Origin of the sequence: Haloarcula sp. CGMCC 1.2071, from assembly GCF_037078445.1 — an archaeon.
Classification (GTDB): Archaea; Halobacteriota; Halobacteria; order Halobacteriales; family Haloarculaceae; genus Haloarcula; species Haloarcula amylolytica.
Genome location: NZ_JAYMGY010000006.1, coordinates 115,344 through 173,014 on the forward strand (window position 1 = coordinate 115,344; position 57,671 = coordinate 173,014).

The window sequence follows — 57,671 nt, forward strand, 5'->3', positions numbered from 1 at the left end:
ACCCGTACTCGCTGACCTTGCCGAGGTCGTTGCGTTCGAGGTCGACCAGCATCGCGTGTTCGGCCCGCTCCTTCTCGTCGCTATAGAGGTCTGCCTCTAGTTCCTCGTCCTCTACCGGCGTCTCGCCTCTGGGGCGCGTTCCGGCAATCGGTTCCGTGAGCAACTGGTCGCCATCGACGTCCAGCAACAGCTCCGGGCTGGCGCTAACGAGGTCGACGCCGGGGAACTCGAGCAGTGCCGAGTACGGGGCCGGGTTCACCCGGCGGACGGCGTCGAAGGTGTCGACCGGGTGGACGGCCGCCGGGGCGGTCAGCCGGTGTGACACGTTCGTCTGGAACGTGTCGCCGTCCCTGACGTACTGTTTTATCTGTCGGACGCGGTCGGCAAACGCCGCCTCGCCGCACTCGCTCTCGAAGGTGGCCTGACTCGCCGCGGTCGGCTGGGCCCGGACGTGTGTCTCACCGCGGATGGCGTCCTCGGCCAGTTCGCGGGCCATCTCACGGCCGCGGCCGTATGCCGCTCCAGGAGACCCGTCGACGATGGGACACGCTGTTACGTGTAGTTCCACCTCCCCGTCGTGTGGCTCCTCCCACGCGGCGACGCAGTCGAAGACGCCTAACTGGAGCCGTGGGAGGCCGTCCGAAACGGTCGTCTCCGGGATATCTTCGAGCTCCCGCGCCACGTCGTACGACAGCCAGCCGAACGCGCCACACGGGTACGGAACCGTACAGTCACCCCGCACCAGGTGTTCGCGGTCGAGTAGCTCGTCGATGGCCTCGATACTCGGACTCCCGCCGTCCTGTGCGGGCGTTGCCCCCGCAGAGACTTCGATTTGCTCGACCGGGTTGACGCCGAAGTACCCCCAGCCCGACTGCCCGCCGGTCGTTTCGAGATAGAAGCCGTCTGCGTTCCCGTCCCGTACACGGCGATACGCCTCGAACGGGTCAGGGACTGTGACGCGTGCTTCGACCGGCACGCGAGCGCAGTCCGCTGCGGTCCTCGCGGTTTCGATGAACGATTCTCTGTCGGTGCTGATCCGAATCTCACTCATAGTGCAGTTGCTCCCGGACGAGAGGCTCATGCCTCCCGGTATGGTTGTGTAGACCAACCACGGGTTCGGACAAAAACCTTCGGTCCCCCGACCTCTGTCGGAAATACTGTCGATTTGTCGACCGCTTGTGGTGGCTCACTGGACGAATAGCCGTCGGGACTTCAACGGTTGGACTATTCCGCATCTCCCACTATACCCGCAGGGTTTGAGACGGGTATCGAACGCTTGCCCGGCCCCGGCAGCCGACCGTCCAGCAGCGGTTCCCACTCCGGACACCTGACCGGGGACTCCCGGGACGATAGCGAACCTAGCAATAATGACTACAATCATCGACGGCAACGAGATCGGCGACCAGATCACAGCGGGCGTCGCGGCGTGCACGGACACGCTCGTCAGCGAGGGTGTCACACCAGGGCTGGCGACGGTGTTGATGAGCGACGACGGCGCGAGTGAGACGTACGTCTCAATGAAACAGCAGGCCTGTGAGGAGATCGGCATCGAGGGGTTCCATCACGAAATCAGCGCGGACGAACCGGCTGAGACGCTGTTTTCGACCATCGACGAACTGAACGCGGACCCGGCCGTCCACGGAATCCTCGTACAGATGCCGGTCCCCGTCCACGTTACCAAACGCGACGTATTGGAGCGCATCGATCCGATGAAAGACGTCGATGGGTTTCATCCCGAAAACGTCGGCCGGCTCGTCGCGGGGAACGCACGATACAAGCCCTGTACGCCCCACGGAATACAGAAGATACTGGCCGAAACTGGTGTCGAGACGGAAGGGAAAGACGCCGTTGTCGTCGGTCGCTCGGACATCGTCGGCAAACCGATGGCGAACCTGCTCATCCAGTACGGGCCGGGCGGGAACGCGACGACGACCGTCTGTCACTCCCGGACCGAGGACCTCGCCGAAAAGACCCGCAGCGCGGACATCGTGATCGCCGCCGCCGGGGTTCCGGAAATGATAGACGGGTCCATGCTCTCGGACGGCACCACGGTCATCGACGTGGGTATCAATCGGGTCGATGCTGACACCGACAAGGGATACGAACTCGTCGGCGATGTGGACTTCGAGAGCGCGAAAGCGATGGCGGACGCCATCACGCCGGTTCCGGGCGGCGTCGGCCCGCTCACCATCGCGATGCTGATGTACAACACTGTGAAAGCGGCCAGCCTGCAGTCCGGCGTCGATATTACGCTCCCGTAGGACAGGACTGGTACCCGTTCGCAGGGCTGTCTGCGGCCGTTGTTAGACGGTTTCGACTTCGCCACATTCCGGGCACGTAATCAGGAGTTCACCGGCCGGGTTCTGCCCCCCTTCGATGACGTTGTGACCGCTGGCACACTGTTCGTGCATGTACACCTCGTGACTATCGTGCTCACGCAGCCAGATATGGCCCTCTTCTGGTGCCGAAACGATGCCGTGACAGAAGTAGCACTCGCCGTTCATACAGACTCAATGACAATCCAGTATCAAATAGCTACCTCTCAGTGCGGGGTTCTACTCGGTCCTAATTCTACAGGGCCAGCGAGAACACAACATATAGGGAAAAAGATAACTGTTGTTTCAAAACTAAGGTGGTTCAGGCCAACCATTCGATATGGACTACTGTTACACGGGCGACACACACGAGAAACTGTTCGAGGCGTACCGGGCCGACGAAGCGCCGTTCCCTACCCAGACACAGATGGAGTTCCCGCGACGGGAACACCGACGGCCGGAAGTCGATATCCTCAAGCGACTGTTCTTCCCGACCTGCTGGAACGCCGCCGAACTGGTCCGGGACGAACTCGCCGTGCTGGACCGTCTCGACGCTCTTGGCGGCCTCTTCTTTGCCGGTATCAGACCGTACTCCGGATCTGACCCCGCCGAGACAGTCGACGCCGTCATCGATCAACTCCCAGCGGTTCGAACGCGACTCAAGAAAGACGTCGAGGCCGCGTTCAAGGGCGATCCGGCGGCGAAGACGTACATGGAAATCATCCGATCTTATCCGGGGTTCATGGCGATACTCGTACAACGGGTCGCACACACACTCTACGAGGCCGGTGCCTCTGAGTACGCTCGCGAACTCACCGAATACGCCAAGACTGAGACCGGTATCGACATCCATCCCGGCGCTGAAATCGGCGACTACTTTTTCATCGACCACGGGACCGGCGTTGTCATCGGCGAAACCACGACCGTCGGGGAATGGGTCCGTCTCTATCAGGACGTGACGCTCGGGGCGCTCCACTTCGAAGCCGACGAGAGCGACGAACACAGATTGAAAAAGGGGTACAAACGGCACCCGGATATCGGCGACCACGTCGTCATCGGCGCGGGCACGAAAGTCCTGGGCGCTATCACCGTTGGCGACCACGTCAGTATCGGGGCGAACTCCTGGGTCACCGACGACGTTCCGGACCAGACGAAAGTGTACGTCACAGACCACCCGACACAGGAACGGAAACGAACCAAGTAAAACGGCAACCGGTACCGCGCGGTTTCTGAAACCGCAAAGCTACCACTAGTCGGCCGGACAAACGGTTCTGGCTGGTGTCACCGGCCCGGAAATCGCCCACACTGCCGCTGTCAGTTCAGTCGCCAGAAGTATTTCGGCTCTTATACGTTAAGATAACAACTGTACCAGCATTAGTCTCTGTTTCAATCACGACCGCCGGGGCCTTCTAGTCGTCACCGGGAACGAACTCGACGACGCCGCTCAGATTTCGTGACCAGACGCCCTCACTTAGGTCGAGTCCGTCGTTCCACTTCCCGACGACGGTCGAAACTGCGAGGTCGCCGGTGACGTTGTTCATCGTCGCAATCCGCCCGAGAATGGGGTCGACGCCAGCGACGAACCCGACGACCTCCAGCGGGAGGCCGACCTGCGTGAGAATCACGGTGAGCATGACGATGCCCGCTCCCGGAACGCCGGCGGTTCCGATGCTGATGAGAACGGCCACGATCAAGACGAAGACCTGTTCTGTGAGCACCAGTGGCTGTCCGACGACGTTCGCGGCGAACATCACGGTGACTGCCTGCCGGATGGCGGCCCCGTCCATGTTCGCTGTTGCACCGACTGGGAGCGTGAATGAATACACCCGCTCGGCGATCTGCAGGTCTTCGTCCGCATTACGCATCGTGACGGGGAGCGTTCCGCTCGAGGACCGAGTCGCGAACGCGGTTACCATCGCGTCTTTCGCCCCGCTGAGGAACGCAATCGGTGACACGTCGGCAACCACGCCCATCAAGAGAACGAGATAGGTGAAGCCGATGTGAATGACGATTGCGATAGTGACTGCCAGCACGAGTTCGCCCAGTGAGGAGAACAGTCCGATACCTTCAGTGCCGATTCCGGACGCCATCAATGCGAATACACCAAGCACACCGAATTCGAGGACCCCACGAACGATGACAAACATCGCTTCAGCACCCACTTCGAAGGCCTCGAACACTGAATCGACACTATCCGCGAGCGCGTCTTGCTGGGCGCGGACGTACGTCAGCGCGATTCCGAACACGATGACGAAGAAAACCGTCGCCAGCAGATTCCCCTCCGCGAGCGCCGCGACGGGATTGTTCGGCACGATACCGAGAACGACATCCAGCAGCGACGGCGGCGCTTTCGATTGCGCTTCACCGCCGCCGAACTCGAGCCCCCGGCCCGGCTGAAGCACGTTTGCAACCGCGAGGCCAACGATACCTGCGAGGGTCGTCGTCAGGGCATAGAGCCCGACTGTCGCACCGCCGATCCTTCCAAGCTTCGCGGGGGAGAGCTGTCGAATCCCGGTCAGCAGTGTGAAGACGATGATCGGGATGACCAGCATATTGAGCAGCCGAAGGAAGAGGTCGCCCACTGGTCTGACGACAGCCATCTGCTCCCCGAACGCGATACCAGCACCTGCGCCCAGTACGAAGGCGACGAAGATACGCCAGATGAGTGGGATGGATCGATACCGGCTCCATAGCGTGCGAATGGGTTGTATCATAGTACACAGCAACGGGTAGTCTTATAAAAACCCGTCAGCCCCGCCAGTATGTGCACGCGGCTATGATGCGGGCTTCGCTTACAAGATTCCGTTTGCAGACGGATTTGTCGGTACATAGCAAGTCCTGTCGCCGATCCGCTGAAAAGATAGCAAAATAACGGCTGTAGTTCGCATGTTTTCAGAAATCCAAGGCCGCTATCACTCCTGCCTGACGGTCATTCTTACCGTTTCTCGCTCCGCTATCGCTTCTCCTGAAGTGGTAGGGTCCAATCAGTGACAGTCTTAGGACTCGTCTCTGGTCAGTCGGCCCGCGGATTGGTTCTCGGTTCGACGACCCGACGAAGTTCCGCTCGCAACGTCGCCCACTTCGCTACGATGAATCCCATGAGGATGCACGCGAACCCACCAACGGTCGCGAGTGTGACCTGCTGCCCCAGCACGAGCCAGCCGGCGAGTGCGGCGAACAGCGGAATCACGTACTCGATGAAGCTCATCTCGATAGGACCTAGCTGGTCAAGTAGCCGGAAGTACAGCAGGAAACCGCCGATACCGGCGACGACGGCCAAATACAGCAGCGCCGCAAACGCGGACAGCGTCCACGATGCGTCTGCAAACGACTGTCCGGGGAGCGCGAGCACGGTGACATGGAGGACAACGGCCCCGATAGCCATCAGCCAGGCCTGTGTGGCCAGAAACGACATCGACGGACTGGTGTCGTGCGTGACGACGGCTGGGATGGCAAACGCCAGCGCCGACGCAAACACGAGCGCGATCCCGATAGTGCTGCTGAGGAGATTCGCCGGGTCGGGGTCAGCGATGACGATGACGCCGACGAACCCGAGTACTACGCCGACACCGGTATTCGCGGTGAACGTGTCATCGCTGGACGCGAGCTTCGTCAGCGCGGGCGTCACGACGGGGACGAGACCGAGCAGGACGGCGGCGACAGCCCCGGTGACGTACTGCTGTCCGGTGAACAGGAATACGTGGTGGACCCCGATCATGAGCGCACCGCCGACGACGACGTACACGTAGTCATCGCGCGTTTGCGGTCGTTCTAGCGACCCTGTGACGGTCAACGCGGCGAACAGGAGGACGGAGGCGATGTCGAAGCGGGCGGCGGCGAACGGTACCGGCGGCAGGTCGGCGAGGCCGACGTCTGTCGCCATGAATGCAGTACCCCAGATTGCAGCCAGAAGGAGAAAGCAACCGGTCGTTCGATAGCGACTCATTCAGTTGCCGGTCACCTCCCGACGGTAAAAGGGCCGTCGAAGCCCGTTGCAAATTGCTAGATGTTGCCACTGCGTCAGCGAACACTTGACGCAGTGCTGACGGCAGGACTGCAGTTGTCTGTGCATACTCGACCGAGACCAGTACGTAACTTCGACAGCGGTCTAACTCTCACACCGCACGCTCCGTCACAGTCAGATCGCCTATCTGGATATCGTCTCCGCCATATGAATTGGAAAATCATCTCTCTGAAAACTTCCATCACGGAATGTACTGAGAATCTGTGTATATTTGCGAATAGCAGACTTCTATTGGCGAATACATAGCTAAATCGTGTGAATTTGACTCCGTACCTCTCCTATATTCGCACTTTCTACGATTGTATCCGCTGAGTCGATTGCTGTCTCGGGAATGCGTTCGTCCGGGTCGAACAACACCGCGGTATCTGCCTCGACGAACGCCTCCGTATCAGTGTGTGAGTCGCCGATATAGGTGATTGACGAAGGGTTCTGCGTGATTCGGATCTCTCTCAGTAGTTCTCCTTTCTGATCGGGACCGACACCGACATCGATACCCGAAATCCGGCCATCTTCGAACCGAAGCCAGTTTCCGCGAACGAACGCTGGCTCGTACTGCTCGAACTGCGTCGCGAGGTTTGCAACGCCGGCACTGAGAATGCCGAATCTGATATCCGTATGCTGGAGGTGGTCGAGGAGGTCGACGGCACCCGCTTTCGGCTTGACGGCCCGAGTCGCACGGGTGATATCTGTCCGGGTGATATCGTTCGCACGCCACACGTCGACCGCACCTCGACACCACTCCGCGAACGTAATCTGACCGGCCTCGAACCGCTCCATCAGTGTATCGGCCGCCGGTGTCGTTCCGTAGAGTGTGTGCAACAGCTCGAACCCACCGCGTTGTCGCGTGAGTGTCCCGTCGAGGTCGAAAACTACCAGATGCGACATACTACCGTTCTGCGATAACTTCTATCTCGACGTCGATGTCCACTGGCAGTTTAACCACCTCCACAGCGCTGCGAGCGGGATAGGGGGGTGACATGAGCTCACCGTACACTTCGTTCACCTCGTCGTAGTACCGCATATCGCTCACGAACACCGTCGCTTTCACCACATCGTCGAGCGAAGCACCACCGGCATCCAGAACGGCCGCTACGTTTCGGAGTGTGCGCCGAGTCTGTTCGCCGGGCGTGCCCTGGATTACCTCGCCGGTGTCCGGGTCGACCGGTCCCTGTCCGGAAACGTAAACCCGGTCACCGCTAGCGATGCCTTGTGAGTACGGTCCGATACTGTCGGGGGCGTCGGCAGTTGTTAGTTCTTCCATGGGTCGTGAGTCAATTTGTCGTCGGCTGGTCGTCCGCGTCGTAGACTTCGTTGATGAACGATGTCGGCAGGCTCGTCGTCAATCCGCCGTCGAGCACCAGGTTCTCACCGGTAACGAAACTCGACAGCCCGGAGGCGAGGAACAGGGTCGTATCAGCGACTTCCCTCGGTGTCCCGAACCGACCGAGCGGGTACTGGTCGAGCCAGCGCTCCCGTGCGCTCGTCTCACCGGTCCGTTCCTCCGTGTTCTCCATCTCCGCCCGCCTGTTCGCTGTTTCGATGGTCGCCGCCGAGATAACGTTCGAGCGGATCCCGTGCTGACCGTAATGGGCGGCGATGTTCCGGGACAGTGCCAGCAGTCCGCTTTTCGCCTCGGAGTAGCCGGAAAGCCCGATACCGAACAGGCCGTTGACCGATCCCATGTGGATCATCGACCCGCCGCCGGCTGCGACCATCGCCGGCAGTACCTCTTTGCTCAGGAGGAACTGGCTCTTCAGGTTCAGGTCGAGCATCGACTCGAAGGTGTCCTCGTCACACCGGTGCAACAGATTGGCGGACTCGTCTGCGCCGCCAGCGTTGTTCACGAGGACCCGGATGTCCCCGAACTCCTCGATGGTCGTGTCGACGAGGTCCCGTACCGCTGCCCGGTCTGTGACGTCACATTCGACCGGAACAACGCGGCCATCGTGTGTGTCGGTCAACTCCGTCGCAACCGCTTCGACGTCCTCGTAAGTGCGCGAGCAGACGACGACGTCGCCACCCGCTTCGGCGAACCGGGCCGCGATCTCGCGCCCGATACCCCGCGACGCTCCAGTCACAATGGCTGGCCGGTCCGCTAATGATAGCTCTACCATGACACCGACACCCACGTAACCTGCCCTCTTGAAAGTTGCTCTCCGCCGCTCATGTGATTCGATACTCCTCGACGGCGTCCACGTCGATACTGATGCCGAGACCGGGGCCCTCTGGGGCGGGAAGGCAGCCGTCGCTGACGTCGAACGGAGCCTCGATGACGTCTGCCTCCCAGCCGTAGTACGTCGAATCCGGGGGCAACGAAAAGCCCGGGATGCCGGTGAACGCGTGGAGGATCGCCGCGGTTCGAATCCCCAGGTCGAACGCACAGTGGTGCGTAAAGGGAACACCGGCGTCTTCGAGGATGGCGGCCTGCTGTCGAATACCACTGATGCCGCCGGCAGGAGTCAGGTCGATAACGCCGACGTCCATCGCGCCGGCTTCCACGAGCGATTGCAGATTATGCGAGATATACGTATCCTCGTTCGGCGCGATGGGCTGGCGGAGTCGTTGCCGGAGTCGGGCGAGCGACCTGTGTGAATCGACTCGAATCGGCTGCTCCATGTACTGCAGGTAGATTCCGGCATCTTCCAGCATCGCGCCGACCCGAACTGCCTGGTCGAGCGTCCAGCCCTGGTTCGGGTCGAGTCGGAACTCTAGCTGGCCGTCGACTTCATCGTGCATCGCTTTGATTCGCTCGACGTCCTGTCGCCAGTCCCGACCCGCCTTCGTTTTGAGGACAGTAAAGCCGGCTTCGAGCGCTTCTCGGGCCTTGATACGGGACTCCTCGGGTGAGAGGATACCAAGACAGAACGCAACGGGGACAGCCGTCGGTGCACTACTGTTGCCATCGACGCTTTGCCGGTGTTGCTGAGCCCCCTGTGTCGGTGCCGTCCACCCGCCGAGCAACTCGTACACCGGTCTGTCGAGGGCTTTGCCGACGATGTCCCAGCAGGCTGTTTCGACCGCCGCAAAGAACATATCCACGTTCGTGTACTCGACGAACACCTGCCGTCGGAGCCGCTCGATTTCGAACGGCGACTGGCCCTCGATCATCGGGCCAACGCCGTCTTCGATAATCGACTCGGTGGCCGCCGGTGACAGGAAGACACGCATCTCGCCCCAGCCGCTGATCCCCTCATCCGTGTCGACACGGACGAGCACCCGTTCCATCGAGTGTAGCTTCCCGTGATTGGTCACGTACGGCCCGATACCGAGATGTTCATCTAGGTCGGCCAGCGGTACATCTACAGTGACCGCTGACACGCCGGTTATCTCCATGCATACCTGTCGTTCGTGAACCGATATCAAAGTACCGTTTGCCCCTATCCGCGAACCGCGTCGACGGCGGTTCCGACCCACTCCAGTGACTGCTCCGGGAGCAGTCCGTAATTATAGAACGAGAGCCGCGGCACTCCCTTCGAGTTGAGGGTCTGTACGATATCGACAACGGTCGCCTCGTCGTGGATGGCTGGATGGCCCGGCAGGAGCCCGACGTGGAGTGGCACGTCATCGACAACTGTCTCGACGGCGTCGTATGCCTCTATGACCGCTTCGCTCGTCGACTCGTAAGCCGGAAGGCAGTAGTAATCGACGTGGTTCGAGAGTGCCTGCAGGTCGGCCCCGACTAGCCACTCGCGGCCGGGTTCCGGTGCGCCGACGTAGTAGCCAAGCGGCGTCGTTCCAGCGGCGTCAGCCAGTCTGGCGTACAGTGACGACAGCGTCTGTTCGCGGACGTCGACGTATGCGGCGACGGTTTCGTGCTCCGCGAGCCAGCCGTCCGGCGAACGGTCGTGTGCCACGTCCCCGGCGACGATATCGTCCAGCGTGCCGGCGACAGTCGCGCGTGCCCGTTCAGTATCGACGCCCGCGGCCTTCGCATTCTCGCGACAGTGCGGACAGAAGCACAGCCCGAACAGGAACTCTCCGAGTACCCCTAACCGTGCGTGAATCTTCTGGTGGTGCCAGCCAAAGCCCGTTCCGTAGAAGTAATCGAACGTTTCCAGTTCGATACGAGCGAACTCATCGCGGGACGCCAGATCCGAAACCAGTGCCGAGAGATACGTCTGGACCGCAGGCTGGGAGGGACACAGGCCGAAGATCAGGTCGTCACCGTGTGCAGATTCCAGCGTGTATTCCGGGTTGGCCATCCCGAGCCGGGAGTTGTGGCAGCCGACTGTCCACGAATTGAGCCTCAGGTCAGACAAACCGGCGGCGGCGTCTGCGACCCAGTCGCCGTCCATCTGTTCGTACGGAACTGGTTCGAGGTCGCCGTACTCCGGGCCGGGCTGGAAATACGAACTCGCGCGGGCAAACAGCGTCCGGCGCTCCGGATTGTGCGGCGTGAACGCCTGCACGGTGTGGTAGTTCGTCGCGAGATTCAGCTCGTCGATGCCGATGTCACGCAGTCGCCGTTCCACCTCGGACGGGCCTTCGTCCAGAAGGTCCCACGGGTACGCCCACATCGCGAATTCCATACGCGACCAACTATCGTGACGATAATAAAAGTAGAGGCAGCTACTCCTTGACCGCGCCAGCCGTCATCCCTGCGACGATATACTCCTCCAAGAAGGCGAATAAAATCAGGAGTGGGATAATGCCGATGACAGACACAGTGAGCATCATCCGCCAGTCGGTCTGCAGCGCGCCGACCATCGAGAAGACCCCGCGCGGGATGTTGTACTTCGCACTGTCAGTGAGGAAGGTGAGCACGAACAGCAGCCGGTTCCAGGCGTAGAGGAAGGTGTAGGTGACACTGGCGACCAGCGCTGGCTTCGTGAGCGGGAGCACAATCTTCGTGAGGATTTGCAGTTGACTCGCGCCGTCGATACGCGCAGATTCTTCGAGCGCGACGGGTATCGTCTTGAAGTACCCGTACAGCATCCAGACGTTGAACGGTAGCGTGAACGCCGCTGCCGGGACGATTACAGCGAGATAGGTGTTGAACAGCCCCATCTGGGTGATAACGTCGAAGAGACCGACGATTAACACGACCGGTGCGAACATCTGCACGACCAGCACGGAGAGGAGGAAGGTTCGCTTCCCGACGAAGTCGTTCCGGGCACACGAGTACGCGGCCGGTATCGCCAACAGAAGCGTCAACACCACCGTCCCAACCGAGATGATGAAGCTGTTCCCGACCCATAGCAGCACGTCGGTCTGTGTCCAGACCTGCAGATACGCCTGTATGCTGGGGTCGCTGGGGACCAGCGTCGCTGGCGCAGCGAATATCTCTGACTCCGGCTTGAGCGTGCTCGAGAACATCGCGTAGAACGGCAACATCATGAGCCCGAGCAGTCCGATCAGCACGCCATAGAGTCTGACTTTGCGGAGATTGCTCCGGTTGTGGCCTGCCATCGTCATAGCTCGTCACCCCCTCGCGTGTAGATGCGCAGGTAGATGATAGCGAAGACGAACAGGAACAGGAACCCGATGACACTGTAGGCGGCTCCGCGTCCGAGGTTCCCGTTCTGGAGGCCCACCTGGTAGATGTGGATGACGAGCGTCGCCGTCGAACTGATCGGGCCGCCGCCGGTCATCGTCCAGATGACGTCGAAACTGACGAACGTCCATATCGTCGACAGCAGCGTGGCAATCAGGACGACGCTCTTCAGTTGCGGGAGCGTGATGTACCGGAACTGATGCCACTTCTCGGCACCGTCGATGGCGGCTGCCTCGTACAGTTCCTGGGGTATCGACTGCAGGCCCGCGAGGAAGATAATCGCCATGAACGGTGTCCCGATCCAGATGTCGGCCACGACGACGCCGAGCCACGCGATGCTCGGGTTTCCGAGGATACCGATTCCCTGCTCGATGATGCCGAGTTTCAGCAGGATAGCGTTGAGATAGCCGAACTGCGGGTGCTCTATCCACCGGAACACCACAGCGGAGATAGCGTATGGAATCCCCCACGGAATGAGAAACGCCGTACGGAAGAACTTCCGACCGCGGATGTCTCCTTTGAGGTGAACGGCTATCAGCAGTCCAAGCAGTGTCTTGCCCGCGACGCCAACGACGACCCAGCGACCGGTCTGCCAGAGCAGGCGGTAGAAGATGTCGCTGTTGAATATCTCGACGTAGTGCTGGAGCCCGACGAACGTCTCGATGTTCGAGTCGGCGGGTGACTGGTACAGTGACAGCCGAAACGTCTCGATAATCGGATACCCGACGACGGCCAGCAGGAACACGGCCGCGGGAGCGATGAGAAGGTACGCCCGGCTGTTGCGCTGGACGTACGCCAATCCTCGTTCGAGACGTGAGTCGTCGGACGCCTCGGTGTATTCCTCTGCCAGGCTCATCCCTGTCTGTCACTCCATGGCATCTTCGAGATCACTCTGGGCATCGTTGAGCGCTTTCTGCGGTGACTTCCGGTCCGCCAGTGCCTCCTGAATGGCCTGGACCATCCGGTCGTTGAACTCGCTGAAGTTACTGAGCTTCGGCCGGGCACGAGCGTACTGCCCCGCCTCGACGAACGGTCCCCAGTTCTTCGAGTCTGAGAAGTGTGAGCGCTCACCGACGGCTTCGACGACGGGGAGGAACCCTTTCTGCTTCGAGTACTGGAACCGCCGCTCCTCGTCGAAGTAGAACCGGATCAGGTCCCGGGCGAGGTCCTTGTGCTCGCTCTGACTCAGGACGGCGAGCGTGTCGATAGTGAACAGGCTGTACCGGCCCTCAGGGCCACGCGGCACCTGGACGATGCCGTAGTCGAAGTCGACCTCACCGTTTTCCTTCGCGGCGGTGATGTTGAGTCCCGTGTAGACGTGCCCGATAACCATCCCGAGGTCACCGTTCTCGAACAGCTGCCGGATGTCCTGCCGAGTCGAGGAGAGCGGTGACGACTGTGTGACGTTGTGTTCGAGGTGGAGGTCGGTGTACAACGAGAGGGCCTCGACAGCGCCGCTGGAGTTCACGACCGGCAGTCCCTCGTCGTCGACGAGGTCCGCCCCGTGTGACCAGTGGTAGTGGTAGTACTGCGACCCGGTCTCGATTGCGTCAGCCCCTGCAAGCCCCAGTGCCGGCACGCTCGCATCGCTGTCACGGATCTGCGTTGCGGCATCCAGCATATCCTGCCACGAATCGAGCGACGGGTCTTCGGGGTCGAGCCCTGCCGTCTCGAAGACGTCTTTGTTGTAGTAGAGGCACTTGTTCGAGGCGGCCCACGGCACGCCGTAGTGGGAGCCGTTGTACATCGTTCCCTCGGCCACGCCGTCGTAGAACTGCTCACCGAACTCCCCGTCCATCATGTCGTCGAGCGGTTCGAGCGCGTCCTTGCCCACGAGCTGTGGAATCCAGCGCGCCGGCCACCGGCTGACGTCGGGCGCTTCGCCGCCGTCGACACGGTTGTTCACAGTTTGACGCGCGTTGTCCCACGTCACGCTGGTGAACTCTACGTCGACGTCGTGCTCGTCCTCGAAGGCCGCGTTGTTCTCCTCGAAGAACTGCTTGATGTTGTCTCCGACGCCCATCGTGAGGAACTGCACGCTCTGCGTACTGCCGTCACCGCCGCTCCCACTGTCGCCGTCACCGCCGCTCTCACCGTTGCCGTCACCACCGCCCCCACCGTCGCCGCTACACCCGGCGATGGCGATGGCACCGCCTGCGCCGAGTGCTTGGAGAAGCTGTCGGCGGTCGATACTGTCCTCGACAGACCTGTCGTTGTTATCGGGCTGCATCATTAATGTCACCTACTTCCATGTACATAATTCTTTGTGTTGTGTGGCTCATTGGTCAGGAATTGCTCTCGTGAATCGCGGTCATGAGGGCCGCGAGTTCGTCGCCGATGACCGAGCGGATTCGTTCGCCTGTCTCGGCAGTCGCCTGCTTCGGCGTCCCGATGGCACCGGACGTGGAATACTCGTCGAAGGAACGATAGACGGCGACGTTGCCCCCGTCGAGCAGGTCCTGTCCACCCCATCTGTAGTGTTCGTCCATCGGTTCCCCGTCGCGGACCTCCGGGTCGCCCACGAGGTCCGGTCGGAGCGCAAGCATGAGGGACGTCTCGAACTCGCCGCCGTGGGCCATCCCTCCCGTCTCGGTCGTTCGGAGTTCCTCGATTCGATCCGACGCCAGGTGGAAGTACGTCGTTCCGAGTACCTCCGCATCGGTGTCGACGCCCACGGTACTCACGACGGCGTCGATGAGTGAACTGTTCCCGCCGTGGCCATTGACGAACAGCACCGCATCGAATCCGTTCTGGATGCCAGCGTGTGCGATATCTTCAAGTGTTGCTCGCAAGTGCGCGAACTCGAGTGACAGAGTCCCACCGAACGACAGATGGTGTGGCGAGAACCCGCTCCAGACCGGCGGCGTCACGACGACAGGCACGTCGTCCAGACGCTCGATAGCAGTGTCGACCATCGCCTCGACCAGGAGTGTGTCGGTGACGACCGGGAGATGGTTTCCGTGCTGTTCGACGCTTCCGACGGGAATAACGAGAACAGAGCCCGGCTGTTCGCCGACACCTCGGACCTGACTCGCCGTCATTCCAGCCCACTCGCTCTCTTTCCGACCGATAGTATCGTACAACATATTACGCTGATTCTGTCCGCTGTAGCTGGTTCAGTTCCACTCGCTCGCCATCGGGACCGAACAGATGCATATCCTCCGTATGAAATCCTAACGCGATTTCGTCGCCCCGTTCCGGTCGGTACTCGCTATCGACCCGGGCTACGACTTCTTTCGACCCGTCTGCTGTCTCCAGATAGAGGAAATTGTCCGAACCCATGGGTTCTACGACGTCCACGACCGTATCGATGTACGACCCGGCGTCCTCGGCGACGAAATCCTCCGGACGGACGCCCAGCGTGTACTCCCCGTCCGGAATATCGACGTTGAGCGTAAACTCCACACCTGCTGAGTGGACCGTCGTACGTCCACCGCTATTTGTCACGCTCACCTCGAAGAAGTTCATCGATGGTGACCCGATGAACCCCGCGACAAATTTGTTGTTGGGCTCGTCGTAGCAGCGCTCCGGCGGTGCGACCTGCTGGAGTTCACCCTGATTGAGAATCACGATCCGGTCCGCCATCGTCATCGCTTCCGTCTGATCGTGCGTGACGTAAATCGTCGTCACGTCCAGCTCTTCCTGAATCCGCTGGATCTCCGTGCGCATCTGTGTCCGAAGCTTGGCGTCGAGGTTCGACAGCGGTTCGTCCATCAGAAACACGTCCGGATCGCGGACGATAGCCCGCCCAAGCGCGACGCGCTGTTGCTGGCCACCCGAGAGTTGTTTCGGTAGGTCGTCCATGAGGTCCGAAATCTCCAGCAGTTCGGCAGCCTCGGCCACGCGTTGCTCGATCTGATCGTCGTACTCGCCGGACAGCCGCAGCCCGAAGGACATGTTATCGCGTACGGTCATGTGCGGGTACAGCGCGTAACTCTGGAACACCATCGCAATGTTCCGGTCCTGTGGACGCACGTCGTTGACTACGTCCCCGCCGATAGCAATCTCACCGTCGGTGACCGTTTCGAGCCCGGCAATCATCCGAAGTGTGGTCGACTTGCCACACCCGGACGGTCCGACAACGACGACAAACTCCCCGTCCTCGACGGTCAGAGAGAGGTCCTCAACTGCAAGGACGTTGTCGTCGTATACCTTGCTGACGTTTGATAGTGTAACTTCGCTCATACCGAGTAGAAGAAGCATCGCAATCATCATTAATAAATGTTGGTAGTACCGGCACAGTCGGGCGGACCGATCACATCGAAACCGGCAGCGCCCGCGGAGCAACGCCCGGTATGACTGCGTAGCCGGCGGTTCTGAACCGAGGCCAAAACGTCACACCCGTACGTACGACCTCATTCCGTGATACAGAAGTTGGAGCAGAGAACTACTACTTCGCGGAAAATGGGATATCAGAGCAGTTCCAACTCCTTTCAACGAGATTGAAAGCCACTTGTTGCGCTCGTGTTGAACAGACGAATGTCACAAAGCGACGCCAGAGGGACTGTAACTGCTGAATTCGGGACTGGATCTTACGCCCCACATGTTCGTGTGGTATGTTGTCACTCTTCGCGTGTGGCGAGGTCGAGGAAAATAACATCCGTACTCCTGTTAGAATCCCTAATATCAGTGCATCGTACCAGTTTCCAACGTGAGTGGAAACATTTTGCCTCTCGGCGGAATCTATTTCACCCTGCAAAAAAAATCCCATCTATGTCCTCGCAAAACAACAAAACGATCAGTGCGGTCGAGACAACGCTGGATATTCTCGCCGCGCTCGAAAAACGTGAACCGGTCGGTCTCTCCGACCTCGCGTCTCATCTGGATATCCCCACGAGCACTGTGTTTATTCATCTCAACACACTCGTCCAGCGTGACTACGTCGTCAAGGAATCCGGGCAGTATCGCCGGTCTTTCCGCTTTCTGGAGCTCGGGGGCAGCGTTCGGCAGAGACTGGACATCGGTCGACTGCTTCGCAATAAAGTTGAAGAACTCAGCAGAGAGACCGGTGAGATTGCTGGTGCCGGCATCGAGGAGAACGGCCAGCGGGTCATCCTCTACAGGAGTTCAGGTGGAAAGGCTGCGGGCGACGAAATCCCTATCGGGAATCACACCGAGATGCACTGGACATCGCTGGGCAAAGTTATTCTGGCGCATCTTCCGGTCGAAAAACGAAACGAAATTGTTGCCGACCATGGGCTTCCGAAAGGGACTGATAACACGCTGTCATCCCGGTCCGATCTCGAAGCGGCCCTCGAGCGAATCCGTGACCAGGGCTATGCGATAGACGACGAGGAGCACCTCAGGGGCGTTCGCGGTGTCGCCGTTCCGATATTCAACGACGAACAGGAGGTCATGGTCTCCCTCGGTATCACTGGACCCAGAGATAGATTCACCTCTAGATATATGGCAAATCTGTTAGAGATACTTCGATATACGAAAAACGAAATCGAAGTTCGAAGTCAGTACTACGAATACAGTACTATAGACGGATAGACGGGTGGCCGACGTTGAAAGACGTCGAACACCCGGAGTTGGACCCGGCGTCGTCGCTCAGGTCGACGCCTGCGGGGGCTGCCGGAGCGACTGGCACGGCTGGATCGGTAACTGGGACTGGTTCGACTACAGTGCAGACCGCCGCCCGTATGGCTCCTGTTACTCTCGAACTGGGCGGGAAGTCGCCGCTCGTTGTCTTTCCCGATGTGGACGTAGAAACGGTAGTTGCCGCTGCCGCGGCATACGTCTACTACAGCACCAGTGAGATCTGTGACGCACTGTCGCGGGCCATCGTCCACGAAGACATCCACGACGAGTTCGTCGACCGACTGGTGCCCCGGGCTGGATCGTACACGCTCGGTAACCCCTCCTCGACTATGCCCGATGAAACACACTGTTCTGATGTGATAGCCAACCCTGGAGACGCAATACAAATACTGAATCACGTATCACCTCTTGTGAGTATAAACATATCTAGCACAGTTCTTCTGAATATGCTCCGAACGATTACTGGATTCAGACTAGTAGTTAATATAGCCGAAAAGATAGAACGAAAATTGGGAAATACCAGATCAGATCTCTATGCTTGTACCTATACTATAGGTGAGTGTCTATATACCCGATTGTTTTTCTGCTTCTGTTTGGGTGTCGTGCCGCAGGTTCCACGCTCGTGCTACGCCGCACTCGGCAACCACTCTGTTGTATCATCCACTTCAGGCCCCATGGTTTCAATACGCTCTGTGATCTCATTCGGAAACAGTGACGCTCAGTCGCCACCGCTCCTCACCAAGCAGTTTTTTCGGTGTTGTTCGGGAACTCCTCGCCAGACGTGCGCCACTCGAACTGACTGAGCTTCTCACTTCTATAGTAACAATTGAAACGATTCACACTGATCGCACTGCCGTCGTACGATCAGGTGTGCATTGATTTTCAATGGCTACTATAGCTCCGGTGCCAACTACGACAGTGCGATGACCGAACGCTCTTCCCCGCCAGAATGACACCTCAGGCTACTGATTCCGATATTTCGGATACCGCTGCCGAGACACCTGTTCGAACAGCCGACTCGACGTGGTGGCTCGTGGCGGGTGCGAGCCTGATCTCGATGGGATTGGCCGCATACGAGATCGTCCCCGCAAGCGTCACACCACTTATTCGAGACTCACTGCAGGTCGGGCCGACAGCCGCCGGCCTCCTCGTCGGGGTCATGTTCGGCACCGCTGTCGTCGTCAGCCTCCCTGCCGGGGCTGTGCTGGACCGGACTGATTCGAGGAGTGTGATAGCCCTTGCGGTGGGCATCTTAGTCATCGCAGGGATGTGGGGCTGGCAAGCCGGCCGCCGTGGCCAGTACGAGACAATCCTCGCATCTCGTGTACTGGGAGGCACTGCGTACGTCGTTGTCTGGAACGCCGGTATCGACATGGTGAGCCGGGCCGTCGACAGCTCCAACCGTGCGACAGCAGTCGGCATCTTCACTGCCAGTGGGCCGGTCGGCTTCGCACTCGGACAGGGAACGGGGCCGCTTATCGCCCAGCGGTTCGGCTGGCCGGCTGTCTTTCTGGCCTTCATTGGTCCTGTAATCGCGGGCCTGGCCGTCTTCTGGCCAGCGAGTCGCGGGCACGGCGGGAGCCGCGGCGATGCCCCGTCCCTGCAGGAATTCGGCGCAGTGCTCCGGAGCCCGAGCGTCTGGCTCGTTGGTATCCTCGGCTTCCTCGGCTACGCGCTATACCTGTTCGTAAATAGCTGGGGCTCGTCGTATCTCACGCAAGGCCTTGGCTTCTCTCTGGCTGTGAGCGGACTCGTCGTTGCCGTATTTCCCGCTGTTGGTGTCATATCTCGAATCAGTGGCGGGCTCATCTCGGATCGGGTCTTCGACGGAAGCCGGCGACCGGTCGTGTTGTGGTCGTTCGGACTCGCCGCTCCGCTTCTCCTCGGGTTTCCGCAGTTCCGCTCGCTGGCACTGCTCGTTGCTGTCCTCCTGTTGATCGGATTTGCGGTCCAGTTGACGCTCGGCCTCTCGTTCACGTACGTTCGAGAGCTTGTCGATCCGCGCGTCGCCGCAACGGCGGTCGCGTTCCAGACCAGTATCGGCCTGGCAGGGGCGTTTATTGCACCGATCGCCGGTGGAGCCGTAGTAAACAGAGTCGGGTTCGAGCCGGCGTTTCTACTGGCTGGCGTGGTCGCCATCGCCGGTATCATCGTCGCCTGGCAGGCCCCAGAGCCGGGACGGCAGTAGGAAAGAGCCCGGTCGGTTCCGTGTCCCACGAACAGTTCTGAGACCGCACCCCCGGCGGATCGGCTCAACTGATTTGATGCTGGCCTGTGAATTGGAAACGAATGCCAGCTGAATCGTTCACACTCGCGGCCGCGCAGGTAGAGCCTGTCTACCACGACAAGGAGGGAACGCTAGACAAGACATGCCGGTACATCGAGCAGGCGGGTCGGGACGGTGCAGACATCGTCGTCTTCCCGGAGACGTACTTCCCGGGATACCCATACTGGCGAGGCAGCGTCTCTATCTCCAGATGGACTGACCTGATGGTGGACCTCCAGAAGAACAGTCTCCACGTCGACGACGAGGCTATCGAGGTACTCGGTGAGGCAGTCGCGGAGGCGGACCTCACGCTCGTGTTGGGCACGAACGAAATCAGTGACCGGCAGGGAAGTGAGACGCTCTACAATTCGCTGTTTTACTTCGACAGTACGGGGGAGCTGATGGGTCGACACCGGAAACTGATGCCGACCCACGAGGAGCGTGCCATCTGGGGGCGCGGCGACCCATCCAGCCTGGCCACGTACGAGACGGCTGTCGGACGGCTCGGCGGCCTCATCTGCTACGAGAACCATATGACGCTCTCGAAGGCAGCGCTGACCGCAATGGGCGAGGAGATACACGCCGCCGTCTGGCCCGGCTTCTGGGAACAACACGGTCATCCAGGGGACAAGACCCGAGCGGAGACGAGCGAGGCCGTGGATACCTGCGATATCTATCCTGCCATGCGGGAGTACGCCTTCGAAACCCAGTCGTTCGTCGCCGCGTGCTCGGCGTACATGAGCGACGCTGTTCCAGACGGCTTCTCTGAGGACGAACTCGGGTTCAACGTCGCCGCAGGCGGGAGTATGCTCATCAACCCGGCAGGGATCGTCAAAGCCGGTCCGCTGGTTGGTGAGGAGGGACTCCTGACTGCCGAGTTCCAGGACGACGAACGGCGGGCGACGAAGGCGTACTTCGATGCGATGGGTCACTACACCCGCTGGGACGCAGTGAGCCTGTCTATCAACGACGAAACGTTGGCACCCTCACAGCCGCGAGAACCCAGCGAAAATGCAGTCGCCGGAACCGGTTCACTCTCGGCAGCACAGGCACAAGCGGTCGCCGACGAGTACGACGTTCCTGTCGAGGCTGTCGAAGCGGTCGCCGATAAACTGACCGACTAACCACGATTAGTTATAGTAGCCATTGAAGATCAACACACACCTGATCGCCCGATGGCAGTGCGATCAGTGTGTAAATCGTTCCAATTGTTACTATAGGTAACTCTCAAATAAACCACACATGCTACGCGGCTGAGTTACTTATTGTAACTGTCCGGAATCAGCACGACGCCGTGGAAGTCGAAGAGGTCGGAAACAGCCGCCTCGATACGACCGAAGTTCGGTGGTAGCGCGACTGCCGGTAGATAGAAATCGGCGTTTGAGAACTCGCTATCCGCGGTGGATTGGTTTTGTGGTTCACTCATATCAATATAATATACTGGGTACAGCCTTCTAAGCTCATTGTAGGATAATTACGGGTGTTTATTACGGGAAATTATAAACAATTGTTAATACAGATTCCGATATAGACGTATGCTGGTCGCCGAATTAAATGGGTCCATGACATATAACTTCTGAGTTATTTCTCGGTGCTTCGTCGCTTAGACTGCATCTATAGACTCGTTCTCATTGGCGAAAACACAGTCTCACGAACACGATAGGAGCTATTTGGGACGGCAGTCAGCTTTTTATTTTTGCCTTCGTGTGTGCACCTGTGCATGTAAACATTGACGTGGAGACCCCGCGTACATACAGCAGTTCACAGATGATAGTGCTCCGTTGTCGAACTGGTATTCGTCTTTGACGCTTCGATTGTAATCTCCGTACCACAGAATGTCAATAACGACGAAAATACACATCGAACACGAACGCCTCGCTCTGGTTCCAACGTTACAGAACCTCGAAGACATAGCGATACGTGTCATCACACAGGGGAATACTGATCCGGGCTCCACCGTGTTTCCGTTCCTCATCGAGTATCGTGACAGAGACCGACTCGAAGAGATGCTCGATGCCGACCCGACAGTCCAGAGCTACGAACTCGTCGACTGGACCGACCAGACCGGCATATACTACATCGAACACACCCCCGAAACGAAACTCATCAGCTCTGTCGTCACGGATGTCAACGGATTTCTCGTCCATACCGAAACGAAGGGCAACGGATGGCTCGTCCGACTCCTCCTCCCCGACCGAGAGGCACTCAACACGATCTGGGAGTATGCCAACGAGAACGACATCTCGCTCGATATCATCGAAATCTACGGAAACACGGACACCGGCGGCGAGTCGTCGTACGGCTTGACCGATGAGCAGCGGACCGCACTGACAACCGCATACGAAAACGGTTATTTCGGAGAACCCAGGGATATCTCCTTGAACGAAGTCGCCGACGAAATCGGACTGTCCTCGACAGCGATGAGCGGCCGGCTCCGGCGGGGAATGCGGAACCTCATTGCGGCAACAATAATCGACAGAAAGGAGTGAGTCCACAGATCCGCCACTGGGAGCGCTCGGAAAGCGCTTCCAATCGTTTTACCGGTTTACACCAACTCTCGTGATCTCGAACCGCATTTGAAACTGTATTCTGGTGTATGTACACAAAACCATCAAAAAGAGAGTCTTTGGGGCAGATACTGGACCTATCTAACCGTGGTGTTTACTCGGATCGCCCGCTCGAATCCTTTTGACGGTAGACCGGTCGCAATGCTGTCGCGTCTTTGTTGTATCCCAACCACACGCTCAACGCTGTTGCGGCGAAGACAAGATACACGGGGAACAGGAGAACGAGTGCGTATCCAGCTAACACCGGTGTCAGGACGTCTAACCAGTACAGCGTCGCGATCCCAGCGAGTCCACCGACCGCGCTCGCGATAATTCCCAGGCGAAACGCCTGAGCAGCGGCGGGACCGGGCGACAGGTGAATCGTATCCATACGGCATTTTATATGGCTGAACCCCATAAGTCGCGCGCGAGATACGCTATCAAGGTCCGGGCTAGCATTGGTGTAGCGACATCCCACTGATTCAGATCCAAACGGCAGGATTCCAGTTCCAGAATACGACTTGCTGTCACTTGAAACCGTGTCCCTAGCTCGGGCAGCGGAATTGATGCGTCGGTTTCGAGCGGTGGCCTCGCTCATCGGTGGGGCGGACTTATTACCAGCAGCCCGACAAAGGGGTACGTATGAAACTCTCGCTGATCGCCGCCGTCGCGGCTAACGGCGTGATCGGTGCCGGCGGCGACATTCCGTGGCAGTATCCCGAAGATCTGACACACTTCAAACAGACGACTATCGGTCATCCGGTGATTATGGGCCGGCGTACCTTTGAGAGCATCCGCCGTGATCTCGACGGCCCACTCCCGGAGCGATTGAACATTGTTCTGACTACGACGCCGCGTCACCTTCCTGACAGTGTCACGGCTGTCACCTCGACGACGGCGGCGTTGACCGAAGCGGCCAACAGCGGCGCATCTACGACGTACGTCATTGGCGGCGCTACTGCGTACGAGCAGTTTCTCCCACAGGCCGACGAACTAATCCTCACCGAACTAAGGGCAGCTTTCGACGGCGATACGGTCTTCCCGACGGTCGACTGGTCGCGCTGGTCCGAGACAGAACGAACGAACCACAACGACTTCGACATCGTCAAATACACCCGAGCCGGCAGTGACTCGGACTGATATCTGTCCGAACAGTCACACCAACCGCTCGGTCGTGTTCCGTGCCGGTCGTTTCGTACTACAGCTACCAGTTTCAGCCGAGTAACACGACACCGTATTCTGCTGAATATTCATGTACTGGGGCTGTTAAACAACGGTTCAGAGTATCATCAGTGCCCGCAAAGTCTCCCCCGCATATAAACCCCAGAAGCAAGTAACAATATCCTTTATTAGTATTTCACATCTTCTTTCATAGGCATGACCGGTAACGAGGAACATCCTAACCATCCCAGTGTCGACCAGTCAGATCGGACTGTCCCCCGTAACCTCCGCCAGACTGGTGACCCCAACATCGAGATGTTGGTGTCAACGCGCGTTCGAAAGTCCCCGTTCTTCCACAAGTCCTTCAACGAGGAGGGTGCCTGGCGGGCAACTGTCTACAACCGCCTCTATCATCCGCGCGGCCTCATCGAGCCCGAGGACGGCGGCGTGATGAAGGAGTACGACGCACTGACTAACACTGTCACCCTCTGGGACGTCGCCGTAGAGCGACAGATTCGGGTCAAAGGGCCCGACGCCGAGGCGCTGACGAACTACGTCGTCACCCGCGACGTGACAGGTATGGACGCCATGGACGGAAAGTACGTCATCCTCTGTAACGAGGACGGCGGGGTCCTCAACGACCCCGTTCTCCTGCGTCCCGAGGAAGACGAGTTCTGGTTCTCCATCTCGGACTCGACGCTGATGCAGTGGCTGCAGGGCGTCAACGTCGACAACGAGTTCGACGTCGAAATCGACGAAATCGACGTGGCTCCGATGCAGATTCAGGGCCCGAGGGCGCTCGACGTGATGGTCGACGTCGTCGGCGACAAGGTCAAAGACGTCCCGTACTACGGCCTGATGGACGCCGAAATCAACGGCTGTGATGTGTTGATCAGCCAGACCGGCTTCTCGGGCGAGAAAGGCTTCGAGGTCTACGTCAAAGACGCGATGGAAAACGCCGAACAGGTCTGGGACCCCGTCATGGAGTCCGTCAAAGACCACGACGGTCGCCAGATCGCACCGGGACACCACCGCCGGATCGCCGCCGGTATCATGTCCTGGGGCCAGGACCTCGACCACGAGACCTCGCCGTTCCAGGTCAACCTGGGCTACCACGTTCCCGACGACAAGGAGGCCGACTACATCGGCAAAGAGGTCCTCGAAGAGCAGAAAGACCAGATCGAGAACGGCAACTACCCGTTCGAGCACAAGCTCATCGGCCTGAAGATCGCCGGCGAGCCGATCCGTGACTACGCCCCCGACTTCTGGCTCATCTCTGACCCGGACACGGGCGAGGAATGCGGTTACCTCACCTCGCCGTGGTGGAATCCGGACCTCGAAACCAACATCGGGATGGGATTCGTCCCGGCTGAGAAGATTCAGGAAGTCACCGATACGCCGCTCAACGACGAGATCTACGACGAGGAACTGGATCTTGAGTTCCAGGTCCATCTCCCCGACGAGTACGCCGACGAACCCGGTGAGCCGGTGTTCGCGACCGCCGCGAAAGTGCCGTTCAAGGAGTCCGTCAACCCGAGCGCCCGTGAGCAGGCGAAGCTCAACGCCCGGAAAGAGGCCGAAAGCGACGACTGATCATCACTCCGTCTGTCCCAGCAGTCCGCACACCCATCTGTCGTCCGCTGCTGTTTTACCGCCCCGACTGCCGCGCCCGGTTTTCACTGATACCGTTGTAGCTCCGTCCCCCTCTCCTGCAGTTCCGAAGCGGTATAGATGCTGCCCCGAAAAGCTCACCTCACGGTTCTTGCTGGACTGCGTTGGGGATCTGTGGCCACAGTATGGCTCGCTGGCGGTCTCTGCCAGCGAGACGGTCGAAAACAGGTACTTGTAGCTGGGTGGCCCGAGTCCGGACAGTAAGTAGGTCGGTTTCAGGAATCGAGACGGTTGTGCCGCCATTTCTCCGTGTCGGGCGTCTGATTGAACGTGTAGATGTGGACGCCGCGGATGTTGTACTCGTCGTCTCCGACGTAGGGCGCGAGTCCGTCGATGAGTTCGTCGGGTTCGTAGGTCCCGCGGGAGCCGACCAGTTGCTTGACGAACCCGAGAATGCCCGTCGTCTTCCTGAGGAACTTGATCGAATCACCGACACCGACCTTTTGAGAGATTTGCATCAGGCGCTGGTAGTTCATCACGCCCGGGATACCGACTTCGACCGGGAGTTCGATACCGCGAGCACGGATGTCTTCGACCCACTCTAACACGGTCTCCGGGTCGTAACAGAGCTGGGTGACGATGTACGTCGCGTACGGCGCTTTCTGTGCCATCGACTCCGCCAGCGTCTCGTCGTCGATGAAGTCGTGGCCCTCGGGATAGCCTGTGATTCCTACTTCCGCGAATGAGTACTCGGTCTCTGCGAGCGCTTCGAGCAGGTCATGCGCCGACTCGTACTCACCGGCCGGTTCCTCGCGGTCACCTCCTGGGACGAAGATGTCCGTGATGCCTGCCTGCTCCAGTCGCTCGGCGATCGCTTCGAGTTGCGCCCGGTCTTCCACATACCGGGCCGCGATGTGTGGCACGACATCGAACCCCATCTCCGCGGCTTCCTCCGTCTTTTCGACGGTTTTCTCGATGCCGAGCTGGGGCGAGGTCGTGATCGCGATTGTCGCGTCGTCGGGGAGGTGGGTGATCTCCTCGTCGAAGCTCTCGAACGGCATCAGTTCGAACCGGGCGCTCGTCAGCAGCGTCCGGACACCCTGACTGTCTGAGACAGCGCGTGTTCCGAGGGCCATGAGTTGCCAGAAATAAGGCGTACCCGTACTTTTCTCTGTGGGTGGGGCATCGAACCTATTTATAAGAGATCGCTTCTGTCACGCGCTATGAGGCGCACACTGCCGGATCCGACTGGCCACAGTCCCGTAGGAGACAGCGTGGTCCGGTTCGTCTGCGAGCCGGCACAGGACGAGATCTAGCAGATTGAGTTCCTCCAGCAGATCCCGGGTCTGGCCACGGTCGAGACTCAGGCATCGCTGGACCTCGTACACCGTGTCCGAATCGACGACCGCGTTCGCGACGTCACGCAGTTGGACATCGGCTGGGAGTCCGATCCCGTCAGTGACCAGTTGCTCGTCTGGAAGTTCCCCGACCGAACTCTCGGAACCAACTGACTCGGCCGAAACGGGGTCGGCCACACTGACCTGTTCGTCCCCGGCATCGACTTCACCCTGGCTCGCGGCGTTGTCAGACTGCCCTGATTTGGCCGCTTCTTCTTCGTCGTCGCTGGAGGTATTGTACGTGTTCGGGACGTGGATGTCCGCTTCTATCATGTAGCGTCGGACCGTCTCGGAGGAGACGTCCATCTGTATCTGCTCGGCGATCTCTCTGAAGTTGTCACACTCGTCGTACAGTGCTTGCAGGTAGTCGGTGTCCTCGTACGGTGGCACGGAGTCGTCGCGGACGGCGGCGAACGGGCCGGATTCAGAGTCGTTCTCGCCACCAGACTGAGGTGCCGCTGTAGCCGCGCCGTCCGACTGTGGGCTTTCCCGTGAACCGTCGTCTCCCTCACTGACAGCTTCTGAATCCGAGATAGCAGAATCAGCGAGTGAGGTACCACCGTCAGTGCCAGCCGCACTCGCTGTGCCGACTGTCCTCGCGTCGCCAGGGCTAGCCTGGTCAGGCCCACAGTCGACGCTGGCTGCCTCGTCTGGCGCTACTGTGGTATCGATTGTCAGCTCTACCGTCAGGAGCAAGCCGTCGTCAGTAACCGTCGCCGAGGCATCACCTATCGACAGTGAGATCCCAGCGGTCGACGGAAGTTCAGTGGCCGACGGTGAGAACGTGACTTCGAGGTCACCACTGTCGGTTAGATTCGCCGTCTCCGGCGTGAGACCCTTGTCAGCGCCGCCGCCGGAACGCAGCGAGATCGGCATCGCCACCGTTACATCGAGGACTGCATCACCGGTGTCGGCCGGCGATGCTTCGACGGTCTCGATGGACCGACCGCGGGATTCGTACGCATCGATGACCTCCGCGAGCGCCGTGAAAGCGGTGTGAAGTCCCATGTCATTGAGTGACTATGACACGTTATGGTGTAGAGATAGGTGTGGAATACCGAACCCATTTATAAACTTCCCCAAAACTACGGCTAGCAACACACGTCTGAAACAGTTCCCGCGGGCGGCTCCTCGGATACGTCTCGGTTATCGCGGTGTCGCGATGCCTGCGAGACGCTCTCCTTTCACGACGACAGACTCCCTGGCAAGCGAGAATATCACTCCTCGTTCTGTCGCTGAGACGACCTGTTGTTGCTCGAACGAGGAGGGTTCGTAGACAGCCCCCAGTCGCTCCCCGGCGTTGACAGCGTCACCGACGGCGATGTCCGGCCGACATTCGAACAGTCCCGATTCCGACGCGGTGACCGGCCCCGAATCGTTTCGGAGTACCGTCTGCTCGGCCCGGGGCTCCGGGTCCGCCGGGAGGACTGCCCGCTCGCGCAGGAGATTCTGTATCCCGTCGACACCAGCCGCAACCGCGTCCTGTGCTATCCGGCGACTGTTCGATAGCTCCGCCGTGATAACCGGAATTCCGGCTGCCGCAGCCGCAGCGCGGAACGTCCCGCCCGAGCCGTCGTCGCCGGCCTCCTCGGCTTCGTCGATGAGTCTGTAGGAAGTGCCAAACGCCTCGGCGAGTCGTTCGGCGGCCGGATCGCCCGCTTGGCACCTGACGTGTTCTAACATGTCTGCCGTGCCAGTGTGGAGATCGACCGCTGCGTCGGCGTCTTTCACGAGTTCCCACAGGCGAGCGGCGAACTGTTCCTGGAGGCTTCCCGAGTCGTCTCCCGGCCACACGCGGTTCAGATTCGGATTCATCACGTCGTACTCGCCGGGGGTCATGTACGACCGGTGATCGAACGCGAGCTGGTTCACGACCGGGATGACAAGTACTGTCCCGGCGATAGCCGCGTCGGTCAGGCGGTCGTGCAGTCGCCGTAACGCGGCCGGGCCGTTGAGTTCGATGCCGTGTTGCGCCGCCTGGATATACACTGTCGGTCCGGGGCCGCCGACGTACCGGTGGACAGTCACGGACACGTCTCGTCCCGATGGGAGTCTCCCGAGCCGTCGGTCAGTCGTCGTGTGCGTGACGGCGGTGTAGTCCATATCGATGCCCGGCGGCGCGCAGGCAAAAGCGCTGGGAGTAGGAGCATCGCTGGGCCACACGGAGCGGTGCTGTGATACTCCTTCGGAACAGAACCATTGACCGGTAGAGCGGCTGTCGCCGGTGTGAAAACCCCGTATCATAAAAATTACAGAGGGCTGTTAACATATAACCTGACAGTACATTAGCGTGTTGGACACTGGTCGGAGTTTCTGCCCGGAAGCGACAATCACCACAGGGGACCCAAATCTATTAACAATGGTACTCCTGTTATTCTGAAACACTACGTGATGATACAATGTCAGTTTGCAAAGGAGGTGGACCAGGCGGTAACTATATTGCCACGCCATAGCACGTTCTACTCAGAGTTATGGAGCCTACCGATAGCCTGCCGACCCAGGCCGACACCGTCATCATCGGTGCTGGAATCGTCGGCTGCAACATCGCCTACCAGCTGACAGCGCTCGGCCGAGAAGATGTGGTCGTGGTCGACCAGGGGCCGATGCCGACCACGGGTGGATCGTCGACGCACGCCCCCGGAATCATGTTTCAGACCGCGGAACCGAAGGTCCTGAGCCAGTTTGCGGACTACAGCCGGCGGCTGTATTCGGACCTCGAAGGGGCCGACGGGCAGCAGGCATACAACGAAACAGGCGGCATCGAAGTCGCGCGCAGGGAGGAGCGCATGGACTTCCTCCAGCGCCGCGTCGAGTACGCGAAGGCCTGGGGCATCGAAGACCCGCAGTTGCTCTCGCCCGAAGAAGTCACCGAGCACCTCCCGCTGGTCGATGCCGACCAGATCAAGGGCGGCTACTACTCCCCGACTGACGGGCAAGTCTCGGGCGTCGTCGCGTGTGACGCGCTGGCTCGTGAAGCGATGGACAGAGGCGCGAAGTTCGTGCCGCACACTCGCACCGAGGACGTCGAGACCGAGAACGGCTCGGTACAGGCCGTCGTCACGGAGAACGGCACTATCGAGTGTAACGAGGTCGTCGTCGCGACCAACATCTGGGCCCGCCAACTCGGCGAGAAGCTCGACGTGCACCTGCCGGTGACGCCAGTCGAGCACCAGTACACGATGACGGAATCCCTCGACGAACTGGCCGACAGTGCAGTGGACATCACCGACCACCCGCTGTTCGAGAACTACGAGAACGTCTCCGGGGAGAAGGCAAAGCGGCTCCTCGTCGGTCCGGACCGGCCGATTCTCCGCGACCAAGACAACGCGATGTACTACCGGAACCACGGGGATTCCTACGGCATCGGCTCGTACAACCACGAGCCAATCGTGCCCGATCCACAGGACCTCGGTGGCAACGACCCCGACGGCGAACAGGGGTCAGTCCACGAGTTCACCGACTACCACATGGACAATGCGACCCATCCGGACCGACCGGACAAGGCCCCCCGCCAGGCCAGCGACGAACTCCTCCCGGCGACGGCCGGCAAGGAACTCGAACACAAGTACAACGGGATGTTCGCGGAGTCGCCGAACGGACTCCCCGTGATGGGTCCCGTTCAGGAGTACGACGGCCTCTGGACGGCGGCGGCCATCTGGGTCACGCACGCCGGCGGTGCCGGTAAGGCGCTCGCCGAGTGGATGGAACACGGCGTTCCACAGCTCCCTGACGGCCCGATTGACCTCGCCCATTGCGACGTGAACCGCTTCGACGAGCACGAGGGGAGCTGGGACTTTGCCCGGGACATCGGCGGCGAGGAGTACCGCATCGTCTACAACATCATGCACCCCAAGTGGGTCTGGACCGACAAGCAGCGGGACATCCGCCGGACCCCGATGTACCACACCCACAAGAAGTACGACGCCGAACTGTGGGCCGAGGCCGGTTGGGAGGAACCACACTGGTTCGATTCCAACGCCGACCTGCTGGCGGAGTACGGTGACCAGATCCCCGACCGCGAGGGCTGGGAAGCGAAATACTGGTCCCCCATCGAAGGCGCTGAGGCGGTGAACGTTCGGGAGAACGTCGGGCTCCACGACATGACATCCTTCAACAAGATGGAGGTCACCGGGAGCGACGCCGGCGAGTTCGTCCAGTACCTCTGTACGAACGACATGGACATCGACGTGGGCGACGTGAAGTACACGCTGATGTGCAACGAGGGCGGCGGCGTCCGGGCGGACATCACGGTCACGCGGACCGACGAGGACCGCTACCTCCTGTTGACGACGGGTCGCGAAGTCGGGAACAACCACGTCGCGTGGGTGCGCGAGCAGTCCCCCGACGACGTGGTCGTCAACGACGTGACCTCCAGCCTGGCGGCGATGGTCTGTACCGGCCCGAACGCCCGGAAGGTCCTGTCGAAGGTCACCGACGTCGACCTCTCCGACGACGCCTTCCCGTTCTTCACGAGCCAGCAGTTCTTCGTCAAGAACGTTCCCGTGACTGCACTTCGCGTCTCGTACGCGGGCGAACTCGGCTGGGAGTTCTACACGCCCTCGGAGTACGGCGAACGCCTCTGGGAGCACATCATGGAGGCCGGCGAGGAGTACGGCATCCGACCGTACGGCAACGGTGCGCTGAATTCGCTACGAATCGAGAAAGGCTTCCGCCTCTGGGGGAAGGACCTCCACACGGAGCACAACCCGTACGAGGCCGGCCTGGGTTGGGCCGTCGACCTCGAAACCGACTTCATCGGCAAGGAAGCGGTCGCGGCGGCCGCCGACGGCGACAACATCGACCACAAGGTCGCCTGTCTGACCCTCGACGACGAGGACGCCGTCGTGCTCGACAACAAGCCAGTCCTCGACGGCGACGAGACTATCGGTTACCTCCACAGCGCCGAGTACGGCTACACCGAAGGCGCTTGTGTCGCCTACACGTACCTGCCACCCGAGTACGCTGAACCCGGTACCAGCGTCGAAATCCTCTACGAGGGCGAGCGGTACGACGCGACTGTCCGCGAGGAACCGCTGGTCTGAGAGCGGTCCGGGACCCATCGCCGGTTCTATCGGGATTGTAACACGCTGTGGTTCAGTCCCGAACCGTCATTCCTTCCCGCCGACCGACGGATAGCAGATTTTCTGGTACCGGACGAAATACCGATCTCTGGGCGCTCTAACTGGTGCTTCCTTCTCAGAGCGGTTCCGGTCACCGGTGTATTTAAGATTATGACAGAAACAGTCCCAAACGAGATACATGAGCACAGAGACTCCCCCGTCTCGGGCGGATACAGTCGTTATCGGTGCCGGGGCCGTCGGGTGTAGCGTCGCGTATCACCTGACGGAACTCGGCGCGGAGGATGTCACGGTTATCGATCAGGGTCCGCTCCCGGTCACTGGCGGCTCGTCGGTACACGCCCCTGGGATTATGTTCCAGACGTCGCCGTCCAAGATACAGACGAAGACAGCCTACTACACCAGTCGGCTCCTCTCCGATGCCGGCGTCTACGACGAGGTCGGTGGCATCGAAGTAGCCCGGAGCGAGGAGCGGATGGACTTCCTCCGTCGGCGCGTCGAGTGGGCGACTGCCTACGGGCTGCCGGAACCGCAGTTGCTCTCGCCCGAGGAAGTCACCGAGCACCTTCCGATGGTCGACGAAGACGAAATCCTCGGTGGCTACTACTCACCGACTGACGGGCGCGTCGACGGAATCGGCGCGCTCCAGTGGTATATGGAACACTCTTCGGCGTCGTTCTACGGGAACACGGAGGTCACGGACATGGACGTTTCGGGGGGCGAAATCAACGCCATCGAAACCGACCAGGGCCGCATTGACTGCGAGCGCGCGGTCATTGCGACGAACAACTGGGGTTACCAGACCGGCCAACTGGCCGGGCTGGACCTGCCAATCGCGCCGGTCGAACACCAGTACGTCGTCACTGAACCGATGGACGAACTCGCCGACGCTGAGACCTCGGTGGGCGACAACACGACCGGACTAGAGGTCCCTGGGGACCGCTCTATCGCGGAGTACATGAGCGAAGGGCCACACCAGCCGGTCGGCCGCGACCAGGACCACTCGCTGTACTTCCGGACTCACGGCGACGCGCTCGGGATGGGGTCGTACAACCACGAGACGCTCTCAGTCGATCCCGAGGCGATGGGGAAGAACTCCGAGGAGCATCAGGCGTCAGTGAGAGGGTTCACGAAGGAGCACTGGGAGACGCCGACTCACCGCGGCCGGGACAAGTCCGCGAAGCAGGCCTTCGACGAACTGCTACCGGCGACGCAGGACGTGGAATACGAGGCCACTGAGAACGGTATCTTCGTCTTTACGCCCGACGGGATGCCGGCCGTCGGCGAGACGGCCCAGGTCGACGGCCTTTGGACAGGGCTGGCTATCTGGTGGACCCACTCCGGGGGCTACGGCCGCATCCTCGCCGAGTGGATGGAGAACGGCGTCCCCCGACTGCCGTCCGGCCCGGTTGACACCGGCGGCATCCACGTCCGACGGTTCGAACCGCACGCGGGCGAGAAGGACTACTTCGTTGACCGCGGGGCCAAGCGGTACGAGCAGGTGTACAGCATCGTCGAGCCGCGGTGGCAGCCCGACGACCACCGGGGGCTCCGGACGAGTCCGTTCTACCACCAGCAAAAAGAACTCGGCGCGGAGTTCTACCAGAGCGGCGGCTGGGAGACGCCACAGTGGTACGAGTCCAACGCCGACTTGGTCGAGAAGTACGAGGACCGGATTCCAGACCAGGACGGCTGGCAGGGCATCAACCGCTCGAAGATCGAGGCCGCCGAGCATCTCCACACCCGCGACAAGGTGTCGATGTTCGACATGACGACGTTCAGTTCGATCATGGTCGAAGGCGAAGGGAGCCAGGCGTTCCTCCAGCGGGTCTGTAGCAACGACATGGACCTCGACGTCGGCCAGGTCCGCTACTCGCTGCTGTTGAACGAGGGCGGCGGCATTCTCGCGGACATAACCGTCGTCAAACTCGACGACGAGGAGTTCATGGTGACGACCGGTGGCGGGAACTCCCCCGGCATCCACGGCGGCCATCTGGAAGACGAAGCGCCCGAGAGGGTATCAGTCCACGTCGAGGAAGGCGCGAAATCCACAATCGGTCTCTGGGGGCCGAACGCGCGGCTCCTCCTCCAGCGGTGTACCGACGCGGACGTGACCAACGGTGGCTTCCCGTACTTCCGGGCCAAGCAGATGTACGTGGGCGAGGTGCCGGTCATTGCCCTCCGGGTCTCGTACGTGGGTGAACTCGGCTGGGAGCTGTGGGCCCCGACGGAGTACGGCCAGCGGCTCTGGGAGACGCTGCAGGACGCCGGAGAGGACCTCGGCCTCCGACCGATGGGCGGCGGCGCACTCAGTTCAATGCGGTTAGAGAAAGGCTACCGCCTCTGGGGGACGGATATCGACACGGACTCGAACCCCTTCGAAGCTGGACTCCCCTTCGCTGTCGACATGGATACAGACTTCATCGGCAAGGAGGCACTGGAGACGGCCCGCAGCGAGGGAATTGACAGCAAAATCACACCGCTCACGCTCGACGACTCGACAGATATCATGCTGAGTGGGCGGCCGGTGCTGAAAGACGGCGAGGCAATCGGCTACGTGCAGGCCGGAAACTACGGTTACAGTCTCGACGAATCCATCGCGTACACGTACGTTCCGACCGAATACGCCGAAGCCGGCACATCGGTCCAGATCCAGTGTGAGGGCGAGACCTACGTAGCGACGGTGTGCAACGAGCCGCTGTTCGACCCAACCCGAGAGCGCATCATCAAATGACAGGACAGCGCACTGACCCACCAACTTTGACATAAGGCCCGGGACGATACGAACACATGACACAAACCGAATCGGACACCCTGCCCGTCACATACGCGGACATCGAACGAGCCCGCGAACGACTGGACGACGACACAGTCGTCAAGCAGACGCCAGTCGAACGGAGTACGTCTCTCAGTGAATTCGTCGACGCCGAGGTCCACCTGAAGATGGAACACCTCCAGTGGACAGGCTCGTTCAAGACAAGAGGCGCGTTCAACAAGATCTCACAGGACGTCGCCGATGGCGTGGAGTCGTTCGTCGCCGCCAGCGCCGGCAATCACGCACAGGGCGTCGCCCTCGCCGCGACCAAATGCGGAGCGGAGTCGACGGTTTTCATGCCGGAGAACGCGCCACAGGCCAAGATCGACGCCACGAGAGACTACGGCGGGAGCGTCGAACTGGTGGGTAACGACTTTCAGGAGACGATGTCTCACGCCAAAGCCGTCGTCGAGGAGACCGACGCCGAGTTCGTTCACGCCTACGACGACCTTGACATAATCGCTGGCCAGGGGACCCTCGGTACCGAAATGTACCATGACTGCCCGGACGTCGACACAGTTGTCGTCCCTATCGGGGGCGGTGGGCTCATCAGCGGCGTCTCGACGGCGATCAAACACCTCTCGCCGGAGACGCGCGTCGTCGGTGTCCAGGCGACTGGCGCGGAGACGGTGCACGAGAGCCTCGACAAGGGGATTCCGGTCGTGCTCGACGAGGTCGACACAATCGCCGACGGCATCGCCACCGGCGGCATCTCGGAGACGACGCTCGACATCATCGAGGCGAACGTCGACGAGGTCGTGACTGTTTCGGACACCGACATCGCACAGGCGATTCTCCTGTTGATGGAACGGGCCAAACAGGTCGTAGAAGGTGCCGGGGCCGCCTCCGTGGCCGCTGTACTGAGCGACGGACTCGACGTCTCGGGCGAAACGGTGATGCCGCTGCTCTGTGGCGGGAACCTCGACATGACACAAATGCGTGAGGTCCTCATCCACGCGCTCACGGAGCGCCAGCAGCTCCTTCAGCTTCGGGTTCGCATCGACGACCAGCCGGGTGTGATGGAGGAGATCTCGGGGGTCATCGCCCGGCAGGGAGCTAACATCCACGACGTTCGCCACGAGCGGTCCGTCGAGAACCTCGAAATCGGGGAGGCGTACCTCGTCTTTAACGTCGAGACGAGCGGTGCCGAGCATGCACAGACCATCATTACGGCGATACGCGACGCGGGCTACCCCGTCGACAACGTCGCACGGAAGGCCCAAAACGGCGCACTGTGAGCCGGAATCGGCATTCAGATCGACGGATCGACGCCACGAGCGGGGAAACCTATAACAGGTGTGTGGGGGAATTACACATGAGTCAGGCACCATGTACGACCACATACTCGTCCCGTATGACGGCAGTGACGAGGCCCGGAGAGGGGCAGAACACGGCATCGAACTCGCCGCTGCGCTCGACGCGACAGTCCATGCATTGTACGTCATCGACCTGCCGGGCACGCCGCGTGCGCTTGCGCTCAGAGATGACGAAGAGGAGATGCGCGAGGAGTATCGAAACTACGGGGAAGAGGTTCTGGCGAATCTCGGGACCGTCGCCGAAGAGCACGGCGTCGAGTACAAGACGCATTTCAAAACCGGCGCACCCAGCGAGGAAATCGTCGAGTTCGCTGAAAACGAAGACATGGACGCGATTGTCCTGGGCTCGGCGTTCCGTGGAAAGCTCGGGAACCTGCTCGGTGGGACAACGGATAAAGTGGTCCGGACGTCGAGCATTCCAGTCATCAGTCAACGGATGAGTGTCAACGACATTTGACATCAGCTACGCGTCTATCAGTCGCGTCTCACGTATGTAGATCACCAGGCTGGCGCTGAGGAAACTGAATCCTGCGAGTCGGAAGTCTCCGACTGTCATCCCGACGAGGCCGACGCCCATCAGCAGTGCTGCCACCGCGGCTGCCCCTGTTGCCAGAAGTCGTGCCATACTGATGCTAAGTGGGAGTCCGAAATAAATACGCACCCATCAGGCGGTGAGACAATCGAAGACTCGTCGACAGCCAGCAAACCTCAATGTACTAGATAGGAGAGATGTCTGCCGAGTCACAGCCGTACAGTGCTTGAGTCCGTGATATATTGGTGTCTAAGGTGAAGTTTTATTACAGTTGCATCAGTGCATAAGTATGAGACTGTGTAGCACATAAAACACGCCGACAATAGCCCTGCGGGCACGTCGTGTCCGCCCGAGCGAGTACAGTGAGACAAACAGGATGCGAATGCTGTAGACGCGCTACGCCGGGATGTCGTTACCATGACGGTGGCAACGGACCACGACAGAGGACGACCGCGACTACGACAATGAGACACCACAGACCAGTACCGCGTTCGAGAGGGGTAACGTATGGCAAACAGTGACGATCAAACCGGGGAAATGTCTGACGGGCTTCAGGTCGAGTTGTTCCATCCGGAGTCCGACCGCGAACCCGGTGATACGAACATTCAGGCGGCTGGATTCGACATCCATCCGGTGGTATTCCCGGTGGCGCTGGTGATCATTGCACTGTTTATCGCAGTGACGATACTGCTCGGTGACACCGCAGCCTCCGCGTACACATGGCTGTTCAATACCATCGGGGACACCTTCGGCTGGTTCTACCTGCTAGCGGTGAACGTGTTCATCATCACACTGCTTTACTTCGCGTTCAGCAAGTACGGCAATATCAGAATCGGCGGCGTCGAGGCCGAGAAGGAGTTCAGCGACTTCTCCTGGATGGCGATGCTGTTCAGCGCCGGCATGGGCATCGGCCTCATGTTCTTCAGCGTCTCGGAACCGCTGTACTACTTCCAGAACCCCCCGAGCTTCTTCGGGGCCGAAGCCGGAACCGGCGCGGCGGCGTCCGCCGCGATGGCGCAAACGTTCTTCCACTGGGGCTTTCACCCGTGGGCGGTGTACGGCCTGGTGGGACTCGGCCTCGCGTTCTTCTCGTTTAACCGGGGGCTCCCGCTCACCTTCCGGTCGATATTCTGGCCCCTGCTGGGCGAGCGAATTTACGGCTGGCCGGGCCACATCATCGACCTCGTGACGGTGTTCGCGACGCTGTTCGGGCTGTCAACCTCGCTGGGCCTCGGTGTCGCACAGGTCAACACGGGGCTCTCCTACGTGGGCGGTGACATGCTCGGTGCGGTGAGTATCCCCACGGGGACCTGGCCACAGGTCGCGCTCATTGCCGGCATCACGCTCATCGCGACTCTCTCGGTCGCGGCGGGTCTCGACGGCGGCGTCAAGCGGCTGAGTACGCTCAATCTCTATCTGATGTTCGCACTGCTCGGGTTCCTCGTTATCGTGGGTCCGACGGTGTACATCTTCGGGACGTGGGCAGAGGGCCTCGGCGCGTACTTCGGGAACATCCTCGCACTCGGGTTCTTCACCGGAACGCTCAACGAAGCGGCGAACGGAACAGTCACCGCATGGACCGTGTTCTACTGGGGCTGGTGGATCGCGTGGTCGCCGTTCGTCGGGATGTTCATCGCGCGCATTTCGAAGGGCCGGTCCGTTCGGGAGTTCGTCCTGGGCGTGCTGTTCCTTCCGTCGCTGTTCTCGACGCTCTGGCTGTCGGTGTTCGGCGGCAGCGCGATGTTCAACTCACTGATGGGGAACGGACAGGCGCTCGCGACCTACAACGAGGTCGGCCAGACCGTGGCGATGTTCGCCCTGCTGGAGCAGTTCCCGCTCGGCGTGGTCAGTGGACTGATCGCGACGCTGCTGGTCATCACGTTCTTCGTCACGTCGTCGGACTCCGGGTCACTGGTCATCGACCACCTGACCTCGGGCGGAAAACACGACGTCCCGCGGACGCAGCGGGTCTTCTGGGCCCTTACCGAGGGCCTTGTTGCGTCCATCCTGCTCATCGGCGGCGGGCTGACGGCGCTCCAGACGGCCGCAATCACGACAGGACTCCCGTTCGCGTTCATCCTGTGTCTGATGTGTTACACGGTGTATCTTGGCCTCGACAACGAGTACCAGATACTCGAGTCCGAAGAGTTCGCAGAGACTATCCAGGACCTCTCCGAACGGGATGATGTCGACGTCGTGACCGCCGGCGACGAAATGGTGACAGATATCTCCGACCCGGGAGACGACACGGCGACGGGTACCGACTGAAGCGCCCTCGTTTTGGCGTTTTCCGACGCGACCGGTAGTATCAGGACGCTATCGCCAACAACGGTCGAAACCGTTCACGCTACCGGCCGCCGAGTTCTGTTTCGACCGTCCGTTCAGAGTGTATCCAGAGCCGGGCGGAGCCCCCGATTCCGAACGCGGCGATGGCGAGACTGGACACGATACTGCCGGCGGGTGAAAGCAGGACCCACGAGACAGCGCTGAGAGACGCTCCAATAAGCAGCCCCAACGTCGGTTGTCGGTTGCGCAGGATATCTGTGAGGAGCGTCCCGACGACGAGAAACCCGAAGCTCGTGAGTACCAGGACGAACGCGCTACTGATGAGAATCGCGGTACGGACGAATATCCCGCCAGCGACGCTGAGACGGGCCAGCGTTGTCGCCCCGTAGAGGGCGACGATTCCGACGATCACGTACCCAGCGACCCCGTAGAGGACGGCCGTCGCCGGGCTGTCCGAAATCGCGTCGATCGACTCGTCGACGTAGTTCCGCCGCAGCCGAAGTATCAGTGCGCCGGCCACGAGCACGAGAACGAACGAAACCACTGCCCGGAGTGGTCTGGACAGCCCGGCGGCAACGCCCGGGTCCAGCTGTCCTGTAACTGATGGCCCAACGACTGCCGCCAGTCCAGCCACGGTCGGCACGGCACTGACAACTGCATCAAAACCCATGCGTCACATACCGTGGGTCACCGTGAAAACCTGTCGGCGACATCGGCGCTCTGAGCGGGATCTGCCCGGAAATTTAAGCCATCAGAATACATACCGTGTCACAGTGTCTGGATGGCTCGCAGTTCTAATCTCGAAGCTTGTCTGGGTCGGCAAGCGGGTCGCCGGACCACTCCAGCGGAGTGACGGGCCGAACAAGTTCAGGCTGTCGAGCATGGACACGGCAACGACGACGTACGACGGTGACATTGGGTGGGTGAGACGGCCGCCAGCGACGGTCGAATGTCCGCGATGCGAGTCGGAAATCTTCCAGCACAACGCGCGTGACAGCATCGACTGTCCGCGGTGTGTCGGCGAATACAGCCACGACGAGTTCGCCGACCTGCAGCTCCTGTATCTCACCTGCCCGGTCTGTCGGAGCCGGATGGAGCACGGGCAACGCCACCCCGAGCGGTTCGACATCCCCGAATGGGCGACCTGTACGGACTGTCGGTACCACTGGGAGTTCGAACACTCCTACGAACACGGTGCCGGTTGAGCCGATAGGTACATTGATCACACTACGACCGTTCGACGGGCTGTGCGTTGCTTCGGAACGGCTACGAGATCAAGCGCAGGGTGATAACCAGTTCCAACGCGCAGTGGGATGCCGCCGTCAGTAATACTTCCAGTCGTCCTCACGGCTCCCCTGTACGACGCCGTCGTCCTCCTCACTGTCCGCTTCTTCCTGCTCATCGGGCCAGCGAATGCCGTCTCCGACGAGGCTCTTGTACGCGAAGGCACCCAGACCGACGAGCATCAGCAGGAGGACGACGGTTCCAGCGACCGCAGCCACCTGCCCGACGGATTCGAGCAGGCCCGAACCGAGCTGAACCGGAAACTGTAGCATACATACTGTTCGGGCTGGACAGGTATCACTGTTGTCGAAGCTGGGACGGTCGCGACGCCGTCGCTGAGACCGTCTTGAGCACGGCGTTGTTCTCGGAGACGTCGTGGACCCTGACGGCGTCAGCCCCGCGTTCAGCGGCCAGCGCTGTCGTGGCCAGGGTCGGTGGCAGCCTGTCTGCTCCTGCCTCGCTCATGTCGGCGAACATCGACTTCCGGGAGTGCCCGACCAGCACCGGACAGCCGAGCGCGTGGAACTCGTGGAGGCGGTCGACGAGTTCGAACGATTCGGCGGCGTCCTTCCCGAACCCACAGCCGGGGTCGACGATGACCTGCTCGCGGTCGATGCCGGCTTGCTCGGCAAGCAGTATCTGTTCCGTGAGGTCTCGAAGCACGTCATCGACGACATCGTCGTAGGTCACAGTTCGGCCTGGGTCCACTGGTGCGGACAGGCTATGCATCAGGATAACGGACGCGTCGTGGTCGGCAACCACGAACCGCATCTCGGGGTCCGACAGTCCCGACACGTCGTTGACGATGTCGGCACCGGCGTCCAGCGCCGCGTCAGCGACGGCGGCCTTGCGGGTATCTACGGAGACAGTGGTGTCGAGCGAGGACACCGCCTCGATAACGGGCACCACGCGGTCGATCTCTGTTTCGACGGACACCGGGTCAGCCCCGGGACGCGTGCTCTCACCGCCGATATCGACGATGTCCGCCCCGGACTCGATCATCTGTTCCGCGTGACTGACCGCGAGGTCGCGACGGTCGTACTCGCCGCCGTCGTAGAAACTGTCCGGCGTGACGTTGAGAATACCCATCACGGCCGCCGCTTCCCTGTCGAACGGCGGCAGGAACGACCTGTCAGACAGCGCGCCTTCGAGTTGCGTGGCGAGCCGACCGAGCCCCAGCCCCGCCGAAGCCAGTCGGCCAGTGAGCCGTTGAAACTGTCGCGGCGTTCCCGACAGCGTCGTGTCGACGAGCTTCTCCGGCATTCCGACAGCTGAACGAGTACAGGTGCCGCCGCAGTCCTCGAACGCCTGTTTGACGACGCCTGCCTGTTCGCGCCGCAACGTGACCGAAAGCATCTGCTGGTGGATTTCCGGTTCACTTCCGGCTTTAGCAGTCTCTCCCGTCGACGCCTGCTGGAGGTTGTCCCCGGGAACGACCAGCCGGCACCAGCGGTCCCGAGCTTCGGCGACTGCGTAGAGCGACCCGGCTACGAGCACGAAGTCGTCCGCGTCGGCCGCCGCTATCGCACGTTCGGTGGCCTCGGGAACGGACTCGACCTGCTGTACCTGGGCTGCCTGGCCCTCGAACGCGGCAGCGAGCGATTCGGTGCTCGCGGCTCGGTCGACTTCCGGTCGCGCAGGGAACGCCGTCTCGACGGCCGGAAGCGTCGCAATCATCCGTTCGTACTCCTTGTCCTGCATCGCGGCGAAGACGACGTGGAGGTCATCGTACTCGTACCGTTCGATGAGTGCTGTCAGCGTCTCCATCGCGCCGGGGTTGTGGGAACCATCGAGGACCACCATCGGGTCCGTCGACCGGATCTCGAACCGCCCCGGCAGCGTCGCGGCCCGAAGCCCCTCGGATATGGTTTCGGTGTCCACGTCGATGAGTTGTCGGGCCAGCGTCGCGGCGACGCCGGCGTTCTCCGCCTGATGCTGTCCGAGCAGCTTGAGGTTCGATTCGAGGGCCCAGTCCGGCCCAGTGAGTGCGATCCGGTTCTCGACGGCCGAACGCATGCCGTTTTCGACGGCGGTGACAGCAGCCCCCTCACCACCGACAGTGATGGTATCGGTAACCCCCTGAACCGCCTCGAGGGCAGCGCCGGTGGTTCCGGTCACGAGCGGGGCGTCCCGCGGCGCGACTTGTGCTTTGTCGCGGGCGATCTCCTCGACCGTGTCGCCGAGCAGGTCGGTGTGTTCTAAACTGATGCTGGTGACGGCGCTTGCGACGGGATCGACCGCGCTCGTGGCGTCGTACCGGCCGCCGATACCGACTTCCAGTACTGCCACATCGACGTCTTCGACATCGAAATGATAGAGCGCAAGCGCGGTGAGTACCTCGAAATGCGTCGGCTTGTCGTCCTCGGCGGCCAGGCGGTCGATACATGGCTCGATCTGTTCGACGAACTCCGTCACCCGCTCTTTGGGTATCCGGCCGCCGTTGACCGTGACTTGCTCCCGAAAGCCGTTCAATCCCGGCGAAGTGAACAGGCCGACGTCCAGCCCGGCGGCCCTGAGCACGCTCTCGGTCATCTGGGCGGTGCTTCCCTTTCCGTTCGACCCGGCGATCTGCACGCTATCGAAACTGTCGTCCGGGTCCCCGAGGTGTGAGAGCATCCGCGCCGTCGTATCGGTCCCCAACTTGGGCCGACGGCGTTGTAGCGACTGCAGGTAGTCCGCCGACTCGTGGTACTCCATACCATAATTGGGCGGCGGCGGCCTGATTAATTTATCGCCGGGGGTTCTGCGTCGATAGCGCGTACCGAGGTAGAGCAGCCCCTTCGGGCCGAAACCGACGGGAAATTCTTCAATGAGTCCCGGAGACAGTGATCGAGTCGTCTCCTAGCTCCAGACTTTGCGGCCGCTGCCGTCCGGCCTGCTGTTGGGCCACGGAACCGATCTCGTAAGGCGAGAGACATGATGTGGCTTACGCGGTCTGTAACAGCGGCTCGAACACATCCTATCCCGATAGTATCAGGTTCACTAACATTATTACGACGCTGCAGGGAAGGGCTAGTCGAGATGTCTTCACAGGATGAGCAATCCGCGGCCGAAGAGACACAGGAGCCGATTCCGACGGACTACGATATCGCTCAATCGACCGACATGGAACCGATCTGGGAACTGGTCGAGCCGTGGGGACTCGGCCTCGACGACCTCCAGTACTTCGGCGAATACACCGCGAAAGTCAAACAACACGCCATCGAGCGCCTCCGTGAACAGGCCGAGGACAAGGAGCAGAACCTCGTCCTGGTAACCGGGATGACGCCGACGCCGAAAGGCGAGGGGAAGACGGTAACGACCGTCGGTCTCGGACAGACGCTCAACCACGTCGGCGAGGAAGCGATGATCGCTATCCGGGAACCGTCGCTTGGCCCAGTGTTCGGTGTCAAAGGCGGCGCGGCAGGCGGCGGCCGGTCGCAGGTCCTTCCGATGGAGGACATCAACCTCCACTTCACCGGCGACCTCCACGCGCTCACCTCCGCGCACAACCTCATCGCCGCGATGCTCGACGCGAAGATCTCGCAGGGTGACGACCTTGACATCGACATCAACAACGTCTCCTGGCCGCGCGCTATCGACATGAACGACCGCGCGCTCCGGGAGACGGTCGTGGGCCTGGGCGGGAAAACCGGCGGGACGCCGCGGGAAGACAGCTTCCTCCTTACCGCCGCTTCAGAACTGATGGCCGTGCTGTGTCTGGCAAGTGACCTGGGCGACCTCAAAGAACGAGTCAGTCGCATCATCGTTGCCTACAACGAGGACGGTGACCCGGTCACTGTCGACGACATCGAGGCGACCGGCCCAGCAACCATGCTACTCCGGGACGCGATCAAACCGAACGTCGTCCAGACCATCGAGGGGACGCCGGCGCTGGTCCACGGCGGGCCGTTCGCGAACATCGCCCACGGGACGAACTCCCTGGTCGCCGACAAGACTGCCTTCGGCATGGGCGACTACCTCGTCACCGAGGCTGGTTTCGGCTCCGACCTCGGGGCCGAGAAGTTCATGGACGTGGTCTGTCGCAAAGGCGATATGACGCCGAACGCCGTCGTGCTAGTGGCGTCGGTCCGCGCACTCAAATACCACGGACTGGACCAGTGGCCGGTCGACTACGACGAAATCGACGAAGCCGGCGTCGAAGCCGTCGAAGCGGGCTTCTCGAACCTCGACAAGCACGCGACGAACCTCCAGAAGTTCGGCGTCCCGGTCGTCGTCTCCGTCAACCGCTTCCCTGACGACACCGACGAAGAGATCCAGGCCGTGCTGGACCACTGCCGTGAGGACCTCGGCGTCAGAGCGGCCGAGTCGAACGTGTTCTCGGACGGCAGCGAGGGCGGCGTCGACCTCGCGGAGAACGTCATCGAGGCAACCGAGGAGAGCAACGAGGAGGACTTCCGGATGCTGTACGACGACGAGGACAGCATCAAGGAGAAGATCCACACTGTCGCGACCGAGATTTACGGCGCTGACGACGTGAAATACACCGGCGGCGCGCTCGACGACATCGAGCAGATGAACGACCTCGACTTCGACGACTACCCGGTCGTCATGTCCAAGACGTTCCACTCGCTGAGCGACGACGCGAGCCAGAAGGGTGCACCCGAGGGCTGGGAGCTCGAAATCAGCGAAGTGTACCCATCTGCCGGTGCGGGCTTCCTGGTCGCTCTCACGGCCGACGCGCTCACGATGCCTGGCCTGCCGGCCCGTCCGGCCGCGGCCGACATGGACATCGACGAAGACGGCAACATTTCGGGCCTGTTCTGACAATCCGGTCCTGCGTCCCAGCTTTCGCGTTTCGCCGCCTCGACTTTTATTGGACACCGCTCAGCGTTCGATGAACGGACGACGCTCACCGCTCCGCGTTTGCGACCGCTTCGTCGAGCGCCGCTTCGCCGGCCGCTTCTGCCTCGTCTGCCCGCCGCTTCATGGCTGCCACGAATGATTCGTCGTCTATCATGTCGAGATTGGCCCGAACGGTCGAGACGGACGCCTGTAGCGCCGCCGCCGCGAGCAGCGCCCCGACAGCCGCGTCCGGGACGGCGACCGGCGTCCCCTTCGCAGTTACCGTGCGGGCGTGCTCGACGACGTTGAGACAGACCTCGGCTGTCTCCAGTGGCACCTCCGTCGAGCGTTTCGAGGCCGCCTGCATCCGGGCGACGTCCCCGGATTCAAAGGCTTCCCCGACCGCGTCGACCGCTGCCGCGTCCTCGTCAGCGAGGTCGAGCAGCCGTTTCCGGTTATCGGCCAGACCGTCCGCTAGAGCCGATAGCTCACCGGACTCTGTACCGGACCCGTCTGTGCCGACAGTGTGGATACAGACCATCTCACAGAGCGCCGCGCCCATCGCGCCGCCGACGGCCGCGACCGCACCGCCGCTCGGAGTCACCTGGCCCGACGCGACATCAGCAAGGAACTCGCCGATTGGCTGGTCCGCGAAGGTCATCTGTCGGACTCAATTCCGGTCGTCTCTAGTGATTGACTGTCCATACGGCGGCACTCTCGGCCCACTCGCCTAATGATTTCCCTGGAGGTATTCGGTCCGTGTGGGCCATCCCGTCACAAAGGCTATGACTGGACTGTGTCAAGACGATATATGGCGTCTCCGTACGAAATCGTCCAGCCAGCGACGGTGCCGACGGAACAGTTCAATACCTGCGATACAGAGGTCCGGAAGCTCACGGACCCGCTCGGCTGTGAGGAGATGCGGGTGAATCAGGTCATCGTCGAACCGGACTCCGTGACGACGCCGCATACACACGACGGCCAAGAAGAGGTGTTTGTCGCGACGACCGGCGGCCAGATAGCCATCGAGGGTGACGTCCACGATGTCCCCGAGGGCGGGGTCGTCCGCGTCCACCCGGACACGGTCCGAAACCTCTGTAACCACACCGATGAAACACACGTCTGGCTCGCCTTCGGTGCGCCGCCGGTGGGAACTGTCGAGAACTTCGGGGACTACGTCGTCAAAGAATGAGCCGAGGCAGCTAGCCCGTCAGCCAAGCCCGCACACGGAACGGACGACCGTCTCAGCCCCCGTCTCCCAGCGCGTCGTTCAACTCCGGCACGACCTCGTGGAGGTCGCCGACGACGGCGTAGTCGGCCTTCTGCATGATGGCTGCCTCCGGATCGGTGTTGATTGCCAGGATGTTGTCCGCACCTTTGCAGCCCACCATGTGCTGCACTGCACCGCTGATGCCACAGGCGACGTAGAGGTCCGGGCTGATCTTCGTTCCAGTCTGTCCGATCTGGTCGTCGTGTGGTCGCCAGCCCTCGTTGACGGCGGCCCGTGACGCGCCGACGGTCCCGCTGAGGCTATCGGCCAGCGTCTCCAGTTTATCGTAATCCTCCGGACCGCCGACGCCGCGCCCGCCGCCGACCACGACGCGGGCCTCACCGAGCGACACACCGGACTCGGCTGACTCCTCGACGCGGTCGACGCTGACCCGGAACGCGCTCTCGTTGAGCGACGGCTCGAACGGCTGGACTGTCGTCTCAGCGCTCTCTATCGCCGTCTCCGGCGAAAACTCGTGTTCCGCCACAGTCACCAGTTTCGTGTCACTATCAAGGCATGCGTGTTCGACGAGGCTACCACCCCATCGCTGGCGCGACAGTTCGTACACGTCGCCGGCCTCGACGTCGAGACAGTTGGCCGCCATCGGCAGGTCGCGCCTGGCACCGACGTGGGCTAGCACCTCCTGGCCGCGGTCGGTCCCCGGTGCGACGACCGCATCCGGGTCCGTGGCGTCGAGCAACTGGGCGATACTCTCCGCCCAGGCCTCGGGTGCGTACGTGTCCAGTCGCTCGTCGTCGACGTGGTGGACGGTCTCGACGCCGCAGTCGCCGAGTGATTCCCCGAGTGCCGCCGCTTCCGCCCCGAACGCGACGGCCTCCAGCGCCGCGTCGGTCGCAGTCGCCAGTTCACGGGCCAGGCTCAGCGCCTCCAGCGAGGACTCCGCCGGGCTCCCGCCCGCGTGTTCGACGAGGCTCAGAATCACGGTTAGAGCACCTCCAGGTCGTCGCGGAGCAGGTCGACGACTGCGGGTACGGCGTCCGGTCCCTCGCCGAGCACCTCGGCCGCGCCCTCCGTGCTCTCCGGCGCTTCCAACCGGACTTTCTCGATACCCCCGTCGAACTCGCCGGCGACCGGGTCCTGCCGCCCGATCGACTGTTTGCGCGCCTGCATCTTGGCGCGCATCGAAGCGTAGCGGGGCTGGTTGAGCCCTTCTTTGACGCCGACGGCCGCCGGGAGGTTGAGTTCATACACCTCGGTTCCGCCGGTCACGTCGCGCTCGGCGACGGCTATCCCGTCCTCAATCGTCAGATCTGACACGCCCGCGACGAACGGCATGTCTAGCCGCTCGGCGACGCGGACGCCGACCTGGTGGTTCGCCACGTCGGCCGATTCGTTGCCGAACAGGAGGAGGTCGAACTCCGGGTCGGTGCCGGAGTCGTCACTCAGGGCGTCTGCGAGGGCGGCCGCCGTTTCGCGGGGCCGCCACTCCTCTCCGTCGGTTTCCAGCAGGGTCGCCTCGTCGGCCGTCATCGCGAGTCCGGTCCGGAGCTGTTCGTCGGCGTCCACCGATCCGAGCGACATCACGGTGGCCGTCCCGTCGTGGTCGTCGGCCACCTGAATGGCCTCCTCGACGGCGCACTCCTCGTGGGGCGATATCGTGAACCCAAGATGGCTCGTGTCTATCTCCTGTTCGTCGTCGGTCAGTGTGAGTTTCGCGCCGGTGTCCGGCACGCGCTTGATGCAGGCTACGGTGTCCATGTCGTGTCTCCGTCGTTCGATTGCGGTCGGTTCACTGGCTGTGCTAGCTCCTGATGCGCTCGTTCTCCGGGTCGAACAGCGGCCGGCTCCCGACGACTTCGACCGTCACCGGGTACTGCTGGCCCATGTACTCGACCTGGAGGCTCCGCCCTTCCTCAGCGAAGGACTGCGGGAGATACGCCATCAGAAGGTGCTTGCCGACGCTCGGGCCGGTCCCGGCGCTGGTCACGTACGAGCGCCGGCCCTCGTCGTCGACCAGAACGTCCCCGTTCCCGTCGAGAACCGGTTCGTTGCCGAGCATGAAGCGGCGTTCGCCGCCCTCCGGCGCGTGGTCGTCGACGGACAGCGTACACAGCGTGGCCGTATTCTCCTCGTCGATGGCCTCTACGTAGGCCTCTTTCCCGATGAAATCGGCGTCCTTGACGCCGTGGAACGTCAGCCCGGCCTCCGCGGGGTTGTAGTCCAGTTCCAGTTCGTGGCCGAACAGTCGGTACCCCTTCTCCAGGCGACCGGTCGTGCCGTAGACGCCCATGCCGGCCGGCCGGACGTCGTGGTCCTGCCCGGCCTCCCAGAGCACATCCCAGAGGCGGCGGCCCTGGCCCATCGGGGCGTAAATCTCCCAGCCCTGCTCGCCGATGTAGGAGAGCCGCATCGCCCACGCCTCTACTTCACCGACTGTGATCTCCTGTGCCGTGTATGGCTCGAAGGCGTCGTGAGACATGTCCTCCTCTGTGACACTGGCCACCAGGTCGCGGGCGTTCGGCCCCCAGACGCCCAGCGTACACAGCGACTCGGACTGGTCGATGAGGGTCACGTCGGCACCGTCCGGGATGTGGTCGCCGAACCAGGCCCGGTCGGCCCCGCCCGCCGCGCCGCCGGTGACGACCCGGTAGTGGTCGGGACCGAGGCGGGCGATGGTCAGGTCCGAGACGAAGCCGCCGTTCTCGGCGAGTATCGGCGTGTACACGGTCTTGCCCACGTCAACGTCGACGCGGCCCACAGCCATCCGTTCGAGGTAGTCGACGACGTCCGACCCGCGGAAGTCGAAGATGCTGAAGCCCATGTCACCGATCATGGAGACGTGCTCGCGGGTGTGGAGATGCTCTGCGAGGATGATCGGCGACCACCACCGCGAGTCCCACTCGTTCGGCCGCTGGAACTCGGCGAGTTCTTCCTCGTACCGGTCCAGCAGGTCGCCGTTCGACTCGTACCACTGCGGCCGTTCCCAGCCCGCCGCCTCGAAGAACTCCGCGTGGAGGTTGGCCTGTTTCTCGTAGAACGGGCTCGTCCGGAGTTCCCGCGCCGACTGGTACTGTTCGGCCGGGTGGACGATGTCGTAGATTTTCTGGAACCCTTCGCTGGCCCGGTCTTTGACGAACGAGCGGGAGGTCCCGTACTCGTAGAACCGGTTCACGTCGGCTCCGTGAAGGTCGATGTCCGACCAGCCACGCGTCATCCACTGGGCGACCGCCTCGCCGATGGCCGGGGCCTCCTTGATCCAGACCGCGGCACACGACCAGAGCCCGTCGACGTCCTGCAGTGGGCCCAGAAGCGGTGCACCGTCTGGCGTCTGCGAAAGTAGGCCGTCGATTTCGTGGCGGATGCCGGCCTCGGGGTCGTCGAGGAGTTCCGGGACGATCTCCAGCGCGTCGGCCATCGACTGCTCGAAGGCGTCGTCGGTCAGCGGCGGCTGGGTCGGCGAGAGCGGCGCTTCGTCGATGGACGGGATGTCCTCGACGTCCCACAGTATCGGCCGGTGCTGATACGACCCCACTTCGAGGTCGTTCCCGTGCTGGCGCTCGTACATCTGCGTGTCCATGTCGCGGACGACCGGGAACGAGATTTCGCCCTCGTAATCCTCGAAGAATGAAATCGGGCCGACGCTGACCATCTGGTGGACTGCCGGCGTCAGCGGGATCTCGACGCCGGCCATCTCGGCGATTTTCGGGCTCCAGAGCCCGGCCGCGATGACCACCTCGTCGGCCGTGACGGTCCCGCGGTCGGTCTCGACCGCCTGTATCGACCCGTCTTTGACGTGAAGGTCGAGCACTTCGGTGTTGGGCGAGACGTGTAGCCCGCCGTCGGTGTACTCGTCTGCCCGCGCTCGCATCACTTCGCCGGCCCGGAGCGGATCACAGGTGCCCGCACCGGTGCTGTAGAACCCCGCTCTGATGAGGTCAGTGTTGACGTAGGGTACGAGCGCTTCGACTTCCTCGGGGGTCAACAGCTCCGCCGGTTCCCCCCACGCCTTCGCTGACTGGACGCGCCGTTTCAGCTCCTCGATCCGTTCCTCGGTGCGTGCCACCTCGATACCGCCGCTGTTGGTGAACGTGTCCATGTCCTTGTACTGCTCGATGCTCCGTCGGGTGAGGTGGGTCATCTCCTTCGAGTGTTCCACCGGCATCAGGAAGTTCGAGGCGTGACCGGTCGACCCACCGGGGTCGGGCAACGGCCCCTTGTCCAGAATCGCGATGTCTTCTCGCCCCATCCGGGCGAGATGGTACGCGAGACTGTTTCCGACGATACCGCCACCGATGATTACTGTCTTCGCCGCTGACGGCAGCGAGTTCGAACTCATCGCGGTCTCACCCGTATGCTGGCGGACCGAACTGTACTCTCGCTGCTCGTGGTGATAGCTCTCAACATCATCCGTTTTGAGCGTGGCCCCTCTCGGGAAAGAAGCAGGGACCACAGTTCTGCGGTGATTTATATACGGCTGGGACGCAGAACGCCGGGAATCATTCGTTGTTCAGGGTGTCAGCAGCTACAAACCCCCTGTTTCTGTTCGGTAGTCGCGTCGACAGGGCCACGCTCACGTTTCAGAGTCAGAGGGACGGGCAGAATACTCATTCTATCAAAAAACCAATGGTATGAGTTTTGTGCCGTCCGTTGGAATGGTTTCGACGCGCTCTCTGGTCGTCGTCTCGGTCTCCGGACCGAAGGCACGCATGACCGGTTTCGACCCGGCCTGAGAGTCCTCCGTCAGTTGGGTCACAGTATCGTATTGGTGTGCAGGATCCTGTTCACGGGAATCCATTGCAGCCAAACGGGATGACGTGACGTACCACGCATCTCTCCTCACTACCCCGTTGCTCGAATGACAACGGTGACGTCGTGATTTCACGCCACGAGATATCACCGACTGTTACTGTCGTGTATTACACCCGCTGAGTAATACTAAGTGAGCAGGTCGAAGGCATTGCCTGAACCTTGAGAGTCCGCTCTGTCACCGGTCTCCCGACATCACTCGCGCTGATAGCGGTGGGTGCTGCTTCGGTCCCGATTTCTATAGGGCGGTGCAGCTCAGGAATAGCGACAGCCCATTCGATATCGGGGTGGCCGTCCACGGGACCGAGAATAACAATCGTACCAACATTAGCTCACAGAGCCTATCAGTATCAGAGGGATATTGTGAAGAAGGAACTACATAACAGTGTGGCGGCGCGTGGTCGACGACCGCCGAAGCAGTTGTGGCGCTGTTGTCATGCCGTTTCAGTCGGCCTGCAGCGCCCGGACTGTCTGTTGCGTCGCTGCCAACGCTGAACGGGCGAGTGCTGTCGCGTGCCAGTAGTCCGCAACGCTTCTATCGAGCGTGGTGGCCGATATCTCTCCCTGATGATGTGTTAACTCACGGTCAGCGGCCATGACCCTGTGGCCGGCGTCGACGAGAACCGTCCGGACCAGCTCCGGCTGCGAACTCGATTCGAGGGCCGCGGTGAGTGCATCGTACGCGGTCTGTCTGATTTCGCGAACCGCTGTCCCATCGGATGGCCGAGCGAGTTCGTCCGCCTCCCGACGTGACTGAATGCGGTCGAGCGCTCGGAACCGGGCGAGCCGACCGTTCGCATTGACGACGGCGCTCGCGGGCCCGACGGCGTCCGTGAGGCGGCTGGTACCGCTCTCGGCTTCCCAGCGGAGCTCTTCGAAAACCATCTTCCTTGGAGTGCGGTCGTCAGCGGCCGTCTCCGGCGGCAGGTCCGCCTGCCTGTCGCGGATGTCCGCCAGCAGTGCTTCCGCTGCATCACTCAGTGTCGGCCTGACCGTCCCGGCATCGGATGGAAGCGAAGCAGCGAACCGCGCCCGCAGGTGGCGAGCGTCGTCGAGATACGCCTGTGCCGACTCGGCCGTCTCACCCCATTCGGCGACCGACAGTAACTCCGACTCTTCTCTGGGTAGGACGTCCATGTCACTGGCCCGCTCCAGTCCCGTCTCGATACGGGCGTGGACCAGCGCCGCGCGCACCGGGTCCGTCCCGACGTATTCGTGCTCCTGTCGGGTTTCGCGGGCCGCCGACACAGTTCGGCTGTGTTCGTCTCGGAGCGGCGCAGCGGTACGGCCGCTCTCGACAACACCCCACCCCGCAGCGGCGTAGCGGGCGTTTTCGCGGGCCGAACGTAGCGACCGGAGCGCCATCAACCCGGTTCGGGCCGTCCGCGCATCGTCGAGGCCGTCCGAGGCGTCACTGGCGGCACCTGTCAGGTGCTGGCGGATGTGACCGTTCGGGATGTCTTCTGGACCGAGCGGGGTCGGAAGCGTCGCCAGCAGCGAGCGTACCCGCTCCCTCGCGGCGTCGAAATGGCTCGTTTCGATGTCGACCGGTATCACCGGGGGGATTGGGGCTTCTCGCTCTTCGTCGCGCGGGACATCGGGCAGATTGTAGGCATCGATAGTTGCCTCGCGTTCCCCACCCAGACTGTCGATACTGCTACAGCCAGCGATAGCACTGGCCCCAACCAGGGCGAGCACACCACGGCGGGTCATCCGACCGGACTCCCCGCCCGTCGCGGACGTGTCGTCGGTCATACCTGCTCACCACCAGTCTGGGTTCGGCGGTCGCTATCTCGGGCTGACCCGCCCCCGCCCTCGCCCTCGGCATCGACTCGCTGGCTGTCACAGGCGCTCCCACCGATGGAGGTGGAGTAACTGGAGATGTCGTCGGCGTTGACTGTCTCGGGAATCCGGATGAACCACACCGCGTACACCTTGTTGCCTGCTGTGCAGGGTTCGTCGTAGGGGCGACTCACTCGGCCGTAGTCGGTCGAGACGCTGTTAGTCGTCCAGCTGACCTGACAGAGCGTTAGTCGAAAGCACTCCTCGATCATCACGTTCTGGACGTAGACGGTTTCCGTGTCGAAGTCAGTCTCGTCGAGGAAGGTCTCAGTCAGCGAACTGTCCACGTCTTCAGCGACGGTAAGTCGGTCTGCTTTGGATGCCGTATCGATAATCTTGGACTCCAATCGACGGGAGTGTCGGCTTTCGGTTGGCCGACTGTCTCCATCGTCGAGCCAGACAGGCTGACGGTCGGCGTCAACGCGTGTGACAACTGCCTCCGGGTCGGATTCTATGCCAGTTCCCGGAGCGGCCGAGCCATCGTTTTCGGAAGCGGTGCGCGTTGATTCGCCGCTGCCCTCGAACAATCCACTACAGCCGGCCAGTATCGCCGCTAGCCCGCATGCGCTGTGGAGGAGGGTACGTCGAGTGGAGGGGACCATCGTGTGATTTCCCGCTTGTAATGTCAGGTATTAAATTCTCGTGGTAGATGGGCGTTACCGAAAGCGTATCAGATATCCCGAAGAATAGATTCAGGAGTGGCTCTCTGTCGTAGTCGGTGCTTATATGTCTATAAACACAGTCATTATACATCTATTTGCGGTCCTATTGATATATATCGCACATATCTGTGGCCAAATACATTCGTATGAGTGTGCACTCTGTAATCAAGAAGTATGGCTGCCAAGTTGTGGATAGAGACGCAGATATCGCAACAAAACGGCTAAACCGGCTCGACGCGTTCTGGCGATAATGGGGTCAGCGCAGTCGAAAGTCGCACAGTTGATCGAAACGTACGGACTGACGTCGATGGGAACGGAACTGGAGCACGCGTGGCTCGGGAAGAATGGGGAACGACAGAGTCTCCGTGACCTCGCTGACCGGTTCAATCAAGCGCTGCTCGTGGCTGCGATTCGCGATTCGAGCATGGACGTCATCGACGGCGAACCGGCGAACTTCTATCGACTCCTGACGGACGACGACGTCAGTGCGGGCAAACGGATCGAAGCGCGGAACCGACTCGAACGGGCAGGCATCGACGTCGATACGCTGGAAAGCCAGTTCGTCACGTATCAGGCGATTCGGTACTACCTCACAGAGGTTCGTGATGTGAGCTACGAGCCTGAATCCGAAACTGAACAGGTCGAGCAGGAACGCGGGACAATAGACCGCTTCCGCAGCCGCGTCGAGACAATCGTCCGGGATACGGTCGACCGACTGAACACCGCTGACAAACTCACTGTCGGCGAGTACCGAGTGTTCGTGAGCATCGATATTCGCTGTCAGGACTGCGGGACGCGCTACGGCATCAGTGACCTTCTCGACCGCGGCGGCTGTGACTGTGAGTGAGCGCTCAGTAAGTTCGGTCTTTGGGGGACCACAACCGGATCAGATATCCGTAATCCGGTTGTAACTATCCGGAAGCGCCTGTGCGTCCTCGGGGAGCAACGCGACGACGAGATAGGCGGGGTACTCCGCGAAGTACTCGACTAGGGAGGCGATGCGCTCCGCGTCGATGGCTTCCAGTGAGTCAAGCAGCATGAATGGGACTTCCTCGTACACGTCGTGGACGAGGTAGCCGGCGAGTCCGAACACGAGCCCGGTTACTTCCCGCTCACTCTCGCTCAGATGGCCGACAGTGTCCTCGTAGACAGTTCCACCGTCGGTACTCCTGACGACGTGGAGCGTGAACGTCGACCCAGTGACGCTGTCGTCGCTGTTATGGACCGGGTCATCGGGTGTGTCGGTCCGTTCGAGCCAGATCCGTTCGATGTTGCCGTAGCTCAGAATGTCGAGCAGGTCGTCCATCTTCTCGTTGAACTGGTCGGTCGCATCGGCTTCGAGGCGGTCGATGCGAGAACGGAGGTCGATCAGCTCGTCAACCACGTCTTCCCGTTGGGCAGCCAGTTCGTCGTTCCGGCGGATTTCCGACTCGATGTCGGCGATCTCCTCGCGTACCTCGTCTCGTTCGGATTCGAGCCGGTCCAGTTCCAGCTCCAGTTCGTTCGCTTTCGTATGGAGTTCGAGCACTTCGTCGAACTCTTCGGTTCGGAGCGAGGTGACCCGCTCCTCGAGTTCCTCGACGCGGGCGGAGAGGTTGTTGCGTCGCTCTCGGAGGTCGACAACAGTCGTCTGCCGGCGCTCGATTTCGGCGTCGACCTCCTCAATCGTGACGGTGAGTTCCCGCGCTCGCGTGCGCGTCTCCGCAATTTCGTCACGTCGGTCGGTCAGTTCGTCGAGTTCATCGTCGATATCGTCGATCTCCGTGACCGTCTCCTGAAGGTGGTCACGCATGCTCTGGAGCGTCGACTCGATACGGTCCGGTTTCACTCGCGAGCCACAGGTCCAGCAGGTCGTCTTTGACCCCTTATACAGCTGGTCCGTGATGTCACCCACGCTCTCTGGCTTTGCGTCGATAGCATCGGTTATCTCCCGGTGCTCGCCGGACAGCAGTTCCTCGTTGAACCCGACGACGTTCTGCAGTCGGGTGGTGTACTCTGAGAGCTCTCGTTTGCGCTCTCGAAGCCGCTCGATGTCCGATTCGAGCGCTTCGAGTCGTTCGTCCGGCGATTCCGGAAGCCCGGATCGTTCGACCGCGAGGCTCCCTCGCTCGTCGCGCAGTGCCGCGATACTCTCCTGTTCTGACTGGATATCGTTTCGCACACGTTTCAGTTCGGATCGAGTCGCCTGGAGTTCATCGAGGGCCGTTTCGAGTTCGTCCCTGTTTTGCTGGGTCGTCTGGAAATCTACGTCCCGCTCGTCGATTCGGTCCTCCACGCGCTGGAGTTCGTCTCTGTTCTCGGCGATCTCGTCGCGCAGAGTTGCCTGTTGCCGTTCGAGGTCCGGGAGGTCGCGCTTGAGCGACGCGATACGGTCGAGTTCCTCGTCGATCTCCTCCTTGCGCTGCTCGGCCGCACGTATCTGTCGGTGGATAGACGCCACGTCGACCGGCCGCATAATGATCTCTCGAAGGTTCTCCCCTCGTTCGACGGCTCGCCTGGCCGCGTTGTCTTCGAGCAGGAACGCGAACAGATCCGCAACCGTCGGGTCAGTGAGAAGGCCAAGGCCCGACCCAGCAACCCCGTCGTCGGTTCTGGTCAGTGTTCGGGTGTACGTCTCCTCCCCCAGTGAGAGTTCGACGTGTCCCTGGTCGGCGTCACCTTTGATGCTCGCCCACTCGCTCCCGTGAGCGGCCATCACCGCCTGTAGAAACGATGTCCGATTAGTCGCGTTCCGGCCTCGGAGCACAGTCACCCCTGATGGGACCTCGACTGTCGTCTCGTCGATCCCCCCGATCTTCTCGACGGTGAACGTAGCTACCTCCCCGGATACCGAGAACGAACCCATATTTCGGTGTGTGCGAGTGACGGATATAAGCACTATGGCGCGTGTGCCACCACACATTCCGTTTTCTATCCCAATAGTTGCCTGCGGCTAACAAGCATATGTCTGTTATTCCAACGGATTCGCGGACCTAGTTCCGTGCAGAAACAATCGCCTAAATACATATAGCAAACAATTTCGGTAAATAACACTCTCAAACGTGTACCTTTATATCACACAATGGGCGTAGCTGTCGATGTCGTTGACCATGACAGATCAAGACCGGGCCGAGAGTGCGCTTCGCGCTCACGTAACCTCCGTCAAGGAGGACCTGATGACGGGCGTATCGTTCATGATCCCCTTCGTGACTATCGGGGGTATCTTCCTCGCCGTCGCGTACGCGATAGGGGACACACAGACAGTGTTCGAGAACACCGGCTCGGCAGGCTGGTTCCTGGCACAGGTCGGTACCGCCGGGCTGACGATTATGGTTCCGATTCTCGGCGGATACATCGCGTATGCCATCGCCGACCGTCCGGGACTCGCCCCGGGATTCCTGCTGGCATACATTCTCCAGCAAGGGAACGTCGTCGCCGAAGCGGCGACAGTAATCGGTATCTCCGGCGGTGAGGCCGGTGCCGGCTATCTCGGCGCAATCGTCGCTGGGCTGCTGGCCGGGTACGTCGCGCGTTTCTTCAAGAACCTCGACGTCCCGGAGTTCATCCAGCCGATGATGCCGGTACTGCTGATCCCTGTCGCGACGATGGCGGTTCTGACGCCCATCATGCTGTTCGTGCTGGGCGTCCCCGTCGCACTCGCTAACGAGGGTCTGACTTCCTTCCTGCAGTCGATGCAGGGAGGTCAGGCTATCGTCGTCGGCCTCATCCTCGGTGGAATGATGGCCTTCGACATGGGTGGCCCGGTCAACAAGGTCGCCTACGTGTTCGCAACCGGGCTCATCACCGAGGAAATCTACGCACCGATGGCCGCGGTGATGATCGGCGGGATGGTTCCGCCGATCGGGCTTGCGCTCTCGAACTTCATTGCGCCGCACAAGTACGCGGCGGAGATGTACGAAAACGGAAAAAGCGGTGTCGTGCTCGGCCTGTCGTTCATCACCGAGGGTGCGATTCCGTACGCGGCCGCGGACCCGCTGCGCGTCATCCCGGCTATCGTGGCCGGTAGCGCTGTCGGCGGTGCGACCTCGATGGCCCTCGGCGTCACGATGCCCGCCCCCCACGGCGGTATCTTCGTGGTCCTGCTGTCGAACCAGCCACTCGCATTCCTGGGCAGCATCCTGCTGGGATCACTCGTGACGGCCGTCGTCGCGACAGTGATCAAACCGGACTTCGAAGATCGTATCGACGCTGGGGCGGAGACGAGCACCACGCAACCGACGGACGACTAACTACTGTGACTACAATGACAGACGCAATCGCAGCGGACGATATCGAAGAACTGATTCCGGCCAGCCACATCTCGCTGTCCGAGCCACCAGCCGAGAAGGAAGCGTGTATCGAGTTCTTGCTCGACCTACTAGTCGACGGCGGCAAGGTCGAGGACCGCGACCGCGCACTCGACGCGCTGCTGGAACGCGAATCGGAGACCACTACGGGCGTCGGCATGGGGATCGGGATTCCACACGCGAAGACTGACGCTGTGAACCGCCCGTCACTGGCGTTTGCCCGCTCCGAGGAAGGCGTCGACTTCGGCTCGATGGACGGCGAGCCGGCGACGCTCATCTTCATGATTCTCGTCCCGGAGGCCGGCGGCGAGGAGCATCTCAACATCCTCAGCTCCCTCTCGCGAGCCCTGATGCACGACGACGTTCGGGACCGACTCCACGAAGCAGAGG

Annotated in this window: 49 protein-coding genes and 1 pseudogene (2 of these 50 cut by a window edge); 20 read left to right on the top strand and 30 right to left on the bottom strand. The window is 61.2% G+C overall.

What is annotated here, in order from left to right; genetic code table 11:
• On the bottom strand, positions 1–1,051 hold the 5' portion of the coding sequence (locus VI234_RS13060; RefSeq protein WP_336330251.1) for an anthranilate synthase component I family protein. The gene continues 461 nt to the left of window position 1, outside the view; only the first 1,051 of its 1,512 coding nucleotides appear in the window; its start codon is at positions 1,049–1,051; the stop codon falls past the left edge of the window.
• A gap of 316 nt (positions 1,052–1,367) precedes the next feature.
• Here VI234_RS13060 and VI234_RS13065 point away from each other — a divergent pair, with 316 nt between their 5' ends.
• Positions 1,368–2,261 carry a bifunctional methylenetetrahydrofolate dehydrogenase/methenyltetrahydrofolate cyclohydrolase gene (locus VI234_RS13065; RefSeq protein ID WP_336330252.1) on the top strand — a complete coding sequence of 298 codons (894 nt, stop codon included), beginning with the start codon at positions 1,368–1,370 and terminating at the stop codon, positions 2,259–2,261.
• Positions 2,262–2,303: 42 nt separating this feature from the next.
• On the opposite strand, the gene VI234_RS13070 is transcribed toward VI234_RS13065, so the two are convergent.
• Positions 2,304–2,504 carry a hypothetical protein gene (locus VI234_RS13070; protein WP_005532967.1) on the bottom strand — a complete coding sequence of 67 codons (201 nt, stop codon included), beginning with the start codon at positions 2,502–2,504 and terminating at the stop codon, positions 2,304–2,306.
• Between the two features lie 151 nt (positions 2,505–2,655).
• Here VI234_RS13070 and epsC point away from each other — a divergent pair, with 151 nt between their 5' ends.
• Positions 2,656–3,519, top strand: a complete 864-nt coding sequence (gene epsC, locus VI234_RS13075; protein ID WP_336330253.1) for a serine O-acetyltransferase EpsC — start codon at positions 2,656–2,658, stop codon at positions 3,517–3,519.
• 205 nt (positions 3,520–3,724) lie between these two features.
• On the opposite strand, the gene VI234_RS13080 is transcribed toward epsC, so the two are convergent.
• The 12 genes from VI234_RS13080 to VI234_RS13135 all read right to left on the bottom strand — a co-directional run bounded on the left by VI234_RS13080 (position 3,725) and on the right by VI234_RS13135 (position 16,018).
• Positions 3,725–5,029, bottom strand: a complete 1,305-nt coding sequence (locus tag VI234_RS13080) for a dicarboxylate/amino acid:cation symporter (protein ID WP_008312241.1) — start codon at positions 5,027–5,029, stop codon at positions 3,725–3,727.
• Between the two features lie 299 nt (positions 5,030–5,328).
• Positions 5,329–6,261: a DMT family transporter gene (locus VI234_RS13085; RefSeq protein ID WP_080504329.1), complete on the bottom strand. Its 933-nt coding sequence runs from the start codon at positions 6,259–6,261 to the stop codon at positions 5,329–5,331.
• Positions 6,262–6,585: 324 nt separating this feature from the next.
• Positions 6,586–7,224, bottom strand: coding sequence for an HAD family hydrolase (locus tag VI234_RS13090; RefSeq protein ID WP_008312245.1), 639 nt, complete (start codon positions 7,222–7,224; stop codon positions 6,586–6,588).
• A gap of 1 nt (position 7,225) precedes the next feature.
• On the bottom strand, positions 7,226–7,600 hold the full coding sequence (locus VI234_RS13095; RefSeq protein ID WP_008312247.1) for a Rid family detoxifying hydrolase: 375 nt from the start codon (positions 7,598–7,600) through the stop codon (positions 7,226–7,228).
• A 10-nt stretch (positions 7,601–7,610) separates the two neighbouring features.
• Positions 7,611–8,453, bottom strand: a complete 843-nt coding sequence (locus VI234_RS13100) for an SDR family NAD(P)-dependent oxidoreductase (RefSeq protein WP_049943051.1) — start codon at positions 8,451–8,453, stop codon at positions 7,611–7,613.
• Positions 8,454–8,502: 49 nt separating this feature from the next.
• A complete protein-coding gene (locus VI234_RS13105; protein ID WP_336330254.1) occupies positions 8,503–9,672 on the bottom strand; it encodes a mandelate racemase/muconate lactonizing enzyme family protein in 1,170 nt (389 codons plus the stop codon).
• A 44-nt stretch (positions 9,673–9,716) separates the two neighbouring features.
• Entirely contained in the window at positions 9,717–10,868 is a 1,152-nt protein-coding gene (locus tag VI234_RS13110) for a hypothetical protein (RefSeq protein WP_336330255.1), read from the bottom strand.
• A gap of 40 nt (positions 10,869–10,908) precedes the next feature.
• Entirely contained in the window at positions 10,909–11,754 is an 846-nt protein-coding gene (locus VI234_RS13115) for a carbohydrate ABC transporter permease (protein ID WP_336330256.1), read from the bottom strand.
• A complete protein-coding gene (locus VI234_RS13120) occupies positions 11,751–12,689 on the bottom strand; it encodes a carbohydrate ABC transporter permease (protein WP_336330257.1) in 939 nt (312 codons plus the stop codon). The genes VI234_RS13115 and VI234_RS13120 overlap by 4 nt, the downstream gene beginning before the upstream one ends.
• 9 nt (positions 12,690–12,698) lie before the next feature.
• Positions 12,699–14,063 carry an ABC transporter substrate-binding protein gene (locus VI234_RS13125; RefSeq protein WP_336330258.1) on the bottom strand — a complete coding sequence of 455 codons (1,365 nt, stop codon included), beginning with the start codon at positions 14,061–14,063 and terminating at the stop codon, positions 12,699–12,701.
• A 55-nt stretch (positions 14,064–14,118) separates the two neighbouring features.
• Positions 14,119–14,919, bottom strand: a complete 801-nt coding sequence (locus VI234_RS13130; protein ID WP_008312263.1) for a creatininase family protein — start codon at positions 14,917–14,919, stop codon at positions 14,119–14,121.
• Between the two features lies 1 nt (position 14,920).
• Entirely contained in the window at positions 14,921–16,018 is a 1,098-nt protein-coding gene (locus VI234_RS13135) for a sn-glycerol-3-phosphate ABC transporter ATP-binding protein UgpC (protein WP_049943056.1), read from the bottom strand.
• A 528-nt stretch (positions 16,019–16,546) separates the two neighbouring features.
• On the opposite strand from VI234_RS13135, the gene VI234_RS13140 reads away from it, so the two are divergent.
• The 4 genes and pseudogenes from VI234_RS13140 to VI234_RS13155 all read left to right on the top strand — a co-directional run bounded on the left by VI234_RS13140 (position 16,547) and on the right by VI234_RS13155 (position 20,767).
• Positions 16,547–17,329: an IclR family transcriptional regulator gene (locus VI234_RS13140; protein ID WP_008312267.1), complete on the top strand. Its 783-nt coding sequence runs from the start codon at positions 16,547–16,549 to the stop codon at positions 17,327–17,329.
• A 104-nt stretch (positions 17,330–17,433) separates the two neighbouring features.
• Positions 17,434–17,721: pseudogene (locus VI234_RS21310) on the top strand (aldehyde dehydrogenase family protein); the annotation flags it as partial.
• A gap of 605 nt (positions 17,722–18,326) precedes the next feature.
• Entirely contained in the window at positions 18,327–19,565 is a 1,239-nt protein-coding gene (locus VI234_RS13150; protein ID WP_336330259.1) for an MFS transporter, read from the top strand.
• A gap of 101 nt (positions 19,566–19,666) precedes the next feature.
• Positions 19,667–20,767, top strand: a complete 1,101-nt coding sequence (locus tag VI234_RS13155) for a carbon-nitrogen hydrolase family protein (RefSeq protein WP_008312037.1) — start codon at positions 19,667–19,669, stop codon at positions 20,765–20,767.
• 134 nt (positions 20,768–20,901) lie between these two features.
• On the opposite strand, the gene VI234_RS13160 is transcribed toward VI234_RS13155, so the two are convergent.
• Positions 20,902–21,069, bottom strand: coding sequence for a hypothetical protein (locus VI234_RS13160; RefSeq protein ID WP_008312034.1), 168 nt, complete (start codon positions 21,067–21,069; stop codon positions 20,902–20,904).
• Between the two features lie 409 nt (positions 21,070–21,478).
• Here VI234_RS13160 and VI234_RS13165 point away from each other — a divergent pair, with 409 nt between their 5' ends.
• The gene (locus tag VI234_RS13165; protein ID WP_014031192.1) at positions 21,479–22,132 is read left to right on the top strand and encodes a helix-turn-helix domain-containing protein; all 654 of its coding nucleotides are present in this window, start codon (positions 21,479–21,481) and stop codon (positions 22,130–22,132) included.
• A gap of 172 nt (positions 22,133–22,304) precedes the next feature.
• Here VI234_RS13165 and VI234_RS13170 read toward each other — a convergent pair whose 3' ends face one another.
• A complete protein-coding gene (locus VI234_RS13170) occupies positions 22,305–22,580 on the bottom strand; it encodes a hypothetical protein (protein WP_008312031.1) in 276 nt (91 codons plus the stop codon).
• A gap of 251 nt (positions 22,581–22,831) precedes the next feature.
• Between VI234_RS13170 and VI234_RS13175 the strand changes: the two genes are divergently transcribed.
• Both VI234_RS13175 and VI234_RS13180 read left to right on the top strand, forming a co-directional pair.
• Positions 22,832–23,329, top strand: coding sequence for a dihydrofolate reductase (locus VI234_RS13175; protein WP_008312029.1), 498 nt, complete (start codon positions 22,832–22,834; stop codon positions 23,327–23,329).
• A gap of 237 nt (positions 23,330–23,566) precedes the next feature.
• Complete coding sequence (locus tag VI234_RS13180) at positions 23,567–24,943, top strand: aminomethyltransferase (protein ID WP_008312027.1); 1,377 nt, start codon at positions 23,567–23,569, stop codon at positions 24,941–24,943.
• Positions 24,944–25,236: 293 nt separating this feature from the next.
• Here the strand turns inward: VI234_RS13180 and VI234_RS13185 are convergent, their stop codons facing one another.
• The 3 genes from VI234_RS13185 to VI234_RS13195 form a co-directional block, all read right to left on the bottom strand.
• Positions 25,237–26,097 carry a methylenetetrahydrofolate reductase gene (locus VI234_RS13185; RefSeq protein WP_336330260.1) on the bottom strand — a complete coding sequence of 287 codons (861 nt, stop codon included), beginning with the start codon at positions 26,095–26,097 and terminating at the stop codon, positions 25,237–25,239.
• Between the two features lie 78 nt (positions 26,098–26,175).
• Complete coding sequence (locus VI234_RS13190) at positions 26,176–27,366, bottom strand: hypothetical protein (RefSeq protein ID WP_336330261.1); 1,191 nt, start codon at positions 27,364–27,366, stop codon at positions 26,176–26,178.
• Between the two features lie 138 nt (positions 27,367–27,504).
• The gene (locus tag VI234_RS13195; RefSeq protein ID WP_336330262.1) at positions 27,505–28,461 is read right to left on the bottom strand and encodes a succinylglutamate desuccinylase/aspartoacylase family protein; all 957 of its coding nucleotides are present in this window, start codon (positions 28,459–28,461) and stop codon (positions 27,505–27,507) included.
• Between the two features lie 368 nt (positions 28,462–28,829).
• Here VI234_RS13195 and VI234_RS13200 point away from each other — a divergent pair, with 368 nt between their 5' ends.
• From VI234_RS13200 to VI234_RS13215, 4 genes are all read left to right on the top strand, one after another.
• On the top strand, positions 28,830–31,400 hold the full coding sequence (locus VI234_RS13200; RefSeq protein WP_336330263.1) for a GcvT family protein: 2,571 nt from the start codon (positions 28,830–28,832) through the stop codon (positions 31,398–31,400).
• 217 nt (positions 31,401–31,617) lie between these two features.
• Entirely contained in the window at positions 31,618–34,170 is a 2,553-nt protein-coding gene (locus VI234_RS13205; protein WP_336330264.1) for a GcvT family protein, read from the top strand.
• A 56-nt stretch (positions 34,171–34,226) separates the two neighbouring features.
• Positions 34,227–35,489, top strand: a complete 1,263-nt coding sequence (gene ilvA, locus VI234_RS13210) for a threonine ammonia-lyase (RefSeq protein WP_008312016.1) — start codon at positions 34,227–34,229, stop codon at positions 35,487–35,489.
• Positions 35,490–35,580: 91 nt separating this feature from the next.
• Positions 35,581–36,024: a universal stress protein gene (locus VI234_RS13215; protein ID WP_151104140.1), complete on the top strand. Its 444-nt coding sequence runs from the start codon at positions 35,581–35,583 to the stop codon at positions 36,022–36,024.
• Between the two features lie 6 nt (positions 36,025–36,030).
• Here VI234_RS13215 and VI234_RS13220 read toward each other — a convergent pair whose 3' ends face one another.
• Positions 36,031–36,192, bottom strand: a complete 162-nt coding sequence (locus VI234_RS13220) for a hypothetical protein (protein ID WP_005533017.1) — start codon at positions 36,190–36,192, stop codon at positions 36,031–36,033.
• 414 nt (positions 36,193–36,606) lie between these two features.
• Here VI234_RS13220 and VI234_RS13225 point away from each other — a divergent pair, with 414 nt between their 5' ends.
• Positions 36,607–38,367, top strand: coding sequence for a BCCT family transporter (locus VI234_RS13225; protein ID WP_008312011.1), 1,761 nt, complete (start codon positions 36,607–36,609; stop codon positions 38,365–38,367).
• 79 nt (positions 38,368–38,446) lie between these two features.
• Here the strand turns inward: VI234_RS13225 and VI234_RS13230 are convergent, their stop codons facing one another.
• Entirely contained in the window at positions 38,447–39,055 is a 609-nt protein-coding gene (locus VI234_RS13230; protein ID WP_049943031.1) for a hypothetical protein, read from the bottom strand.
• Between the two features lie 103 nt (positions 39,056–39,158).
• Between VI234_RS13230 and VI234_RS13235 the strand changes: the two genes are divergently transcribed.
• On the top strand, positions 39,159–39,590 hold the full coding sequence (locus VI234_RS13235) for a hypothetical protein (RefSeq protein WP_239642316.1): 432 nt from the start codon (positions 39,159–39,161) through the stop codon (positions 39,588–39,590).
• A 117-nt stretch (positions 39,591–39,707) separates the two neighbouring features.
• On the opposite strand, the gene VI234_RS13240 is transcribed toward VI234_RS13235, so the two are convergent.
• Positions 39,708–39,941, bottom strand: a complete 234-nt coding sequence (locus VI234_RS13240; protein ID WP_008312006.1) for a hypothetical protein — start codon at positions 39,939–39,941, stop codon at positions 39,708–39,710.
• A gap of 25 nt (positions 39,942–39,966) precedes the next feature.
• Positions 39,967–42,366, bottom strand: a complete 2,400-nt coding sequence (gene folP / locus VI234_RS13245; RefSeq protein WP_336330265.1) for a dihydropteroate synthase — start codon at positions 42,364–42,366, stop codon at positions 39,967–39,969.
• Positions 42,367–42,690: 324 nt separating this feature from the next.
• Between folP and VI234_RS13250 the strand changes: the two genes are divergently transcribed.
• Positions 42,691–44,436 (top strand): formate--tetrahydrofolate ligase, encoded by a 1,746-nt coding sequence (locus VI234_RS13250; RefSeq protein ID WP_008312004.1) that lies wholly within the window; start codon positions 42,691–42,693, stop codon positions 44,434–44,436.
• A gap of 85 nt (positions 44,437–44,521) precedes the next feature.
• Here the strand turns inward: VI234_RS13250 and VI234_RS13255 are convergent, their stop codons facing one another.
• Positions 44,522–45,115, bottom strand: coding sequence for a cyclodeaminase/cyclohydrolase family protein (locus VI234_RS13255; RefSeq protein ID WP_336330266.1), 594 nt, complete (start codon positions 45,113–45,115; stop codon positions 44,522–44,524).
• 150 nt (positions 45,116–45,265) lie between these two features.
• On the opposite strand from VI234_RS13255, the gene VI234_RS13260 reads away from it, so the two are divergent.
• Positions 45,266–45,646: a hypothetical protein gene (locus VI234_RS13260; protein ID WP_336330267.1), complete on the top strand. Its 381-nt coding sequence runs from the start codon at positions 45,266–45,268 to the stop codon at positions 45,644–45,646.
• Positions 45,647–45,698: 52 nt separating this feature from the next.
• Here the strand turns inward: VI234_RS13260 and VI234_RS13265 are convergent, their stop codons facing one another.
• The 5 genes from VI234_RS13265 to VI234_RS13285 form a co-directional block, all read right to left on the bottom strand.
• Positions 45,699–46,667 carry an electron transfer flavoprotein subunit alpha/FixB family protein gene (locus VI234_RS13265; RefSeq protein ID WP_336330268.1) on the bottom strand — a complete coding sequence of 323 codons (969 nt, stop codon included), beginning with the start codon at positions 46,665–46,667 and terminating at the stop codon, positions 45,699–45,701.
• Positions 46,668–46,669: 2 nt separating this feature from the next.
• Complete coding sequence (locus VI234_RS13270; protein WP_336330269.1) at positions 46,670–47,443, bottom strand: electron transfer flavoprotein subunit beta/FixA family protein; 774 nt, start codon at positions 47,441–47,443, stop codon at positions 46,670–46,672.
• Positions 47,444–47,486: 43 nt separating this feature from the next.
• Complete coding sequence (locus VI234_RS13275; RefSeq protein ID WP_336330270.1) at positions 47,487–50,021, bottom strand: GcvT family protein; 2,535 nt, start codon at positions 50,019–50,021, stop codon at positions 47,487–47,489.
• 914 nt (positions 50,022–50,935) lie between these two features.
• Entirely contained in the window at positions 50,936–52,246 is a 1,311-nt protein-coding gene (locus VI234_RS13280; protein ID WP_336330271.1) for a hypothetical protein, read from the bottom strand.
• Complete coding sequence (locus VI234_RS13285) at positions 52,243–52,935, bottom strand: hypothetical protein (protein ID WP_336330272.1); 693 nt, start codon at positions 52,933–52,935, stop codon at positions 52,243–52,245. Before VI234_RS13285 ends, VI234_RS13280 begins: the two co-directional genes overlap by 4 nt.
• A gap of 310 nt (positions 52,936–53,245) precedes the next feature.
• On the opposite strand from VI234_RS13285, the gene rdfA reads away from it, so the two are divergent.
• Positions 53,246–53,842, top strand: coding sequence for a rod-determining factor RdfA (rdfA, locus tag VI234_RS13290; protein ID WP_336330273.1), 597 nt, complete (start codon positions 53,246–53,248; stop codon positions 53,840–53,842).
• A 39-nt stretch (positions 53,843–53,881) separates the two neighbouring features.
• Here the strand turns inward: rdfA and VI234_RS13295 are convergent, their stop codons facing one another.
• A complete protein-coding gene (locus VI234_RS13295; protein ID WP_336330274.1) occupies positions 53,882–55,840 on the bottom strand; it encodes an archaea-specific SMC-related protein in 1,959 nt (652 codons plus the stop codon).
• 232 nt (positions 55,841–56,072) lie between these two features.
• On the opposite strand from VI234_RS13295, the gene VI234_RS13300 reads away from it, so the two are divergent.
• Together VI234_RS13300 and VI234_RS13305 are read left to right on the top strand one after the other, a co-directional pair.
• A complete protein-coding gene (locus tag VI234_RS13300) occupies positions 56,073–57,224 on the top strand; it encodes a PTS fructose transporter subunit IIC (RefSeq protein WP_336330275.1) in 1,152 nt (383 codons plus the stop codon).
• 14 nt (positions 57,225–57,238) lie between these two features.
• On the top strand, positions 57,239–57,671 hold the 5' portion of the coding sequence (locus tag VI234_RS13305; protein ID WP_336330288.1) for a PTS sugar transporter subunit IIA. The gene runs 44 nt beyond the window's last position; 433 of the gene's 477 nt are visible here — the first part of the coding sequence; its start codon is at positions 57,239–57,241; its stop codon lies beyond the right edge, outside the window.

Coding starts and splice junctions, on each gene's coding strand:
- VI234_RS13065 (WP_336330252.1), top strand. CDS start 1,368: ATGACTACAATCATCGACGGCAACGAGATCGGCGACCAGATCACAGCG.
- VI234_RS13070 (WP_005532967.1), bottom strand. CDS start 2,504: ATGAACGGCGAGTGCTACTTCTGTCACGGCATCGTTTCGGCACCAGAA.
- epsC (WP_336330253.1), top strand. CDS start 2,656: ATGGACTACTGTTACACGGGCGACACACACGAGAAACTGTTCGAGGCG.
- VI234_RS13080 (WP_008312241.1), bottom strand. CDS start 5,029: ATGATACAACCCATTCGCACGCTATGGAGCCGGTATCGATCCATCCCA.
- VI234_RS13085 (WP_080504329.1), bottom strand. CDS start 6,261: ATGAGTCGCTATCGAACGACCGGTTGCTTTCTCCTTCTGGCTGCAATC.
- VI234_RS13090 (WP_008312245.1), bottom strand. CDS start 7,224: ATGTCGCATCTGGTAGTTTTCGACCTCGACGGGACACTCACGCGACAA.
- VI234_RS13095 (WP_008312247.1), bottom strand. CDS start 7,600: ATGGAAGAACTAACAACTGCCGACGCCCCCGACAGTATCGGACCGTAC.
- VI234_RS13100 (WP_049943051.1), bottom strand. CDS start 8,453: ATGGTAGAGCTATCATTAGCGGACCGGCCAGCCATTGTGACTGGAGCG.
- VI234_RS13105 (WP_336330254.1), bottom strand. CDS start 9,672: ATGGAGATAACCGGCGTGTCAGCGGTCACTGTAGATGTACCGCTGGCC.
- VI234_RS13110 (WP_336330255.1), bottom strand. CDS start 10,868: ATGGAATTCGCGATGTGGGCGTACCCGTGGGACCTTCTGGACGAAGGC.
- VI234_RS13115 (WP_336330256.1), bottom strand. CDS start 11,754: ATGACGATGGCAGGCCACAACCGGAGCAATCTCCGCAAAGTCAGACTC.
- VI234_RS13120 (WP_336330257.1), bottom strand. CDS start 12,689: ATGAGCCTGGCAGAGGAATACACCGAGGCGTCCGACGACTCACGTCTC.
- VI234_RS13125 (WP_336330258.1), bottom strand. CDS start 14,063: ATGCAGCCCGATAACAACGACAGGTCTGTCGAGGACAGTATCGACCGC.
- VI234_RS13130 (WP_008312263.1), bottom strand. CDS start 14,919: ATGTTGTACGATACTATCGGTCGGAAAGAGAGCGAGTGGGCTGGAATG.
- VI234_RS13135 (WP_049943056.1), bottom strand. CDS start 16,018: ATGAGCGAAGTTACACTATCAAACGTCAGCAAGGTATACGACGACAAC.
- VI234_RS13140 (WP_008312267.1), top strand. CDS start 16,547: ATGTCCTCGCAAAACAACAAAACGATCAGTGCGGTCGAGACAACGCTG.
- VI234_RS13150 (WP_336330259.1), top strand. CDS start 18,327: ATGACACCTCAGGCTACTGATTCCGATATTTCGGATACCGCTGCCGAG.
- VI234_RS13155 (WP_008312037.1), top strand. CDS start 19,667: ATGCCAGCTGAATCGTTCACACTCGCGGCCGCGCAGGTAGAGCCTGTC.
- VI234_RS13160 (WP_008312034.1), bottom strand. CDS start 21,069: ATGAGTGAACCACAAAACCAATCCACCGCGGATAGCGAGTTCTCAAAC.
- VI234_RS13165 (WP_014031192.1), top strand. CDS start 21,479: ATGTCAATAACGACGAAAATACACATCGAACACGAACGCCTCGCTCTG.
- VI234_RS13170 (WP_008312031.1), bottom strand. CDS start 22,580: ATGGATACGATTCACCTGTCGCCCGGTCCCGCCGCTGCTCAGGCGTTT.
- VI234_RS13175 (WP_008312029.1), top strand. CDS start 22,832: ATGAAACTCTCGCTGATCGCCGCCGTCGCGGCTAACGGCGTGATCGGT.
- VI234_RS13180 (WP_008312027.1), top strand. CDS start 23,567: ATGACCGGTAACGAGGAACATCCTAACCATCCCAGTGTCGACCAGTCA.
- VI234_RS13185 (WP_336330260.1), bottom strand. CDS start 26,097: ATGGCCCTCGGAACACGCGCTGTCTCAGACAGTCAGGGTGTCCGGACG.
- VI234_RS13190 (WP_336330261.1), bottom strand. CDS start 27,366: ATGGGACTTCACACCGCTTTCACGGCGCTCGCGGAGGTCATCGATGCG.
- VI234_RS13195 (WP_336330262.1), bottom strand. CDS start 28,461: ATGGACTACACCGCCGTCACGCACACGACGACTGACCGACGGCTCGGG.
- VI234_RS13200 (WP_336330263.1), top strand. CDS start 28,830: ATGGAGCCTACCGATAGCCTGCCGACCCAGGCCGACACCGTCATCATC.
- VI234_RS13205 (WP_336330264.1), top strand. CDS start 31,618: ATGAGCACAGAGACTCCCCCGTCTCGGGCGGATACAGTCGTTATCGGT.
- ilvA (WP_008312016.1), top strand. CDS start 34,227: ATGACACAAACCGAATCGGACACCCTGCCCGTCACATACGCGGACATC.
- VI234_RS13215 (WP_151104140.1), top strand. CDS start 35,581: ATGTACGACCACATACTCGTCCCGTATGACGGCAGTGACGAGGCCCGG.
- VI234_RS13220 (WP_005533017.1), bottom strand. CDS start 36,192: ATGGCACGACTTCTGGCAACAGGGGCAGCCGCGGTGGCAGCACTGCTG.
- VI234_RS13225 (WP_008312011.1), top strand. CDS start 36,607: ATGGCAAACAGTGACGATCAAACCGGGGAAATGTCTGACGGGCTTCAG.
- VI234_RS13230 (WP_049943031.1), bottom strand. CDS start 39,055: ATGGGTTTTGATGCAGTTGTCAGTGCCGTGCCGACCGTGGCTGGACTG.
- VI234_RS13240 (WP_008312006.1), bottom strand. CDS start 39,941: ATGCTACAGTTTCCGGTTCAGCTCGGTTCGGGCCTGCTCGAATCCGTC.
- folP (WP_336330265.1), bottom strand. CDS start 42,366: ATGGAGTACCACGAGTCGGCGGACTACCTGCAGTCGCTACAACGCCGT.
- VI234_RS13250 (WP_008312004.1), top strand. CDS start 42,691: ATGTCTTCACAGGATGAGCAATCCGCGGCCGAAGAGACACAGGAGCCG.
- VI234_RS13255 (WP_336330266.1), bottom strand. CDS start 45,115: ATGACCTTCGCGGACCAGCCAATCGGCGAGTTCCTTGCTGATGTCGCG.
- VI234_RS13260 (WP_336330267.1), top strand. CDS start 45,266: ATGGCGTCTCCGTACGAAATCGTCCAGCCAGCGACGGTGCCGACGGAA.
- VI234_RS13270 (WP_336330269.1), bottom strand. CDS start 47,443: ATGGACACCGTAGCCTGCATCAAGCGCGTGCCGGACACCGGCGCGAAA.
- VI234_RS13275 (WP_336330270.1), bottom strand. CDS start 50,021: ATGAGTTCGAACTCGCTGCCGTCAGCGGCGAAGACAGTAATCATCGGT.
- VI234_RS13280 (WP_336330271.1), bottom strand. CDS start 52,246: ATGACCGACGACACGTCCGCGACGGGCGGGGAGTCCGGTCGGATGACC.
- VI234_RS13285 (WP_336330272.1), bottom strand. CDS start 52,935: ATGGTCCCCTCCACTCGACGTACCCTCCTCCACAGCGCATGCGGGCTA.
- rdfA (WP_336330273.1), top strand. CDS start 53,246: ATGGGGTCAGCGCAGTCGAAAGTCGCACAGTTGATCGAAACGTACGGA.
- VI234_RS13295 (WP_336330274.1), bottom strand. CDS start 55,840: ATGGGTTCGTTCTCGGTATCCGGGGAGGTAGCTACGTTCACCGTCGAG.
- VI234_RS13300 (WP_336330275.1), top strand. CDS start 56,073: ATGTCGTTGACCATGACAGATCAAGACCGGGCCGAGAGTGCGCTTCGC.